Here is a 50,908-nt window from a genome sequence, read left to right on the forward strand (position 1 = left end):
GTCGGGTACGCGCGCGCCACCATCCGTGAGATCGCCCGGGCTGCGAACATCACCAGCGCCAGCCTCTACAACTACTTTCCGAACAAGGCGGAGCTGATCAACGCCGCGATAGCGGCGCGCACGGACGTCGCGTTGCCGCGGCTGCGAGCCGCCGCCGCGGGTTCCGGCGGCGTGGTCGAGCGCATCGCGGCGGTGCTGGACGAGGCGAGCCGGCTGATGCGCGAGCATCCGCATCTGGCCGCATTCGATCGCGCGGTCCGCGCGGAAAGCGACGAGCACCCGGGCCGCGGCCGACCGGAGTACCCCGGGCTGAAAGCGTTGCGCGACACCGTCGCCGAGATCATCGGGGACGCCCGGGCCCGAGGCGCGCTGCCCGCCGACACGGAGGTGCGGGCCGCGGTCGACGCCATCTACGCGCTGACTCGCGGGCTGACGGAGCGGGCGGCCAGTCTGGGCCCGGAGGCTTACGCGGCCACGCTCGCCTCCGCCAAGGACTTGGTCAGGGGGACGCTTTTCGTGCGCGCGGCCGGTGTACGGCGATGAGCCTGCTCACCGCCCTGCGGTTGAACATGACCAACATCGCCGATCCCACGGCGCGCCAGGCCGGCCGTTACCAGGCGGCGCTGGACATGGCCGAGTTCGCCGATCAACGTGGACTCACCGCCATCAGCGCGGAAGAACATCACCTGGCCGCCACGAGTTGGCTACCGTCACCGCTGATTTTGGCGGCCGCCATCGCCGGACGGACTCGCACCGTGCGCATCAGCATCAACGCGCTGATCGTCCCGCTCTATGAACCGATCCGGTTGGCCGAGGACATCGCCGTGCTGGACAACATCAGCCAGGGCCGGTTCAGTTTCGTGGCCGGCATGGGTTACCGGCCCGAGGAATATCGCGCCGCCGGCAAGGAGTGGGCGCGACGGGCGGAGTTGATGGACCGCTGCTTGACGGTTTTGCTCAAGGCGTGGAGCGATGAGCCTTTCCATCACGACGGGCTGCTGGTCCACGTCACACCGAAGCCGCACACCCGTCCCCATCCGGTGTTCTTCGTCGGCGGCATGAGTGCCGCGGCGGCTCGGCGCGCGGCGCGCTTCGGACTTCCCTTCTCGCCGCCGATGGCCATGCCCGAAGTGGAAGCGGTCTATGAGCGGGAGCTGCGCGACCGCGGCAGGACGGGTTTCGTCTATCACCCCGAGAGCGGCAGCAGGGTGACGCTGTTGCACGCGGACCCCGACGAAGCCTGGTCTTGTTACGGCGCTTTCATCATGAACGAGGCCGCCGAGTACAGCGGCTGGAAGCGCCCGGGGGTTCCGCGGCCCAACGAAGCCGGCGCCACCTCGATCGAGGACCTGCGCCGGCTCAACCATGTCGAGATCCTCACCCCCGCCCAGCTGGTCGATCAGATCCGCGCCGGGAGAAGAGAGGTCGTGATGAACCCCCTCATGGGTGGCCTACCGATCGACGCGGGATGGGCAAGCCTGCACTTGCTGACGGATGACGTTCTGCCCCACGTCTGACGCCCACCGCCGCAAGCGAATCGCCCAAGGTCCACAGCGCGACCCCGATCAGCACCAAGTCCTTGAGCAGGAATTGACCGGGCTTCGCCGAGAGCACGGGAAGGCCCGCGGAATGGGTGGCGACCACCCCGGGCGTGGTGAACAAGAAACTCAGCGTCCCCAAGAACAGCACCACCGCCAGCGCGCTGCCGGCCGCCGACGCGCGTGGCCATACCGGCCGCAACGCAATGAGCAGCGCCGCACCGATTTCCATCGTGCCCAGCCCTCGCGCGACCGTGGTTGCGCTGAACACGTCGTACATCCAGCTCATCAGCGGGCTGTGTTCGATGAGCACGCGAGCTTCCATTTTCACGTACTTCCCGAAGCCGATCCATGCCAACACGACGACCAGGCCGTAGCGGCTGATGAGCTGCCCGCACCGGGTCAGCCGTTGCGCCAACGGTTTTGAACTTGGCTGGCTTTCGGTCACGTACTGAGCACGAACTCGCGCATCCCCGGGTTCACTTGAGGCAGTTCAGGGCCTCGACGATGTCGGCGACCTCGGTGCGGGTGGTGTAATCGGGATGGACGTCGATCCACCGGATCGTCCCGGCACGGTCGACGATCGTCACGGTCGGCATCGGCAACCCGTAGGTCCCGTCGGCATTGGCTTCCCGGAGCTCGAGGCCCAGGCGGCGCTGCGCGGCCTGGGAGTCTTCCGACGGCGCGGTGAGTACGCCCAGCCCCGCCGCTACCTGATTGCCCGGGTCGGACAACACGGTGAAGCTCAACGCGTTCATCTGCTGCGACGACAACGAGCCGTCGGGCCTTTGCGGGCTGATGGCCACCAGCGCGACATCACGCTGCGCCAGCAGCGGCACCAGGTGCTCCTGGTAGGCGCGCAGGGTCAGGTTGCAGTAGGGGCACCATGCGCCGCGGTAGAGCACGACCACCGCACCGCGTCCACCGATGCTCTCGGCCAGGGTGGTGGGTTCGCCGCGCACGTCGAGGAGTTGCCCGTCAGGCATAGGGGTGCCGGTCGCGGCGACGCCGGACGGCACGCCACCGTCCCGCAGCCGCGCCTGCTCGGCACCGAAGGTGTCAGCGACGTCCTGGGGCAGCTGGCCTGCCATCTCCTGCTGGAATCGCGCGACCCGCTCGGCGATGGTCGAGTGATTGGTGTCGGCGGTACTGGTCATGAGGTCCTCACCCTTCGCATGCATGCCGGCCTGGCGCACAACGACTTCCGGCATCGATTCGTAGACGTTTGCGGTCAGCATGCGGAACGCAAAATGGAGTGTCAACTCCAAAACGAGTAGAGTGCGGTGGTCGCTCCGCGGAAAGGGGACTCCATGGCGCCGGTCCCGTACGAGAAATTGACCACGAAGGGCCGCGCGACCCGCGCGCGGATCGTGGCCGCCGCTTCGGAGTTGATGCTGCGGCGCGGCGTCGCGCGCACGACCATCGAAGACATCCAGGAAGCCGCGTCCATCAGCACCTCGCAGATGTACCACTACTTCGCCGACAAGAGCGACCTCGTCGCCGCCGTCATCGACTTTCAGACCGACCGCGTCCTCGGCGTGCAGCACCTCGGCCTCGACCGCATTCACAGCATCGAGGACCTGCGCCGCTGGCGCGACATCATGGTGAACCTGGTGCAGAGCCTGGGTTGCGCCGGCGGCTGCCCCATCGGCTCGATGGCCAACGAGCTGTCCGAAGCGGATCCGGTCGCACGCGCCCAGCTCGCCCGGTCATTCGCCCAGTGGGAGAACATGATTCACGACGGCCTGGTCGCAATCTCCGCACGCGGCGAGCTGGCCGAAGGAACGGACATCGAGCGCGTCGCATTGGCCATGCTCGCCGGCATTCAGGGTGGGTTGCTGCTCAGCCAGGTGCGTCGCGACACCGCGCCGCTGGAAGCTGCGGTGGACACGATGATCGAACACCTGAGGCGCCTCGGCATGCGCTGAGGTCTCGCGCCCTTATCCGTCGTAACGATCCCGCAACCGGGCCAGCGTCGCCTCGATACCCGCGGCGTTCGCCTTCTTCGCGCCGATCAGGGTGTAGTAGTTCAGCGCGTTCTTGATCGCACCGGCGTCGCGATAGTCGAACGTCTCGGTGACCCGTGTCCGGCTCGGTGACAGCGACTCGAACTCCCACCGCCAGCGGTGGCCCAACGGGTGACGCCATTCGACCAATTCGTCCGGGTTCAGGGCGGTCACCGTGCTGGTGATGCGGTACGGCAGGCCGTACATCCTCATTTTGGTCGAAAACCTCGACCCGACAGCCAGTTTCGCGGGCGCCTTGATGTTGTCACGCACCGTCCCCGAACCGTCGAGTTCGCTGTGCCGCCGGGGATCGACTGCCATCGCGTACAGCTCGGCGGCCGGTGCGGCCACCTCGACCGACCGGCTCACCTGCCGCGGTCCCGCGTCGACAACGGTGACGTCCACGATGCTTCCCTCCGGTGAGCTGGTAAAGCGAACTCGACGCTACGCTTCGCCGGGGTCATCAGAAAGGACGTCGACAACCGATGAGCCAGTCTTTGCCGGGAAAGGTAGCGCTGATCACCGGCGCCGCGCGGGGGCAGGGCCGGGCGCATGCCGTACGCCTGGCCGCCGAGGGCGCCGACATCATCGCGGTCGACATCGCCGGGCCGTTGCCGCCGAGCGTCCCCTACGATTCGCCCACCCCCGACGATCTGGCCGAGACGGCGCGGCAGGTCAGCGCCGAGGGCAAACGGGTCATCACCGCGCCCGTCGACATCCGCGATCTGGACGCCCTCAAAGGCGCCGTCGATCGGGCGGTCGGCGAACTGGGCCGCCTCGACATCATCGTGGCCAACGCCGGAATCTGCAGCCCCGCGCCCTGGGACCAGATCACAGCAGAGGCGTTTCGCGACACCATCGATACCAATGTGACCGGCACCTGGAATACGGTGATGGCCGGCGCCCCCCACATCATCGACGGCGGTCGCGGAGGATCGATCATCCTGATCGGGTCGGCGGCCGGCATCAACATGCAGTCGTTCATGATCCACTACACGGCCAGCAAGCATGCCGTCGTCGGGATGGCGCGCGCATTCGCCGCCGAGCTGGGCCGGCACAACATTCGGGTCAACAGCCTCAACCCCGGCGCGGTCGCGACGCCGATGGGTACCGGTCGCATGCGCGAGGCGCTGCAGGCGGCCGCCGACACCTACCCGCATCTGCGCGGCCTGCACAAGCCGCTGCTTCCCGAGGGAATCGCGCAGCCCGAGGACATCGCCGACGCCGTCGCCTGGCTGGCCTCCGACCAGTCCCGGTTGGTCACGGCCACCCAGCTGTCCGTCGACATCGGCGTTGGCTACGTCTGATCCCGGCCCGGACCCATCCCGGCCGCGCCTTCGACACCGTCGACCAGGCACAATGGTGGAGTCCTCGTCGCCTCGGCCGGGTCCGGGTCTTTCCTGACGCCCCTTTGCCCCGGCGGCCCCGCGGGGGAATACCGCGGGGAGATGCGCGCGTTGCGGCGAGGCATACCCCGCCCGGGTACGAGGAAGGAAGACCATGGTCACGAGCGAATACCGCGTGGACGGGATGAGCTGCGCCCACTGCGAGGCGGCGGTCAAGGGCGAGGTCGGTCGCCTCCCGGGCGTGGAGCGCGTGGACGTCAGCGCCGACACCGGCAGGCTGGTGATCACGAGTTCTGTTCCCATCGACGCGGCGGCGGTCCTCGGCGCGGTCGACGAGGCGGGCTACGAGGCCGTCTTGGTGGCATGAGCGCGACGCCGGTGACCCATATCGAGCTGGAGATCGCGGGAATGACGTGCGCGTCGTGCGCCGCCCGGATCGAGAAGAAGCTGAACAGGCTCGACGGTGTCGCCGCGACCGTCAACTACGCCACGGAAAAGGCCGCGCTCACCGTCCCGTCGGGGTATGACCCGCAGCTGTTGATCACCGCCGTCGAACAAGCCGGATACACCGCCGCGCTGCCCCAGCGGCGGGAGGAACCCGTTCCCGGCAAGTCCAGAGACCCCGAGCTCGGCTCGCTTCGGGTCCGCCTGATCACCGTGAGCGTGCTCGCCGGCCCGGTAATCGCCATGGCGATGATCCCCGGCCTGCAATTCCGCTACTGGCAGTGGGCGTCGCTGGTCCTGGCCGCACCGGTCGTCGTGTGGGGCGGTCGTCCCTTCCACGCCGCCGCCTGGGCCAACCTCCGGCACGGCGCCGCCACCATGGACACCCTCGTCTCGATCGGGACGTTGTCGGCGTTCCTGTGGTCGCTGTATGCGCTGTTCCTGGGCACGGCGGGAGCGCCCGGCATGCGCGACGGCTTCGAGCTCACCGCCCGGGCCGCCGGCGGAGCGGGCAACATCTACCTGGAAGTCGCCGCGGGAGTGACGCTGTTCGTCCTGGCCGGGCGGTACTTCGAACAGCGCTCCAGGCGGACGGCGGGCGCCGCGCTGCGCGCCCTGCTCGAGCTGGGCGCCAAGGACGTGGCGGTGCTGCGCGACGGCGCCGAGATCCGCATCCCCGTGGACCACCTGGCGGTCGGGGACGAGTTCGTGGTGCGGCCCGGAGAGAAGGTCGCCACCGACGGGATCGTGATCTCGGGTTCCTCGGCGGTGGACGCCTCGATGCTCACCGGCGAATCCGTCCCCGTCGAGGTCGGCGAGGGCGACGCCGTCACGGGCGCCACCGTCAACGCCGGCGGCCGCCTCGTCGTGCGGGCCACCCGGGTCGGCGACGACACCCAGCTCGCCCACATGGCCAAGCTGGTCGAGGAGGCCCAGTCGGGTAAGGCCGAGGTGCAACGGCTCGCCGACCGCATCTCCGGCGTGTTCGTCCCCGTGGTCATCGGCATCGCCCTGGTGACCCTCGCCGCCTGGCTCGCGCTGGGCTCCCCACCCGCCGCGGCCCTGACCGCGGCCGTCGCGGTGCTCATCATTGCCTGCCCCTGCGCGCTGGGCCTGGCCACGCCGACCGCCCTGCTCGTCGGTACGGGCCGCGCGGCTCAGCTCGGCCTGCTGATCAAAGGGCCCGAGGTGCTGGAGTCCACCCGCCTGGTCGACACCATCGTGCTCGACAAGACCGGCACCGTCACCACCGGCAAGATGACGCTGGTCGACGTGATCAGCGGGCCGGGAACCGACCGCCAGACGGTCCTTCGTTACGCCGGGGCTCTCGAGGACGCCTCCGAACACCCCATCGCGCAGGCCATCGCCAGGGCGGCCAAGGCCGAGCTGCGCGCCCTGCCCGCACCCGAAAGCTTCGCCAGCCTGGAGGGCAGCGGCGTGCGGGGCGTCGTCGACGGCCACAGCGTCGTGGTCGGCCGCGCCGGCCTGCTGACCGAGCGGGGTGAGCCCCTGGACGCCGCGTTGTCGGCGGGCAAGGCGCGGGCCGAGGCAGAGGGCAAGACCGCGGTCGCCGTCGGCTGGGACGGCCGCGCCCGCGGTGTCCTGGTCGTCGCGGACACGGTCAAACCCACCAGCGCCGAAGCGGTCCGGCAGTTCAAGCGGCTTGGCCTCACCCCGATCCTGCTGACCGGTGACAACGGGACCGTCGCCGACCACATCGCCGGCCAGGTCGGTATCGGAGAGGTCATTTCCGACACGATGCCCGCCGACAAGGTCGCCGCCGTCAAGCGGCTGCAGTCCGAAGGCAAGGTCGTGGCCATGGTCGGCGACGGCGTCAACGATGCCGCGGCGCTGGCGGCCGCCGACCTCGGAGTGGCCATGGGCACCGGCACCGACGTCGCGATCCAGGCCGCCGACCTCACCGTGGCGCGCGGCGACCTGCGCGCCGCCGTGGACGCCATCCGGTTGTCGCGGCGGACGCTGACCACCATCAAGGCCAACCTGTTCTGGGCATTCGGCTACAACATCGCCGCCATCCCGCTCGCCGCGCTCGGCCTGCTGAATCCGATGCTGGCGGGCGCGGCGATGGCGTTTTCCAGCTTTTTCGTCGTCGCCAACAGCCTGCGGCTGCGCTCGTTCACCAGCGTGGCGAACGCGTAGAACGCCGCGCCCACACGCCGCGACGGCGGCCGGGCGGGTGGGGCTGGTGTGGGATAGTTGTCTTCGACCCACCGCGTTCGAAATGACCACGGGTCCGCCCCCGCGCAGCGATCGACTCAGCAAAGGCAACGACCGTTGGACCAATTCTTCGGACGACTGTCCTTGCTGCATGGCTGGTTCCCGCCGGCCGTGCAGGCACTGACGTTGCTGGTGCTGATCATCGCGATCCAGTGGCGTGCGCGACCCTGGCTCAAGCGGGTGCTGCCCGTGGCCCTGATCGCGGCCGTCGCGGTGACCGCGCTCGCGTATTGGTACATCACGTCGATCGGCGTGGCCGGCGACCCGGCGCCGACGGCGCTGTGGGTCTGGATCGCGCTGACCGGCCTGGCCGCCGCGGTGGTGCTGGTGGGCTGGCCGGGGGCACGCTGGTGGCGCCGTGCGCTGGCGGCGCTGTCCATACCCCTGTGCGTGCTGTGTGCCGGGCTGGCCCTGAACGGGTGGGTGGGCTACTTCCCCACCGCGTTGGCCGCGTGGAATCAGCTGACCTCGGGACCGTTGCCCAACGAGGTCGACCGGCTGCGGGTCACCGAGATGCAGGTCGCCGGCACCAGGCCCAGCAAGGGCGTGGTGGTGCCGGTGAACATCGACGACAACGCCTCGCACTTCCCCCACCGCCGGGAACTGGTCTATCTGCCCCCCGCGTGGTTCAACAGCAATCCGCCGCCTCGGCTGCCGGCGGTCATGATGATCAGCTCCGCCTTCAACACCCCGGGCGACTGGCTGGGCCCCGGCGGGGCCTTCACCGCGATCGACAACTTCGCCGCCGCCCACCACGGATTCTCCCCGGTCCTGGTGTTCGTCGATCCCACCGGTTCGTTCGACAACGACACCGAGTGCGTCAACGGCAGCCGGGGCAACGCCGCCGACCACCTGACCAAGGACATCGTGCCGTTCGTCGTGTCGAACTTCGGCGTCAGCGCCGACCGCGCCAACTGGGGCGTCGCGGGATGGTCGATGGGCGGCACCTGCGCGGTTGACCTTGCCGTCATGCATCCGGAGCTGTTCAGCGCGTTCGTCGACATCGCCGGTGACCGCAGCCCCAATGTCGGCCCGAGGGACCAGACGATCGCCAAGTTGTTCGGCGGCGACCACACCGCCTGGGCCGCGTTCGACCCGCTTACCGTGATCGCGCGGCATGGTCGCTACACCGGACTGTCGGGCTGGTTCGACGTCCCGGGGTCGTCGGAGCCGCGCGACGTGGCCGAGGAAGCCAACAGCACCGCGGGAGCTCCCGCCACCGACCCGGCTGCCAACCCGGAAGGGCAGGACGCCGCCGCCAACGCGCTGTGCGCCGCCGCCAGCGCCAACGGCATCACCTGCGCGGTGGTCAGTCAGCCGGGCAAGCACGACTGGCCGTTCGCCGCGCAGGCGTTCACCGCGGCGCTGCCCTGGCTGGCATCGACGCTGGGCACACCCGACGCCGAACCGGTGCCGCTGCCCCCTTACCACGGCGAATCACGCTAGTTAACAAAATTCACAGCTGACCCACCCGTAACGCCTCCGACATATTCGCCCTGCTAGTGGTACGGTTCGCTGCTGATGGTTGCGATGTTCCGCATGACGGGCGACCCCTACGCGGGTCCGCTCGGTGTCCACCGCGCCGCGATCCACGTCGAGCCCGCCCCGCCCCGCGCCCCGAGATGAACCGCCGTCAGTTCCTGGGTTCGCTCGCCGCGTCGGTTGTCGCCGGCGTGGGCGCCGCCCGGCTGGTGGTCGACCCACAGCCCCGGACGTTCGCCCAAGTGCCGCCGGATTCCGTCGCGGTGTCCGGCCCCGCCGCCCCGACGGCCCTGTTGCCGCCCCCACCGCCCGACGCCCGCATCCCGCTGCCCGGCGGCGGCGCATTGATGAAGATCCCCGGCGAGGGCGATCTGCTGGCACTGACGGTCGACGACGGCGTCAACAGCGAGGTGGTGCGCGCGTACACGCAGTTCGCCAAGGACACCGGTGTGCGGTTGACGTACTTCGTCAACGGCACCTACGACTCCTGGACCGAGAACAAGGAGATGCTTCGTCCCCTCGTCGACAGCGGGCAGATCCAGCTCGGCAACCACACCTGGTCTCACCCCGACCTGACGACGCTCCCCAAAGACCAGATCGCCCAACAGCTCTCCCGTAACGACGAATTCCTCAAGAAGACCTACGGGATCGGCGCGAAGCCGTACTGGCGCCCGCCGTACGCGAAGCGCAACGCCGCCGTCGACGCCGTCGCGGCCGACCTCGGGTACACGGTGCCGACGTTATGGTCGGGATCGCTGTCGGATTCGACGTTGATCACCGAGGACTACATCGTGCAGATGGCCGACCAGTACTTCACCCCCCAGGCCATCGTCATCGGGCACCTCAACCACCTGCCCGTCACGCACGTCTATCCCCAACTCGTCGACTTCATCCGCGAGCGCAACCTGCGCACCGTCACGCTCAACGACGTGTTCTTGAAGACGCCGTAAGGTCGGGGGATACCGGCGAGGCGCTCATCAAGCGTGGCATGAAGGTGCCCCCCGATCGCGCTCTTGCGCGCAGATCGGCGACCGATCGCCACGAGCTGAGAAAAGCCGCGGCGGCTCTGCACCTGGCCGAGGTTTGGGAGGGCGCGTGGATGCGCCCCGATAACCTTGATCCACAACGGTTTCCGATATTCACGGCCGTCAGGTACCGGCAGTGCACGCGCTTTCACGGCCCCGCCACGGGCATCATGACCGACAGGGTGCGATGGCTGTTTTCCCTCGACGAGTGGGCCGACGAGCCAGGGCCTGTCGATCGCCGTGGTCCGCCACCTTCCCGGGTAACTCAGCTGCAAGCACCGAACAGCGTCTTACGTCGAGAATCGCTTGCCTCAGCGCACGTTGAAGCCCAAAGTGCGGTTCACTCGGCCCCTACGATGGTTCTTATGGTTAGTGCAGCCGACATGCCCAGCGACAGTGACCTTCCCGACGTCCCCAACGACAGCGACCTACCCGACGTCCCCAACGACAGCGACCTACCCGACGTCCCCAACGACAACGACCTACCCGACGTCCCCAACGACAACGACCTACCCGACGTCCCCAACGATGGGTGAGTCCCTCCCGTCGCTCCGCCGTCGTTAGCGGATCTCAACGGCGCTGTGCGGTATGGCGAAGCTTTGATGTCACCGACCCGCTCGACGGATGAGCCAAGGCCGCACCTGGATCCCGGGGGGATGACCGCGGAGGTGAAATCAATCAACTCCCCAACGGGCACAGTCAGTTCACAAACGTTGGCATCAATGCGGTACGTCGGCGCACCGCCACAGGCTCATCGCGGCAAGTTACTGATCCGCGAGCAAGCGCCTCAACGCCCAGCTGCGCACTGACGTGGGGTCAACGATTGAGATTGACGACGAATTCTTGCACTCTGTATGGATAGTCGCCCGGGCACCACTGACTCACCAAAATGAGCGCCTGGTCCAGGGTGGAGCCGGGAACGATGTAGCCGCCGTAGTTGTTCGGAACTGAGATCGGGTCCGCAACGACCGTCATGGGTGTGCGCCCCGCCAATACTTGCGTCACGTCGTCAGCCACCCGAACTTCGGTACACCCTGTCCTCGCGTTAAACCCGGACAGCACGAACTTTTCTTCGATGATGCGCAGGCTTAACTCGCCGAATATGTCGCCGCTCAGGGGTTCCGGGTCGACATCCCACTGCCATATGCCGTCTTTCTTACCCCAGGCCCACCACATGTTCCGGTCCTCGAAGTGCTCCGCATGGCAGTGGTAGAGGCGCACGGTGTGGTCACGCGCGAACCCGTCGGCGACGATGTACACCCAACCGTCGGGCGCTTGGCACCCGCTGATCTGGGTTTGATTGCCGCCCTCCCAGCCGGCATCCCTCAAGGACCCGGGAACAGTCGGCCAGTATCCCCTGTTTGGGTCGATTCGTACCAGACGCGAATCAATCGGAATGAGATCGTCCACTGTCCTCGTTATCAAGGCGTAGTCGATGCCGAACACCTGGACCGTACCGGCCGGCAGTTGACTGCCTCCTGGCGGCCAACCTTCGGCGTAGAGGCTGCACCAGCCAAAAGAATGGTCGAATTCGACTTTGCCCCCAAGTGTGCCCGGCTTGACATGCAGGCCCAGCGATGGGCTCCAATCTCCCTCCCTACAACGGTTTCCCGTGAACGTATCGCCCGCCAGAGCAACCTGGCCACCGGGTGATATCTCGCACAGGTCGGTGGCCCCCGCGCCGAGCCAGCCGGTAGGTCCGTCGGACCCGGCGACTATCCCCAGATTGATCTTGTCACCTCGTACCGGCTGTGGCAGCTCGGGCAACGCCCTCGCGGCGAGAGCCGCCCTGGCCTTGATAGGCGGTGCGAGGGGCGCCGTTGACCGCCGGGGTGTCAAGTTTGACTTCGGTACTGGTGGTGGGCGCTTGGCCGCGCGTTGCCCTGTCGCGCTCTTCGATCCGTTGCCGGTGTGACGCGCTGGTGGTGGGTGTTTGGCCGCAGCTCGCTCGGTGGTGCTCTTCGATCCGTCGCCGGTGTGTCGTGATGATGCGACCTTCTTGGCTGTCTTTTCCGCCATGATGGTCCCTCCCTAGATCTGTCACTCAAATGGCATGCGTCAATCGAAGAACCACAACTGCAGGAGGGCTAGAGCCTTATGTCACCGCTGCTCGGTGGAAGCCGCTTCGAAGGCACATCCGGCTACCCGTCGTCGAGAAGTGGGTAAATCTCCCGAATCTGCTGTGTGCCGCAAGCGGGTAAACCTACTCAAAACGTCCAGCTTTTGTCCGGGCCTACGACGAAGCCGTGCCGTTGCGCAGTCGTGTCGCCGTGGTTCTGCCGAAAGTCTCTGATCAGCATGCACGCGACGACAACGCCTTGCACACCGCAGGTGATCTGATCGCCGCCCATCAGATATCCCCCCGCACCCAAGATCACCTTCTCGCTCGATGCCAAGGGCTTCCCGTTCAGCTGGTCGGCGCCGGGCGAGGAGTTCTGGTCGAAGTACGCCTGATAGTCCCCCGCGTAGACGTGGTTTGCTGGGTGATCGAGGCCTGGCATCTCTCCAAAGCAGGCCGCTGCCGTACTTCCACGGTTGCTCCACATCGCGCACTGCAAGCCCATAGGGCTGGTAAACGTTGCAAGGGGATAGAGGCGCGACACATCGTGGTCCCGGGACACGTCAGTGAACCCATCCAAGTCGGGAAAGCCCGGCGGTGGCGGAGACACAGCCGCAGTCTGCAGGGACGTGGGAGCTCCGGGTTGGACCGACGTGGACGTACTACGTGCCGGCTCCGACGTCTTCGCCGGAGCCATTACAGGTGCTGAACTTCCAGCGGGCTTCACCACGAGACGCACGACGACCACGACGATGGTGGCCACGACTGCCGCGACAGCCAGGACGAGCATGACCCGCCGCCAGCTAACGGTATGTGCCCTCACGGCCCCTCCGAGACAAATGACCGATTGCAGAAGCCTACGTCAGGGCGAGCACCTGAACGGCGCCGGCGACTTCGGGCCTCGTCGAAATCGCTTCCGCTGGTCCGGGCCACCGCGGAATCGTCGCGCAGCAGGTGTCACGCGGTATGTCGAGCGATCCCGCTCTCCCCATCCAGAGCGTTGACGCAACTCCTCGGTGCTGCCGCTGCGCTTATCCTGCAAAGATGCGCGACTTCTTGTTGGCCGCCTTTCCCTCTAATTGCGGATGCTGATTGTATCCGTTTTCCGCGAGAAGATAATTGAGTCTCGTAACCAACTGTTGGAGAGTGATGTCGTAATCAGCCTCCCGAATAGTCTCCAGCGCGTAATAGGACATTGCACCGTGGTATGCCCCGTTGATCAGTGCATCATTCGAATATTCTTTGTCGGTGCAGCCGCTCAGCAAGACGTCCTTCATTGAAGATTCTGGGTACTTTGTCCGTGCCTTCGGCGTTGCCTTCCATGGGTTTTGCAAGACCGCCCTGCCCATCAGCGCCGGACTCAGAAACCTCACGCGGCGGTCATCGGGTGTGGTCAAACCGGGAATTATCTCGGACACCGCAGCGCGCGTGACCGTGCCGGAAAAGCAAGAATCCGAAATTACCGTCAGGCGCACGCCTTCCGCCAGCTTGCCAAACAGTTCGCGCAGCTCATCATCGACAATGAGATTGTCTGGGATGTCATACGGGCATAGAGCCTCGTCATATTTTTCCTCGTCACCGCTGGTGTCTGCGACATACGTCCCGTGTGACGCATTGGTGAATACCAACACGTCTCCCGGCTTTGCCTTCGTCACCATGGTTTCGAGGTGCGCCATGATATTGGCCTTGGTAGCGTCCGCGTCGAGCAGCAGCTTCACATCGTCTTGAGCGAAACCGTAATGCTCAACGAGCAAACCCGCCCAGCCTTTGGCATCGTTCACACATCCATTCAAATCACTACCTTCGTAGGGGTAATCGTTGATCCCTACGCAGAGAGCTTTCTTCACCATCCGGATCCTCTCCTCTCGATGCGTCAACCAGCCGTCATGGGTTTTCGATTGCTCTCCGATCACGGACCCCCTACTACGGCGAACACCGGCTGCCCGGAGTGCAATCTCGTCAGGCAGTCGATATCCTTTCGTGCCTTGTCGGAAGCCACCGGAGCAGCGCCGAACCGGTCTTTTGTTGCCCGAAATATGCGCAATGCCAGACATGTTCGTCCTTCGCAAACGACACTGTTCGTTCGCGAGGGATCGGGAAGCCGAGCGCGGTGCCCGCGTCATAGACCCCGCCGGCGGGTACAACGATGTCGTTTGGGGCTAAGCCGAACACGAGGTCGGCGATGCCGTCTGGCACACGCACGAGCTTGAGCAGGCCACCAACGGGCTCGAAGTCTGCATCGATGGCATAGCCGACGAAGGGGGGAAAAGGCTTTGCGCCGAGCGCGCTTAACCAACCACTCGCCGGGTCCATTGCGTGCAAACCGGGAAGAGACCCAATTCCGTTGCAACCGATAATTTTCACGATAGTAAGAACACCGTCCAAGATGTCGGCCACCACCGACAGCGGGCCGTCGGGCGCAAGGTTGAGCAAGGTCGAGAGCCTGTCGACGAACTGGCTGTGCCGTTCGACGTTGGCCAGCGCGGTACCCGCATTTGGCACCCCAACATGCACAATCTTGTTGACATGCAATGGGAATGAGCCGTCATTTCCTGCACAGGCGATTGTTCGGGCCACCAAGCCGCCACGGCTGTGCGCGATAATGTCGACATCGAAACGCATGCCGGGCGGAATCAGACCCGCCAACGCGTCCACGTTCGCCAGCGGGTCCACCGATAGGGTTGGGTGGTCGTAGGCGAAGAGCCGGCCGCCATAGCGGTAGTTGAGCTGACCCCAGACGCCGCTGTCCAAGGCACCGAAGCCGCCCTGGCTGGTGCTGCACGTGCCATGTATGAACAGCAGGGCGGGACCGCTCGCAAGCCGATCCCAGGACTGCGCCTCCACCGGGGTGACCGTCGCGCAATCATCGGGACCGCTGAACAACCGTAGAGCAGCTTTGCGATGCGATTCTTCCCAGCTCTTGGCGAGATGCTCGGCCAACGCCTGTGCCCCGGCCGCCATTAGCGGAAAAACCAGCACCGACAAAAGCTTCTTCCCAATCATGTACACCAGGCCACGCTGTTCACCGGTCGCTGCGGTCGGGCCCGTGGTGACGGTATCGGCCGGTACCTCGAACCGTACGGTTCCAGGCACCGCACTTGTCTGTGCGAAATGCCAAGTGATAATGCCTTGCTCGTCAGCGAGCATCGCCACTTGAGGCTGCTCGGGGCCGATGTCGGGCACTTCGATACTCAACAATGGCCGCTCGTCGGGCCCGCGGCGAACAGGCGTCGCGGGGCCTATCACGGGTTGTGCGTTGATCTCGAGTGAGTGCATCGTGGTGAACTGCTGCCGCTCGAGGGCAGAGCTCAGTGCAGCGGTGGCGCGTTCCTCACCGGCGCGGGTGCCCAGCAACCTCGGCTCCAGCAGTTCCACGGTGCCCACAAGCCCCGGAGCCTGGACAAAAATCCCCGGGCCTAGTGCGATGCGGTCGGTGCTGCCGTTGAGATCGCTCATCGGGTAGTCCGCTGCAACCGAAGACCCGGGTTGCCGTAGAACACGTAGGCAAGCGCGGTCGCCGACTGCGAGTCCGGGGTGAAGCGCCGACGGATCTCGCGCATCGCTTCACCCACCGTTTGGCCGTCGACAAACGTGCGGCGGTAGAAGTCCACTGCGATTTCGCGAGCCTCGACATCGTCGACTTTCCACAGCGGTGCGATGAAGCCGCGTGCCCCCTCAGCAAGGAAAGCGCCAACCAGTCCGCCCAGATCGGACATCGTTTCACCGCCGACGCCCGCCTCACACGCGTTGAGAAACACGAAAGGCTGTTCCTGCTCTACGAGACGGAATCCGCGGATCTCGAAGGGATTCAACCGGTTTCCATTCGCCAGGACCAAGCCGGTGAATTGCGGGTTGTTGACGTCGGTCTGGCCATGTCCGGCGAAATGGATCACCGTCGGATGAAACGGTGCATCGCCGCGCTGCAAAGCACACTGCATCAGGGCCGTAACGTCCGTGTCGGAGACCTCCAACCGCAGAGCGGCGTAGGCCGCGGCGATGTCGTCACCCTCTTTCACGGCCATGGGCAGCTGAGCGACCCCCGGAGTGCCGTGGTAGTTGCCCACGATGACGGCCATCTCATCGGCCTCGATGACCGGCGCGGGCGGGGACGCGGGCAGTGAACCGGTTGCCTGGTAACTGGTGGGCGGGGTCCATCGGCTCACCTCCCATAGCTGACCCAGGGTGGCGCCCTCACAGTCGGGCAGCAGGTTATCGGGTTCACGCAGGCGCCGCCGGTCGACCCACGCGAGCTCCCACGGGACCCAATGTTCGGTCGTCGTGAATTGCAGCCGGGGCGGTTCGTTAGCGGCGCGCGCACGCTTCCATACCTCTTCGAATATCGGCCAGAATTCAGGCGTGATCGCATCGGCGATTTGGTCCCCGGCGCCATGCATCGTGGCTTCCAGCGACGGCCCCGGGGGAGTGCTAGGCACCTGCCTCATCAGTTGCACCGCGAACGACTGCGCCGAGTCGTTTCCCAGGGTGGTGGTCACCGCGTCGGGGCGCCCAATATCGGCGTAGGGGCAGTGGAATAGCCATTTCAGTTCTGGGTGACCCTGATTGCTGAAGATGTCCACCGTGAGATGTGGACCTTGCTGACCCGGCGCAGAACTGACAACTCCGCTGCCGCCGATCAACGCCGGCGTATCGGTCTCTTCGACCAAACCGGGCATCACCCGCACCTGCGCCCAGGTTCGGCCCACAACGGCTCCTTCGAATTCGTAACTCACCTCGAGGAAGCGTGGCGCGGCTTCCTTTATCGGGTCGGCCTGCACTGTGAACGTGACGCGCCGACTCTTCAGATCTTCTCGGTCGACGACGAGGGTTTGCTGTATGCCATCGGGGAAAGTGAAGCCGAACCCGGTGACTTGGATGACGAATTCGGGTTGCGTACCGGCGAGGACGATGACCGGAGTCGGTGGACCGTACACCGCCATCGACGGGGACGGTTCCTCCGAGAATCCAACCTTGAGGGCGAACCTCTGTCCCCCGCCGACCTGGCCGGGCGCGGTGACGTCAGGGTAGGCGCGGAAGAGGCTGGGCACTGATGGCGACCCGGTGGCACCGTGTTCTGTCGGCTGCGCCGATGAATCAGACTCGATCCCAACGGAATCCAGTCCTCGTACTTTAATATGGCCACGGGTGATCAGGGGGCCCGGTTCTTTCGCCGGTTCAGGAGCAAATGCCGGACCCCCCGTAGGGATCCCGCCGCGAGTCACCGGCGGCGCGTAACCCGGAGGCGGCCGCTGCTCGTTGGCTGGAGGCCAAGCCGCAGCCACATCTTCCCACCCACCATCCGGAAGGTCCCCGTCAGCGTTACCGTCAACCATGATTCCGATGACCTGGCGGCCCTCCAGCGCCACGCTGCCCGGCGGCACTGCACGGCTCAACTGACCCGCCCGCGCCGGTTGGTAGCGGCGGCTCAAATCGATCGCCGTTGCCACATCGCCAGCCGCGGTGGCATGCGATAGACGCTCGCGTAAGTCCCCCGCGCTGAGCAAGTAGTAAAGGACGTCGCCGTCGTACTCTCGTACGAGGACCACGCTGGCATGAATAGCGGCGTGCTTAAGCTGCTGAAGGCCCTGGCGCACGGTACTCGACGCGCTTATGACGATCGCCGGCGCGCAGTGCATAGATCCCCCTGGTGGTTCTCCCTCGATGAATCTGCCCACTTGAAGAGGACCATTCGCCGGCTGGACTGTATAGAGACTATGGTCCCGACCTCTCCGGCCTTGTGGAAAACGTTGCCCGGATCGTATTCCCCCTTGATCTCGGTGAGCCAGCGCCGCGGGCCACGCGGCCGATCTCGGGTACCCGGTGCCGACGTTATGGTCGGGATCGCTGTCGGATTCGACGTTGATCACCGAGGACTACATCGTGCAGATGGCCGACCAGTACTTCACCCCGCAGGCCATCGTCATCGGGCACCTCAACCACCTGCCCGTCACGCACGTCTATCCCCAACTCGTCGACTTCATCCGCGAGCGCAACCTGCGCACCGTCACGCTCAACGACGTGTTCTTGAAGACGCCGTAGCACTTTCGCGTCGCGAAAACCGGAGAGCGACTATGGGACCCTGCATTCGGTTACCGCTTCCGGTGTGATCACCACGTACGCCGGACTGGACTGGGTGTAATACCGCATCCGCCGCGCCCACAGCCGGATATGACCCAACTCGTCCACCGCGAACCGCGGTTGCAAGTAATAGCGCCAGGCGATTCGGGCAAGCACCGCCGGCGGCGGCACGCCCCGCACGGCCCTGGCCCGTCCCCGCACCAGCAGCCGCGCGGCGCTTGACCCGCCCTCGCCGCCCAGCAGCGCGGCGACCTGCGGGCACGCTTGCACATTGCGCACCGTCCAGGACGACGCAGAGGTGGTGGCATACCAGCGGCCACCGTGCGCGACGAACCACAACGGAACCGCGAATGGTGTGCCCTTGGGCGAGCGGGTGGCCAGCAGCATGACCCACGAATTGTGCACGGCCGCCTTAACATTCGGAGACCGGACGGGGCGAACAGCGTCGCGCCCGTCGGCCACCGGAGCGGATGCCCGCGCGGGAGCCGGCGGTGTCGGCGGGGTCGGCACCTCACGAAGCGAGCCGTAGTCCCAGGCCACGACCCGCGTGGGCACGATCCGATAGGTGCGATCTCCGATGGCCTCGGCCGTCCCCCGGACGGCCAACGAACGCAGCCGGAACCACTGTGGCCCGTCGTCGGCGACCACGACGACATTGCGATCGGCAAGCTCCGGGCCGCCGTCCGGGATTCGGACGATGCGCGGCGACAACGCGGGATCGGCAGGCTCGTCCAGCCTGACGGTGGCCGGCAGTACGACGATCTCGTCGTCCACGGTGGCGGCCAACGCCGCCCGCGGCGGACACAGCGCCAGATCCGCCACCGCGCTCGCATCGACGTCTCGAGTGATCACGAAGTGCCCTCCCGACAACAGCGCCTCAGACGCACAGTATGCGCGCCACCGGGCAGCACGACGCTGACGCGGGCGTGGCCGTCGATAGTCAGAACTGACTATCGACCCGTCCCGATCGCCGCGGCTACCTTGAGACCATGGCGCAGTGGGTGCCGCCCCCGCTCCCGGCCGAATTGATCGCTCGTCGCCGGGGTCCGCTCGTGGGTCGCGACGCGGAATTGGCGGTGTTCGAACAGGCCTGGGAGCGGGTCGAGCGGGGCAATCGCCAGGCGATCTTCGTCGGGGGCGAGCCCGGGGCCGGTAAGACGCGCCTGGCCGCGGAGGTGGCCGCAACGCTGCACGACCACGGCGTCGCGGTGCTGGTGGGTAGTTCGACGGCCGACGAGGATCTGCCCTACGCGCCGTTCGCCGAAGCGCTCGACCGGCTGCTGATCGCCGGTCCACCGGGTTCGATGGCGGAACCGTTGAGCGGCGCGGGGCCGCAGCTGCGGCGGCTGTCGTCGCACGTGGTTCGGCATTTGCCCGCCGCAGGCCCGACCCCCGACGCCGGTTCGCAGCGGCACGCCCTCTTCGACGCGATGACCGGCTTCCTGCGGCGGCTGGCAGTCGATCGACCGATCGCGTTGATCCTCGACGACCTGCACTGGGCGCAGCTTCCCACGCTCGCGCTGCTCGAGCACGTGCTGGTCGGGTGCGCCGATGTGCGCGCGCTGGTGGTGGTCACGTTCCGCACGACCGAGCCCGACCGGTCCGCCGATCTGGCCACCCGGCTGGCCGAACTGCACCGGTTCGACGGGGTGCGGCGGCTGGACCTTCCGGGCCTGGACACGGAGGCGATCGCCGAGTTCGTGGCGCGCACACAGCAACTCGCCCCCGCGTCGGCGCGTACGGCCGCCGCCTTGCTGCGCGAGAGGACCGGCGGCAATCCGTTCTTCCTGACCGAACTCGTCAACGAGCTCGAAATCCGCGGCGGCCTCGCCACGTTGGGTACGCAGCACACCGTCCCCGCGTCGATCGGCGACGCCATCGCCCGCCGCCTTGCCGGACTGGGCACCGGCGCGCGTGCGGTCATCGAGCAGGCGGCCGTGCTGGGCCAGACGTTCGACCTGCCCGCGTTGATCTCGACGTGCGGGACGGAGCCCGGCGGAACGCTGGCGGCTGTCGATTCGGCCGAGGCCGTGGGGTTGGTGCGCGCTGTGCACGACTCCGACGGTGAATTCGCCTTCGTGCACGCGCTGACCCGGGAAGCGGTGCTCGGCGGGATGGCCGCGTCGCGGCTGCGGGTCATGCACGCGCGCGCCGCGGAGGCCCTCGAGGGCCGCGGCGACCCGGCGCTCGTTCCACGCCTGGCCAACCACTACCTGCGGGCCCATGTGCTGGGCTACCACGAGCAGGCATTGCGGTACGCGCGTCAGGCGGCCCGCATGGCCGAGCAGAGCCTGGCCTATGAGGACGCGGCGAAGTGGTTCGAGCGCGCGGCGTCGCTGCCGGAGCTCAACCTGGCCGAGCGGGCCAGGCTGCAGCTCGACGCGGCCGCCAACCACGTGCGCGGCGGCTCGTTCGCGCGCGCACGGTCCATCTACGAGCGCATCGGCGCCACCGACGACCCGCTCATGCGCCTGGAGGCGGCCGTCGGCTACGAGGAGGCCAATTGGCGCCCAGGCCAATCGAATTCGAAGGCCGCCGACTTGTTGGCCTCGGCTCTGGAGTCGTGCGGACTACGCGCGGAGGACCCCCGCTACGTACAGGCGCTCGGCAGCTTCGGTCGGGCGTTGGCCTTCGCCGGCGAGGCGCCGCGAGCCCGGGAGGTCGGCGCCGACGCCATCGAGCGCGCGCGGGCCGGCGGCGACGCGGCGGTACTGCTCCATACGCTCAAAACCAGCCTGTGGCAAGGCCTCACCCCGGAGATGAGCGAGATCCAGGCCGAGCGCGCGGCCGAGGTATCCCGCATGGCGCTATCGCGCCGCGACTACGAGTCGTTGGGCGCGGCGTCGCATTTCCACGCCCAGGTCAGCTACCTGGCCGGCCGGCCCGACGGCCTCGCCGCCGCGACTGCGGACATGCGGCGAGCGGCACAAAGCTGCGGTCAACCCGCCTTCGGCTTCGTCGGCGCGTGTATCGAGCAGGCGCTGGCCTACCTGCGCGGCGACTTCCCCGGCGCCGAACGATGGGCCGACATCGCTTTGCGCACAGGCGATTTGTTCGGTGCCGACGACACCGAGGGCTCCAACGGGGTCCAGATGTTCATGATCCGCCGCGAGACCGGCGATTTGAAGAGGTTCGGCGGGTTCATCGACGGCAGCGAGACATTCGCCGGGCGCTGGGTGCCCGGGCTGCTCGCCCTGTACACCGAGCTACAGTGCGAGCGCGGCATGACCCGCGCGCTCAACCAACTGCTCAACCGCAACCTGGGCGAGCGCCTCGAGGATGCGCAGTGGCCGATGGAACTCGCGTTCATGGTCGAGGCGGCGCTGCGGCTTTGCCACCTCGACGCGGTCCGCGAGCTGCGCCCATTCGTCGGGCGTTACGCCGGAAAGAACTTGGTGGCCGGGCAGTTCGTCGCGCTGTTCGGCAGCGCGGACCGGTACCTGGCCCGCATGGCGGCGCTCTGCGGGGATTACGCGGCGGCCGACCGCCACTTCGCCGCGGCGATCGAAATGGACCGGCGAATGGGCTCGGTGGTCCACATCAGCGAGACGCTGGCGCGGCACGCGCTGTACGCCGCGTCATGCGGACACGCCGACGATGCCCGGCGCCTGGCCGGGGAGGCGCGCGCCATCGCCGGCGCGATCGGCCAGACCCGGGTCGTCGACCTGGCGGATTCGGTGCTCGCCGCGCCTCCCGTGGGGCCCGACGGTCTGACGGAACGGGAGGTCGAAGTGCTGCGGCTGCTCGCTGAGGGGTTGAGCAACCGCGCGATCGGCGAGCGCCTTTTCATCAGCGCCAACACCGCGGCCAACCATGTGCGCAACATCCTGATCAAGACGGGGGCGGCTAACCGCACACAAGCGGCGATGTACGCGGCCGATCACGAACTCCTGGGGTAGCGCCGCCTCAGATGTCGGACAGGGCCCCGTCCGGCATCAGGCGGTCCTTCACTTCGACGACGGCGTCGGCGGGCAGGCCCGCGCGGGCGGCCGCGGACCTGATGGCCTCCGGCGACGGCGCCTCGTAAAGGCAGTACGTCTTCCGCTTGTCCGCCGACAGGAACGAATACATCCAGCGGACGCCCTCCAAGTCGTTGATCCGGTTGATACCGTCGGCAACCTCGAGGCTCGGTTCCAAATCCTCGGCAAAGTTGCGCTCGACCATGAAGATGGGCACGGCGGACTCCTGTCACTGTCTTGGGTCAGCCTAAGCCGCCGACGACGGTGAAGGCACGGGAATTCTCGACGGGCGTCACTCCCCCGCCGTCTCGGCCTGACCGGCGAGCAACGTCTGCAACGTCTCGCGCAATTCGGCCAGTCGCCGTCGTCCCAGAATCCGCTCCCATCGGCTCTCCAAATCAATCGCGCTGGAACGCATTACACGCAGCGCATGCCGACCGCGCGGCGTGAGCTCGATGATCCGGCTTCGCGCGTCCTGGGGATTGGGCTCCCGGGTGACGTAGCCATGTCGCTCCAGGCCGGTGATCGCCTGGGCCACCGCCTGCCGGCTCACCTGCAGCCGGTCGGCCAGATCCGATGCGTGCAGGCCGCCGGCGGCCAGCGGCACGAGGGCGACGGCTTGCGCCGGACGGATCCCGTCGAGCCCTGCTTCGGCAAACGCCGCGCGCAGGCGCGGCGCACCGGACGCGGCCACCAGGTTCACCAGCGCCGGCACGGTGGGCTGCCAGCCGGCATCCAGAGCGCGTCGCATGGGAAGGAGTCTGCCACCCCGCCCGGGATTGACAAGTAACTTGTCAAATTCGTAGGCGGCTGCCACGATGGCGGTCATGCGATCGCGTTCCGCCCGGGCCATCGGCTTCTTCCTCGTCGCCGTCCTGGCCGCCGCGCTCGGCGGATGCCTGGCCGGTGGCGGGCATGCGCTGGGAACCCCGGGTGCGCAATCGATTCCGGTCGGGCAGTCCACCCGGAGCATCGAGGCGGGCGGCGTCAGCCGGACCGTCCACCTGTACCGGCCCCAGGGTCTGACCGATGCCGCGCCGCTGGTGGTGATGCTGCACGGCGGCTTCGGCACCGGTGAGCAGGCCGAGCGGGCCTACCGCTGGGACGCCGAGGCGGATTCCGGGCATTTCCTGGTGGCCTACCCCGACGGGCTGAGCCGCGCCTGGAACGCCGGGACCTGCTGCGGTGAACCGCAGCGCGTCGGCACGGACGACGTCGGCTTCATCGCAACCATGGTCGGTGCCATCGAACAACAGCTGCCCATCGATCGGGCGCGGGTCTACGTCACCGGCATGTCGAACGGGGCCATGATGGCGCTACGCCTCGGCTGCCAGTCCGACCTGTTCGCCGCGATCGCCCCGGTGGCGGGCACGCTGCTGACCGACTGTTCCCGGGCGCGGCCCGCGTCGGTGCTACAGATCCACGGCACGGCCGACGACAGGGTGCCCTACGACGGCGGACCGGGGAAGGCGTTCTCGCTCAACGGGACTGCTCGTGTCGACGGACCTTCGGCGCAGTCCGTCAACGCCACCTGGCGCGCCATCGACGGGTGCGGGCCGCCGAGTTCGAGCGCCGCCGGCGACGTGACGACACAGACCGCGGGATGCGCGGACGGGCGAACCGTCGAGTTGATCTCGGTGGCCGGGGCGGGCCATCAATGGCCGGGCGGTGAGCCCAGCCCCCTTGCCGAGCGAGTCGCGGGCATCCCCGCGCCGTCGACGGCCCTGGACGCCACCGACACCATCTGGCGCTTCTTCGCCGCGAATCATCGTTAGGGCGCCCCGATTCTCTAAAATTTTAGAGAACACCCTTCCGCCGGCGGCCCGCGATTGTTACCGTTCCGTAATGCGCCGGGTTGGGGGAGCTTTCGCCGTCCTACTGGTCATCGCCTCGGCGCTGACCGGCCTGCCGAATGCGGGCAGCGCCCGCGCCGACGGCGGGGACGAACCGCAGTACGCGGAGTTCTACACGCCGCCCGACCCCTTGCCGCCCGGCCAGCCGGGCGACCTGATCCGCACCGAGCCGTCACGACTGGTGCTGGAGCCGTCGGGCCAGCTGGGCGCCATCATGGCCACCGGCACACGAATCATGTACCGCAGCACCGATACCCGGGGCAACCCGATCGCGGTCACCGGCACCTACTTCGAGCCCTACAACGACTGGCCCGGCCGTGGACCGCGCCCCTTGATCAGTTACGCGCCGGGCACCCAGGGCCAGGGCAATCAATGCGCCCCGTCGCGAATGTTCAACCAGGGCATCCACTATTCGGGCGGCTGGGACATCATGTTCAACTACGAGGAACTGTTCGTCGCGACGATGGTCGCCCGTGGTTTCGCCATCGTGATGACCGACTACGAAGGCCTCGGTACCACGTCCATGCATACCTACGTGGGCCGCGTGGCCGAGGGACAGGCCGTGCTCGATGCCGCCCGGGCCGCCATGAAGCTGCCCGGAACATCGCTGGATCCCCATGGACCGGTGGCTTTTTGGGGCTACTCGCAGGGCGGCGGCGCGACGGCGTCGGCGGCCGAGCTGGCGTCGGCCTATGCCCCCGATCTTCATATCGTGGGTACCTACGCCGGGGCACCGCCGGCCAACCTCAAAGAGCTCCTGCCGTATGCGGACGGCAGTGCCCTGGTCGGCGTCGTCGGGTACGCGCTCAACAGCGTCATGGCCGCCTATCCGGAGTTCGCCGACGTCATCCGCTCCAAGATGACCCCCCGCGGGCTGGCGATGCTCGAATCGGTCTCGCGCCAATGCGTCGGTCAAACCCTGCTGGACTTCATGTTTCGCCATATCCAGCCTTACTTCACCGAAGACATCAATCAACTGGTCAACGAGGAGCCGTTCAACACCATGTTCGAAGACCAGCGGATCGGGCGCTTCAAGCCCAACGCCCCGGTACTGATCAACAGCAACCGCTACGACCCGCTGGTGCCCTGGACGGCCGCCAACCAACTCGGGCGCGACTGGTGCGCCCAGGGCGCCGACGTGGAATTCCGCACCAACGAGGAGCCGCCGTTCCTCAACAAGCTCGTGATCAACCACGCCCTGCCGATGCTCGTCGACGGCGAACCAGCCATGCAGTGGATCGCCGCCCGCTTCAATGGAGAACCGACCGCGCCCAACTGCGGTCAGTTTTAGACTGGGCCCATCGCAGCACGCAGAAAGCACAACGCGCCCGAGCGGCGCCGCCAGCTCGCCGACGCCGCTGTCGAGCTGTTGGGCACCAACGGAGTTCACGGCGTCAGCCACCCGAAGGTCGACGAGCGCGCCGGCGTGCCCGCCGGCACCGCATCGTTCTACTACCGGACCCGCAAGGCGCTGCTGCACGCGGCCGCCGCACGGGTGGCCGAACTCGACGTGGCCGACTTCTCCCGGATGGCCGAGCTCGCCGGTGATCCGCCAACACAGTTCACCGGCACCGCGGGACTGGCCCGCATCGTCATGTACGTCAACAGCGAGCCGTGGCTGACCCGCGCCAAGGCGCGCTACGAGCTCGCATTGCTCGCCGGCCGGGACCCCGAACTGGCCGCCACCCTGGACGAGTCCGCGCAACGGCTCTACAGCCTGGCCCGCGACGTCGTCGCGCAATGGCATCCAGACGGCAGCGCGCCCGAGCCGGCGCTGGTCGAAGACCAGGCGCTCGCCACGCTGGCCTTCATCAACGGGATCATGCTGACGTTCGTCGCGGGGCAACCGGCCGTCGATGACGCCGATCACCTCGAGCGGCTGATCCGAGGCGTCATCGCGGGCGTCGCCGCGGTGCGGGGCGACTAACGATCCTCAGGGCGCTTCCCGTCAATCCGGTGGCGTGAGCTGACGTTCAAGCGCCCCCGTGATGTCGGTGGTGGTCACGACCAGGGCGGTCATGAAGTCGACGAGCCGCGGTCGGCTGACGTCGATCCGGTGCCGGTACCACTGGGTGGTCAGCTCGAGAAGACCGCCGACCACGGTCAAGGCAGTCAGGTTGACGTTCTCGTCGCTACCGGCGGCATCCCCGAGCAATGTGCGCATCTGGCCCACCATGACCTGGGTGAGGACGTCGATCACCTCGTCTCGACGGCCGGCGAGCGCTTCGGCCGTTTGCAGCTCGATCAAAAGCCTTGGGCGGCGCGGATCCTCGTCGATGAAGGCGAACGCGAATTCGATCACCGCCCGAGCTCGAGGTGTGATCTCGTGAGGTGACGCCGCGACCGTTGCCATGATGCCCGTCAGCGCGCGACTGAATTGGTCCTCGAATGTCGCGATCAGCAATTCGTGGCAGTCGCGAAAGCTTTCGTAGAAGTAGCGGTCGTTCAGTCGTGCCCGGGCGCTGACCGCCCGTACGCGCAGGTTGCCCACCCCATGCTCGGCGATGGTGTCGAATGCTGCCTCGATGAGTTGCCTCCGGCGCTGCTCGCGGCGCTGGTCAGCGGTCAGGCCGCGGTGCACTGCCATTCAGCTTCAACTCCTCCACATGTGCGCCGGGGTTGCGCGCGCGGGCTGTTTGGTGAAGTATCTCACCAAAGCTGTTTGGTGAACTACTTCACCAAACAATCCTAGGGGGAGCGGTGCGGCGGGGGATCACTTTTGCGATCGGCGTGAGCTGCTACCGGCGCGGCGGGGTCGCCGGCCCGTGCCCGGAGCTGGCGTTCGGCGGGGGGCCGCGGTGACGACCTCCGTCGACGCGCCCCGACGGGCGTCGCACCGCGCCGGCCCGCCGCTTGCGCGGACCGGTGAATACAGCGCGCGGCTGGCCGCGTTGGGTGAATTCACCATCGGGCGCAAGGCTTTCGTGATCGTGGCCTGGGTTGGCGTCGCCGTGATTCTTGCCGTCGCCTTCCCGCAGCTCGAGAGCGTCGTGCGTCGGCAATCGGTCCAGCTCTTGCCCGGCGACGTGGCGTCCTTTCAAGCGCTCGACCGCATGGCGGCGGCGTTCGATGAGCGGGGCGCGAAGACCTCGATCGTCGTCGCGATGGAAGATCCCGCGGGGCTGACGCCACCGGCGCGCCACCGCTACGACGCGCTCGTGGCCGCGTTCCGCGCCGACAAAGCGCACGTGCTGCTGGTGCAGGATCTCCTCGCCGACCCGGGTACGAGGGCACACGCGGTGAGCAAGGACGGCAAGGCGTGGTTCCTACCCGTTGGAATCGCCGGCACACTCGGCGACCCGAGGTCCGCCGAATCGGTTGACGCCGTGCGTGCCCACGTGTCGTCCGCGTTCGCCGGATCCTCGACCCTCGCCCGCGTCACCGGTCCGGCGGCGACGTTCCGTGATCAGATCGGCTCCGGCGAGCACGAATTGCTCATCATCTCGGTTGCGACCGCCGCCCTCATCGCACTCATCCTGTTGCTCGTCTATCGGTCGGTGGCCACCGCCCTGTTGCCCTTGCTGGTGATCGGTGCCAGCGTGGCCGTCGGGCGCGGCGTGCTGGCGGCGCTCGGTGAATTCGGTGTCCCCGTCTCGCAATTCACCATCGCGTTCATGACCGCGGTTCTCCTGGGTGCCGGCACCGACTACAGCGTGTTCCTGATCAGCCGCTATCACGAGCAACGCCGACACGGCGATAACCCAGAAGACGCCATCATCCACGCCTGCGGCAGCATCGGCCGGGTCATCCTGGCTTCGGCGGCGACCGTGGCTCTGGCGTTGGCGTCCATGGTGTTCGCCCACCTGAGCGTCTTCCAGGGGGTCGGGCCCGCCTGCGCCGTCGCCGTGCTGATCGGATTCCTGGCCACCGTCACGCTGCTTCCCCCCTTGTTGGCACTCGCCGCCAGACGCGGCATCGCCGAGCCGCGCGCCGACCTGTCCCGCCGGTACTGGAACCGGATCGCCGTCTCGGTCGTGCGACGGCCCGTGCCGCTGCTGGCAGTAAGCCTGGTGGGATTGCTTGCCCTCGGACTCGTCGCGGTCACCATGACGATCAGCTACGACGACCGTAAAGGGCAACCCGCCGGTACCGCCAGCAATGAGGGTTACGCGCTGCTGGATCGGCACTTTCCCAAAGACACCGTCATCAACGAGTTCCTGCTCGTGCAATCGGGCACCGACATGCGCACCGCAAGAAGCCTCGCCGATCTCGACGCGATGGCCTCGCGAGTCGCCCAGCTCCCCGGGGTCACCCGGGTCGCCGGTGTCACCCGCCCGACCGGGATCCGGCTCGATCAGGCGCAATTGTCTTGGCAGAACGGGCAAATCGGCGACAAGATGGCCGGCGCAGTCGCCGACGGACAAGCGCACCGCGACGACTTGGCCAAGCTCACCAACGGAGCCGACCTGCTCGCCGCCGGCCTGGGCCGACTCGACACCACCATGCGTCGTGCGTTTACGCCGCTGACCGATCTCTTGAGCCAAAACGGAGGGCAACACCTACAGGGCGACCTCCCCCTGCTGCAACAGCTCAACGCCACCGCACCCGCCGTGGATCAGGCGGCACACACCGGCGCGGGACTACGCCCGCTCGCCCAACAAGCCGCCACCGCCATCGCGGCGATCGGACCCCTTGTCGACAACCTCAACACCTCGCCCTGGTGTGCCGCCACGCCGCAATGCGCGCAACTGCGCGACGAAACTCAGGTGCTCGTCACGCTGCGCAACGGTGGATTCTTCGACCAAGTCGCCGACCTCAGCGACCGATTCAGCCAAAACACCACCCTCGCCGGCACGCTCAGCGGGATCCAGAACGCCGCCACCACCATGCAGCAGGCGCTCGGCGCGAACGGCGAACCCGCGGATCCCCTCGGCGGTATCCACCGCCTGCAAGACGGCATCGCCCGGCTCGCGTCGGGCGCGCAGGCACTGGCCACCGGGGTACACACCCTTGCCGACAGCAACATTCGGCTGCTCGGCGGCATGAGCCAGATCGCCGCACAGCTGCAGAACTCCGCGCGTGCGACTTCGGGATCAGACTCCGCCTCCGGTTTCTTCCTACCCCAGGCCGCGTTCGGGGATCACCAATTCAGCGATATGGCACGGTATTTCATCTCTGCCGATGGACACACCGCCCGCTTCGCCATCACATCGTCATACGATCCGTACTCGGCTGACGCGATGGCCCTGAACCGCAGGATCGTCGACACGGCCAACGCCGCCCGGCCTAACACCTCGCTGGACAACACCGCGGTGTCCATGGCCGGCTTTACCGCGGTCAACTCCGACCTGCAGCACCTGCTGTCCGCGGACTTCACCCGCCTGGCCACCACCACCCTGCTGATCGTCGGCGTCGTCTTGATCCTGCTCCTGCGCGCGGTGGTCGCCCCCGTCTACCTCCTGGGCACCGTGGTGTTGAACTATTTCGCCGCACTGGGCCTGGGAGTGCTGGTATTCCAATACGGATTCGGCCACCCCATCGCGTGGCCCGTCCCGCTTCTGGCGTTCATCCTGCTGATAGCCGTCGGCGCGGACTACAACATGCTGGTGATCTCCCGCTTGCGTGAAGAGTCCGCTCGCAACGCGAGGGTCGGGGTGCTGCGCACGGTCGCCAGCACCGGATCCGTGATCACCTCGGCGGGCCTGATCTTCGCCGCCAGCATGTTCGGGCTGATGATCGGGTCGCTCGACATGATGGTCCAGGCCGGGTTCATCATCGGTTGTGGGCTCCTGCTGGACACCTTCGTGGTACGAACCCTCACCGTCCCCGCTATCGCCACGCTCCTGCGGGAACGGAGCTGGTGGCCTCATCGAGCACGCTCCGGATCATCCCTTCAGCATCCCGTCGATCAGCCGGTGTAGCACCTGGCGGGTCTCCCGGCGCATGCGCTTCGGATCATCGGCGGTGGCGATCAGCATGGCCGCCTCGTCGAGCGCACCGATCAACACGTGCGCCAGCGGCCGCACCGGCTGCTTGGGCAACTGGCCGGCCCGGATGGCCTCCGTGATCAACTGTTCGGTCATGCCCAGGCTGTAGCGCTGGGCGACATCCCGAAAGCCGGCCCAGCCCAGCACACTCGGGGCGTCCAGCAACATCAGCTGGCGCACCTCGGGATCGCCGGACACCTCCAGCCACGCGTCGACTGCGGCACGGATCGCGTCCGCCGGTGTGCTCGCTCCCGACTCGGCTACCAGGGTGCCCATCCGGGCCATGACGTCCTGCTCCACGGCTTCGACGACTTCCCGGAAAAGCGCTGCCTTGTCCGCGAATTGGTGGTACATCGCCCCGCGCGTCACCCCCGCGGTGGTCGCGATCTCCGGCGTCCCCACCTCCGCATAGCCCCGCAGCCCCCAGAGCTTGCGGGCAGCGGCGATCAGCGCAACGCGCGTCGCCGCGGAACGCTCTTCCTGAGTCCGTCTCTTGCTTTCCATACAACCTGTTGGTAACTTACGAACAGACAGCCTGTTTGTAAATGTATCTCGAATTAGGAGCCCTCTATGTCGACGATCGACATTAGCGCCGGAACCATCCATTACGAAGCAACCGGACCCGAAAGCGGCAGGCCGGTGGTCTTCGTGCACGGGTACATGATGGGCGGCCAGCTGTGGCGCCAGGTCAGCGAACGCCTCGCCGACCTCGGGCTGCGGTGCATCGCCCCGACGTGGCCGTTGGGCGCCCATCCGGAACCGTTGCGTCCCGGCGCCGATCGGACCATCACCCGCGTCGCGGGCATGGTCGCCGAGGTACTGGCCGCCCTCGACCTCGAAGACGTGGTGCTCGTCGGCAACGACACCGGCGGGGTCGTCACCCAACTGGTCGCCGTCCACCACCCCGAGCGGCTCGGCGCGCTGGTGCTCACGAGTTGCGATGCGTTCGAACACTTTCCACCGCCGATCCTCAAGCCGGTGATCCTGGCGGCGAAGTCGAAGGCGACCTTCCGGGGCGTGGCCCAGGCCATGCGGTTGCCGGCCGCGCGCAGGCGCGCGTTCGACGGGCTGGCCCACCGCAACATCGACGACCTGACCGAGGCCTGGGTGCGCCCGGGCCTATCCGACGCCCGCATCGCCGAAGACCTGCGCCAGTTCACGTTGTCCATGCGCACCGAGGTGACGACGGGGGTGGCGGCCCGGCTGCACGAGTTCGACAAGCCCACCCTGATCGCGTGGTCGGCCGACGACGTGTTCTTCGAGCAGGAGGATGGCGTCCGGCTGGCCGCCACCATCCCCCACGCCCGCCTGGAGGTCATCGAGGGGGCCAGGACTTTCTCGATGATCGACCAGCCGGACCGACTGGCCGGCCTGTTGTCGACGATCGCGGTGCGCACGTGACGTCTTTCGCCTCGCGACCGTAACGCCACGGCGAAAAATCGAGCAGGATTTCGCCGTGGCGTTACGCTCGCGGACATGGAAGACGTGCTGCAAGGCCGGCGGATCCTGGTGACCGGCGGCGCGACCGGAATCGGCGCGGCCGCCGTGGGCGCCCTCACCGAGGCGGGGGCCGAGGTCGCCGCCACCTATCACCGGACCCCGCCGCCGGACGGCCTCACGGCCAGCTGGCTGCAGTGCGACGTGCGAGACGCCGACGCCGTCTCGGCGATGGTGCGACAGGCCGCCGAACGCCTGGGCGGGCTCGACGTGCTGGTCAACGCCGCGGGACTCTGGCAGGCCGGGATCCCCGGCTACATCGGCGTCGACGAGATCTCGTTCCTGTTGGACACCAACGTCAAGGCGACCATCCTGACCAACCAGGCCGCCTACGCCGTGATGAAGGAGCAAAACCCCAAGGGCGGCAGGATCATCAACTTCGGCTCCTCGGAAGCCGTTATGGGCAGCCCGATCTCGGCCGTCTACGCCGCGACCAAGGGGGCGGTGCAGGCGTGGACGCGGTCGGCCGCCAAGGCTTGGGCGGGAGACAAGATCACCGTCAACGCTCTGGCGCCGGCGGTGCAGACGGCCGGCGCCGACCGGCTCCGCGAGTTCCTCGGCCCCGACGCGAGCGCGTTGATCGACCAGCAGATGCAGATGATGATCCCGTTGGGCGGGGCACTGGGCGACCCCAGGCGCGACCTCGGCCCGATGCTGGTCTTTCTCGCCGGTCCGGGTTCCGGGTTCATCACCGGGCAGCTGCTGGCCGTCGATGGCGGCCTGATGATGGTGGGCGGATAGCCGGACGGCCCGCGGTCAGTGTTACCACGGCACCAGCGGAATCAGCGTTGCTCGGTGTCTTTCGGCGCGGCCGGCCGGCCACCGTGACGCCACCGGTGGGAGAGATCGCGCGATCGTGGTTGTGAGGCTTGGCGATGAAGCTCTCGCGCTCGGTTCCTGAGCAGAATCAGCGAGCGGTGCAACTCAAACAGCATGAGCCTATGTTCGCCGTTCGATGCGGACTGAGCCGCTATACACGCAGTGTTCGATAGGGAACCCTGGGAGAATCTGGCGTGAAGAGTTCCACAACGCGAGGTGGTGGGCGGCCCGTCGATCCGGACTGCGGACGGCGGCGCGGCCCCCGCTACGATAAGACGGACCGTCTCGTCTCGCAGTGGGCCCGGGCATAGTGAAGGTGATTTCAGACCGATGACCGACGACACCATTCAAGCGCTGCTGCGCCAGCGCTTGTCCGACCCGGGCGTCGCGGTCAAACATCGCGCCCTGCAGTGGAGTTGGAGTCAGTACCTGGCCGGATCGGCGCAGCGGGCCGCGGCCCTGATCTCGGCCGCCGATCCGGACCGGCCGATGCACGTGGGCGTCCTGCTGGGAAACAACCCCGAGATGCTGGCCCAGATGGCGGCCGCCGGCCTGGGCGGGTACGTCCTGTGCGGCCTGAACAACACACGGCGCGGCGAGGCGCTCGCGGCCGACGTCCGGCGCGCACATTGCCAGTTCCTGGTCACCGACGCCGAACACCGCCCGCTGCTGGACGGCCTGGACCTGGACGGCACCCAGATCCTCGACACCTCGAGCCCGCAGTGGGTCGAGTTCGTCGAGGGCGCGGGTGAACTCGTCCCGCACCGGCAGGTGACCGCGGCGGACCCGTTCATGATGATCTTCACGTCGGGAACCAGCGGGAACCCCAAGGCGGTGCAGGTGTCGCACCTGATGGCGACCTTCGCCGGCATCAACCTGGTTCAGCGCTTCGAGCTGTCCGAGCGGGACACCTGTTACGTGTCGATGCCGCTGTTCCACTCCAACGCGGTCGTCGCCGGCTGGGCCCCCGCGGTGGTCTCCGGCGCCGCGATCGTGCCAGCCAAGTTCTCGGCGAGCAGCTTCCTCGACGATGTCCGCCATTACGGTGCGACGTACATGAACTACGTGGGCAAGCCGCTGGCCTACATCCTGGCCACGCCCGAGCGCGACGACGACGCCGACAACCCACTGCGGGTGGCGTTCGGCAACGAGGCCAACGACAAGGACATCGAGGAGTTCGCGCGCCGCTTCGATGTGCAGGTCGAGGACGGCTTCGGCTCGACGGAGAACGCGGTGATCGTGATCCGGGAACCCGGTACGCCGAAGGGGTCGATCGGCAAAGGGGTCGACGGGGTGGCGATCTACAACAGCGAGACCGTGACCGAGTGCGCGGTCGCGCGCTTCGACGCCGACGGCGCCCTGGTCAATGCCGACGAAGCGGTCGGTGAGTTGGTCAACACGGCCGGCTCGGGTTTCTTCACCGGGTACTACAACGACCCGGAGGCCAACGCCGAGCGGATGCGGCACGGCATGTACTGGTCAGGCGACCTGGCCTACCGCGACCCCGACGGGTGGATATACCTGGCGGGCCGCACCGCCGACTGGATGCGGGTCGACGGGGAGAATCTCGCCGCCGCGCCGATCGAACGGATCCTGTTGCGGCACAGCGCGATCAACCGCGTAGCGGTGTATGCCGTCCCGGACGGGCGCGTCGGTGACCAGGTGATGGCGGCGATCGTGCTCAACGAGGGGCGCACCCTGGACCCCGACGCGTTCGAGGCATTCCTCGACGCGCAGCCCGACCTGTCCCCGAAGGCGCGCCCGCGCTACCTCCGCATCGCCACCGACCTGCCCAGCACCGCCACGCACAAGGTGCTCAAGCGCCAGCTGATCGCCGAAGGGACGGACGTCGGCGATGGGGAGGTGCTGTGGGAGCGCGAGCCGCGCGGGACCGCCTACGCGGTCGCGACGCCTAGACCGGGCTCGGAGGCACCCGGCGGCGGATCTGGCCCTTCGGCCGTCGCACCCGCTTGATCGGGTCGCGCGTTGTGCCGCGGGCGATCTCGTCGCGCAACTGCGCGATGTTGGACAGCTCCGCGTACAGCCCGCGGATCGCGTAATTCAGGACGGCGAACGAGAAGCGCTGGTCCGGGTCGGCGCTGATGCCGAGTTCATGCGACCGCTGCCGCGACCACAACGCCTCGTCCAGCCGCGCCCGGGTCGCCTCGAGATGGCGGTCCAACGTGTCGACGATGAGTTCTGGGTCCCCGCCCCGGGCGAGCCAGGTTCTCAGGATCACGGGGTGCTTGATGACGACCTGGTCGTCACCCGGGAAGTGCTGCACCCACCGCCGCAGTGCGTCGAGCCCGGCATCGGTGGTCTCGTAGAGCGTGATCGACCGCTTGCCCGATTTGGCGCCGATCTCGCCGACCATGCCGCGCGCCAGCAGCCGGTTGAGTTCGCGCCGCACGTGACTGACGGACGGTGACCAATAGAAATGGCCGACGGACAGCTCGGCGCGCAGCTTGATCTCGCCCGCGGTGAGCTGCTCGTCGTTGGCGGCGAGCACGCCCAGCACCAGGTAGGCCGTTACCGGCAGGCCGTTGGTGGTGCGCCGGGGGCTCACGGCTGCTCGTCCTGCCCGGTGAAGTAGGGCAGAGTGACGTCGGATCCGACGGCATGAAACGACACCCGTACTCGCATGCCTATCCGCAACTCCCCCGGCGCGACACCGATGACGTTGGTCAGCATCTGATAGCCCTCGTCCAGCGTGACGATGGCGGGCGCGTAGGGAGGCTCGAATTCCGCAGTCACCGGCCGGTGAACCACCGTCCAGCTGTAGATCTCGCCCAGCCCGGCGCTGAGCTCCCAACGCACCTGCGCCGAAAGGCATTCGCGGCAGTGCTCGGTCGGCGGGAAGTTCGCCAGGCCGCAGGCCGCGCAGCGTTGATAGCGCAATTCGCCGGACCGGCAGCCCTCCCAGAAGGGAACGCTGAGCTGGCTACTCGCGTGGGGCACGGGGCCGGTTTGTGGGCGCAAAGCATCGGAAGTCACAGCGGTTCGTCCCCCAGAATCAGCAGGGTGGTGAACAAGGCGCCCGCTCCCCCGTTGCTGCACAACGCGATGTGCGCGTCGGGAACCTGGAGATCGCCCGCCTGTCCGCGCAGCTGCTGGACGGCCCGGACGGCCCGCTGCATCATCTGCGGATTGGAGCCCGCGTGGCTGAACGACATGGTTCCTCCGTCGGTGGTGATGGGGTGGCTCCCGTCGATGCCGATGTGGCCGTCGGCGACGAACGGACCGCCCTCGCCCTCGCCGCAGAACCCGAACGCCTCGAGCTGGCGGATGATCTCGAAGGAGAACGGGTCGTAGAGCTCCAGCACGTCGACGTCGTCGGGCCGCAGCCCGGCGTGGCCGAACGCCCGCTCGGCGGCGCGCCTGCCGACCACGCCGTTCACGTGTCCGTCGCGCCGCCCGGCGAGGTCCCACGCCGGCGGGTGCTGGTAGGACGGGCCGTGGAAGTCGGCGCCGCTGCCCAGTACATAGACGGGTTGGCTTGCGCCATCAGTCTTTTCGACGTCAGCCACGACCAGGGCGCACCCACCTTCGGAAGTGGTGGCGCAGTCCAGGAGGTGGAAGGGGTCCGCAATGGGCCGGGATGCGGTGATGTCGTCCGGCGTAAAGGGTCCGCGTTGGTAGTAGACGGCTTCGGGGTTGCGCGATCCGTTGTTGCGGATGGTGGCGGCGACGATCGAAAGTTGTTCGCGCGTGGTGCCGTAGGTGTGCATGTGGCGGCGTGCGATGAGCGCGAACTCGGCGGTGGTGAACATGCCCCAGGGCGCGACGAATTCGTTTTCCGGCCGGGTCCACGGCGCCGTCGCCTGGTGGTCACGGTATTCGCCCGCCTGGGCTGCGACGAGCACCACCACGTCGGCCATGCCGTGTTCGATCGCGGTGACCGCCTCGGTGATCATGCCGACACCGAAGGCGAGGCCCTGCCACGCCGGGCCGAGGCGCAGGTCGTAGATGAGGGCGGTGGACAGTGGGCCCGCGCTGATCCCGTCGACGTCGTCGAGGCCCAGCCCGGCGTCGTCGAGCGCGCCGCGGATGGCGCTCAGGGCCAGGGTCCGTGAGGTCTCGCCGTCCAGGCGCCGGCCCTGCCGAGTGTTGTGCACGCCGACGATCGCCGCGGTCCGCTTCGTTGCTCCCACTCGATGTTCCTTTGCGTCGCTCTAGTTTTCGTCCGCCACGACGCCCAGGTAGGTGCCGACGACGTCGCACTGTCGCCCGTCGCGGGTGATCGTCCCGATCGTCGTGGCGCGGGCGCCGGTGGGCGGGCCGCCGGTGCCCCTGTCCACGATGTCGATCCGTACGTCGACGGGCCGCGCGGTCTGGGGGTCGGTGATTTCGACGACCATCGCGACCGCATGCTCGCGCTCGTCCCACTCGACACTGGTGATGCGGTGCCGTGCGGTCAACTCGATCACCACGGAGTCCTGGCGGACCAAAAAGCGCACCGGGGCACACAATTCGCCGGCGCGCGGTGGCACGCACAGGGAGACCGCCATGTCACAGGCCCGCCGGCCGGGTGCTGATGGTTCCGGACTCCCGCAGCGCGACAAGATCGTGCTGGCTGCGTCCCAGCACGCCCGTCAGGACCTCCTCGGTGTGCTGGCCGTACAGCGGCGGTATCCGGCGGATCCACCGCCGCGGCCTGCCCAGGAAGGCGAACGGCATTCCGGTGCACAGGAAGGAACCGGCGACCGGATGGTCGACGGTTTCCCAGAAGCCCCGCGCGTGCAGGTGCGGGTCGCTCAGCAGTGCCGGCGCCGGCGTGACCGGCGCCGCGGCCGCCCCCGCGGCACGCAGCGCTTCGACCGCGTCGCCCACCGACTGCCCTGCGGTCCAGGCGGAGATCAGCTTGTCGACTTCGTCCGGCCGGTCCTGCCAGTCGGCGGGCCGCAGGTCCGGTTGACCCAGCAGCCGCGCCAAAGCCGTGCGCGCGGCGTCGTTCGTCGCGGCCAGCGCGACCCAGTCGTCGTCACCCCGGCAGCGGTAGACCCCTTGGGGGCGGGCATCCGGACCGCGATTCCCGTTGCGTCGCATGTGGATCCCGAAGCGCGAACACTCCAGCACCATCTCGGCGGCCACGTTCAACGCCGCCTCCACCATGGTGGACTCGACGTGCATCCCGTTCCCGTCGCGGTCGCGGATCACCAGTGCGGCCACCGCGGCGAAGGCCGCGTGCAGGCCCGCGATCGGATCGCACACGCCGCGGGGGATCACCGGGGGGCCGTCGGCGTGCCCGGTCATCCACGCCATGCCGGTCGCCTGCTCCATCGTCTGGGCGAAGCCCACGCGGTCACGCCAGGGGCCGTCGAGGCCGAAGGCGGGCATCCGCACCATGATGGCGCGGGGGTTGGCCGCGCGCACGGCATCCCAGCCCAGGCCGAAGTTCGTCATCACCCGTGGCGAGAAGTTCTCGATCACCAGATCGCTTGCCGCGACGAGCTCCAGCGCGATGGCCCGTCCCGCCTCGGTACTGAGTTCGACGCTGACGCCGCGCTTGTTGTTGTTGCTGCACAGAAAGACCGGGCCCCACTCCCACCACTGGTCCCAGCTGGGTGGACGGCCGGCGGAGAACCGCATGCCGTCGGGCCGCCGGACGCCCTCGACTTTGATCACGTCGGCGCCCAGCGTGCCCAGCAGTTGGGTGGCGACCGGTCCCGCCCAGAAGGCGGTGAAGTCGGTTATCCGCGTGTCCGCCAGCGGCAGCGTGTCGGCCCCGCGGCGTGGGATCTCCCGTGGTGGCCAGTCGACGCGGCCATTGTCGGCGCCCAGCCGCGGCGCGGGTCCCGGCGGACTGGTCGCCATCGCGTCGCTGCGATATGGCACCCTCGGCTGCGACCCGCCGGCCGCGGATTCGACGAACACCCCGCGTTCCACGAAATGATCGATGTGCGGCAGCATTTCGGGTGTCCCGATCGGTGCCACCGGGATTCGGAAGGCGACCGCGAGGTCGACGATCTCCTGGGTGGTGCGCGACTGGGTCCACTGTGTGACCATGCCGAGGAATTCGTCGCGGCGGGCGACGCGGCCGTCGAAGGAGGCCAGCTCGGCGTCGTCGAGGAGATCGGGGCGGTCGATGAGTACCAGGAAGTCCTGGAACTGCTGCGCGGTGATGGTGCAGAAGCCGACCATGCCGTCGGCCGTGGGGACGATCGAGGGCAGTTCCAGGCTGCGGCGGCCCAACAGGGAGTCCGCGCCCAAAACGCTGGCCGACATCGCGGACAGGCCGCCCATCGCGATCACCATGGCCTCGTACGTCGAGACGTCGATGACCTCGCCCCGGCCGCCGCGGGCGGCGTGCCGGGCGGTCGCCGCGGCGACCGCGGCCGCGAAGGTGCCCGCCAACCACTCGCCGAGCTGACCGCCCGCCTGCACCGGTTCGTCCTCGGGCCAGCCCCGGCCGGCGGTCGATCCGCACAACGCCTGCAGGATGAACTCGTTGGCGATCACCCGATCATCGACGTAGGGTCCCGTCGTGCCGAACGGTGTCACGGCGACCACCACGGCCGAAGCGGCGGTGTGGGCGGTGATGCGGTTCAGCGTCCAACCGTCGGTCAAGTCGGTGAGCACGATGTCGGCACCGGCAAGCAGCGCCGTGATCTCCGCCCCGCCGTTGTCGAGCACCGATCTCTTGCCGGCGGCCAGGTAGGCGAACAAGGCCCCGGGCGGCCCGCCGGCCGATCGCCGACGGATCGAATCTCCTTGGGGCGATTCGATCTTCACGACGTCGGCGCCCGCGTCGGCGAACATCTTGCCGCAGTACGACACCGCGATCCCATTGGACAGCTCCAGCACACGCCAGTCGGCGAACGGCGCTCGTGCTGCCACGTTCAGTTGCCCAGGGTGGTGGCGCGCCCCGAGATACCGGCGGCTTCGGCCGTCACCTGCGACTGCAGGGCGAATTGCGTCATCCGCGTCCACGCGTCCCGGTCACGCTGGCTCGCCCGGCGACCGACATGCGTCACCACGTCGACGTCGGCGGCCTGCGCGCGCAGGTAGCCGGCGCGGGCGTGTTCCTTGGGGATGTGCCGGAACGGGTCGAACGAGTATGCGGCCATGGCGTTTTGGTGAGTGATCTTGTCGATCACGGAGTCGTCGAGATGCCCCATCGTCTCCATCACGTCCTCGGGCGCGAACGGCCAGTTGCTATCCGAGTGGGGAAAGTCGGACTCCCAGCACAGCATGTCATCGTTGAACCAGTCCATGTTGCGCACGCCGACCTTGTCGCTGATGAAGCACGTGTAGAAGTGCCGCTTGAACACGTCGGCGGGCCCGCTGTAACCGGGCGGGAACTTGGCCTGCGTCCACCCCGAATGGCGGTTGTAGACGTGTTCGGCGCGCCACAGGAAATACGGTATCCAGCCGACGTCGCCCTCGGTGAGCGAGAACTTCAGCTGGGGAAAGTCCGCCCAGAACTCGGCCCAGATCAGCTCGGTGAAGGTGAACATGCTCATCATCGACGACGCCGTCATCTGCACGCTGGGCGGGGCGTCCGTCGATACCTGCGGGCTGCGTGACGCGGACCCGACGTGCGTGCACAGCACCGTGTTGTTCTCGCAGACCGCCTCGAACAGCGGGTACCAGTACTTGGTGTGAATGCTGGGCATTTGCAACGCCTCTGGATTCTCCGAGAACGTCACAGCATGGCAGCCCTTGTCGGCGAGCCGCTTGACTTCCTTGGCCGCCTCGGCCACATCGAACAGCGGCAGGATGCCGCAGGGGATGAATCGGCCCGGGTAGGCCGCGCACCACTCGTCGATGTGCCAGTCGTTGTAGGCCTTGATCATCACCAGGTTTACCGCACGATCGGGGCCCTGGTTGAGGACCTGGCCGGAGAAGCCGGTGAAGTTGGGAAAGTTCAGGCCGGCCAGCTGGCCGCCGGCGTTCATGTCGCGAACCCGTTCGTCGACGTTGAAGCAACCGGGGCGCATCTCGTCGTAGCGGGAAGCGTCGATGTTGTACATCTCGCGGGGCTTGCCCGCCACGGCGTTCAATCCCATGTTCCGGCCGCGGACCTCGCCGTAGTACCACTGCTGGACACCGTCGGGTTCGGTGACCACCCGGGGCGCGCGGGCTTTGTACTTCGCGGGGACGTGGGCGTCGAACATGTCGGCGGGCTCGGCGATGTGGTCGTCCACGCTGATCAGGATCAGGTCGTCCTTGTTCATGCCGCGCTCCTCGGGGATCTGCGACTAGTAGATAATGGCGCCGATCACAGTGTCAACCGTCAGCTCGGCATCCGCATCGCCGTGTTCGATTGCCACGCAACGCTCACAGCGCGCCTAGCCGGCCCCGTACTGCCGCCACCAGCTGCGGACTAATAGTCGCTGCCGCGAGATCAGTCAGCCGGCTCGTACCGCAACATCGTCACGTCGTGCTCCGGGTAGTCGAAGAACACCGGCTTCACTCGCATCCCCACCCTCAGGTCGGCGGGATCGACGTTGACCATCTCGGTGGAAAACCTTGGCCCCTCGTCCCATTCGACGATGGCCAGCAGCTGCGGGACGGCGTCGGCGAAGTGCGGGCTGACCGGGCGGCGCGCCACGGTGTAGGAATACAGCGTCCCCATGCCGGAGATCTCTCGCCATTCCAGATCGTCGGCGAGCGTGCGCGGTGCGCGCACCCTCGGGTAGAACACGTAGCTTCCCAGCGAGGGCGAATACTGGATGACGATGCGATGCTGCGCCAGCGCGTCCCAAAACGGCGCGCTGGTCGGGGTTTTCAAGGGCATCGGGCGCTCGAAGGTGGCCATGTCGGGATCAATCCCCCTCGAGTATCAGCGTGGTTTGCTCGGACAGGATCCCGCCGTTGCCGGACACGAAGGCGCGGTGACAGTCGGCGACCTGTGCCGCGCCCGCGCGGCCCATGATCTGCCGTGTGGCGTCGCAGACATGGTGCATGCCGCCGGCGAGCCCGGCCTGACCGAAGCCGAGTTGCCCGCCCGCCGTGTTGAGCGGGAAGTCGCCGCGGAAGGTCAGGTCATGGTTGGCGACGAATTCCATGCCCTTGCCCTTCTCGCAGAAGCCCGCGTCCTCCAGCGACAGCAGCACGGTGATGGTGTAGCAGTCGTAGATCGAGACCATGTCCATCTGCTCGCGGCTCAGGTCGGTCATGGCGAACGCGGTGTCAGCCGCCTCGGCGATCGGGGTGTGCAGCAGGTCCTTGGCGTAGGTCGGGGTCTTGAACGGCACGTGCTCGCCGAATCCCTTGATCCAAACCGGCCGATGGCGCGCGCGTTTGGCAAGATCTGCGTTGGCGACGACCACCGCGGCTCCCCCGACGCAGGGCATGACGATCTCCAGCATGTGCAGCGGGTCGGCGATCACGGGGCTGGCCAGGACGTCGTCGACCGTCAGCGGCTTGTCCTTCCAGATCGCGCCCTCGGTGTTGTTGGCGTTGACCCGTTGGTCGACGACGATCTTGGCCATCGCCCGCTCGTCATAGCCGTAGACTGCCGCGTAGCGCTGGGCCACCTGCCCGTAGGGCCCGTTCTGCCCGAGATTGCCGTAGGGGATCTCGAATTCGGCTTGGGGAGAGCCGTATTGGTTGCTCGACGATCCGAAGAACATCGCGTCCACCAACGGCCTGGGCTTCTTCTTGGAACTCGGCGTGATGTATCGGGCCGGCAAGGCGCACAGCACCGCGTCACAGATGCCCAGTTCGATCGCCGCGGCGGCCCGCCAGACCATGGCCGCCGCGCTGGCACCGCCCAGGTCGACGTGCTCGGCGAATCGCGCGCCGACGCCCAGATATTCGGCGATGGTGGACGGCACGAAGATCTCCGACTCGGCCAGATGTGACGCCACGATTCCGTTGACGACGTCACCGGGCAATCCGGCGTCTTCGAGGGCGGCGGCGGACAGTTCCGCCCATTGCTCGATCGCGAACGGCGCGAGCGAGGCCTTGTTGAGCCGCTCGGGCGGTAGCTCGACGTAGCCGACGATCGCGGCCTCTCCGCGTAATCCCATGGGCGGTCCTACTTTCGGGGCAGTCCGAGGATCATCTGCGCGATGATGTTCAACTGAATCTCGCGGGTTCCGCCGCCGATCAGCTCGGCGGGCAGGTGCAGGTAGCGCTCCACGATGTCGGGGTCGGAGTCGGCGGCCATCGCCGCCCGACCGGTCAAGCGCAGCGTGGCCTCGAAGGTCTTGCGCAACAGCACGTTCATCGCCACCTTGGCGATGCTGGAGGCCGGGCCCGACGCCTGGCCGTCGAGCAACCGGATGGTCTCCCGAACGCCCAGCGCCTTGATGGCGTGCGTGTATGCGTCGAGCTCGCCGAGCGCGCGCAGCGCGTCGTCGCGGTCCGGTCCCGGTTCGGCCGCGAGCCGCCGCAGCGCTCCCGCTCGGTCGAACTTGACGTATCCGCTGATGGCGGAGCGCTCTTCGGCCATGGTGGCGATCGCGAGGTTCCATCCGTCGGTGGGGGCGCCCAGCAACATCTCGTCGGGGACGAAGACGTCGTTGAGGAACACCTCGTTGAAGTGCGCCTGCCCGGTGGCCGTCTTGATCGGCTGGATTTCGATGCCGGGCGACCGCATATCGAGGATGAAGTAACCGATGCCGCGGTGCTTGCTGGCTTCGGGGTCAGTGCGCGCCAGCAGGGCGCCAAGGTCGGCATACTGCGCCAACGACGTCCAGATCTTGTGGCCGTTGATCCGCCAACCGCCGTCGACCTTGGTCGCCCGGGTGGCCAGCGACGCAAGGTCGGAGCCGGCGCCCGGCTCACTGAACAGCTGGCACCAATGAATCTCGCCGCGTTGGGTCGGCGGAATCAGCTTCTCTTGCAGGTCTTTTGGTGCGGCAGTCAGCACCGAGGGCAGGATCCACTCGGCGATGTTCAGGGACGGGCGGACCAGCCCCGGTCGCTTGGCGAACTCTTCGTCGATGATGAGCTGTTTGAGGGGACCCGCATCGACGCCCCACGGCGCCGGCCAGTGCGGCGCCATCAGGCCGGCATCGGCGATCAATGTGCGCTGGGGCCCGGAGGCCTGGTCCGGGTAGTCGCCGTGCGGTGCCGGTGTGTCGTTGCGCAACTGCATTGCCGCATCCAGCGTCTCGGCGACCCAGGACCGGAACTCTGATTCAGCGTCGCCGAGATTCACCGACATGTCGCGCGTCTGGGCGCACGTGAGCTGGCCCAGTTGCCGCGCCCAGCGATTCGCCGGACCTATCGATCCCGCCAGGCTGATCGCCCGCCGCCAGTACAGGTGCACGTCGTGTTCCCAGGTGAAACCGATGGCGCCGAGCATCGTCAGCGCGTCGAGCACCAGATCCGGGATCGGTGAGACCGCGACGGTTGCGGCACCGCCGGACGCCATTCTGTGCTGGTCGAGCGATTCATCGATGGCACGCACCGCGTCCCATGCCGCCGCGGTGGCCAACTCGCTGCTGACCAAAAGCATCGCCGCACTGTGCTGCAGCGCCTGGAAGGTTCCGATCACCTTGCCGAACTGCTCGCGGACGCGCAGGTGTGAGGTGACCGCCTCGACGCACCACTGCGCGATGCCGGCCATCACGCTCGCCACCAGGCTCACGGTGACACACCGCGCGCGGTCGGGGTCGATGCCGCTGAGAACCTCCGACTCGGCCGCGCGATAGTCGTCGAGTCGTAAGATGCCTGCGTCGGCGACCAGGTCGGTGCCGCTGACGGGCTCCGCTGTCGCCGTGGGGTTTTCGGTGTCGACGATCACCCAGACCACGCCGTCGCCGTCCGCGCGCGCGCCGACGAGAACCGTTCGCGCCGCGCAGACGCCGGCGGTGACCTCCGACGCGCCGGTGACCAGCCAGCCCGCGCCGTCGGGACGTGCGCTGAAGTCGCCGTCGTCGGGAAGCACGACCGCCGCGGTGACACCCGCGGCCAGGTCGCGCACCAGGGTTGCGGCGGCCGTCGTCGGGTCGGCCAGCAGCGCGACGGCTCCGGCGGTGACCGTGGGCAGCAGCGGGCCGGGCAACAGCGCCTTGCCCGCCGCCTCCAGAACGCACGCGGCGTCCATCAGCCGGCCCCCTTGCCCGCCCAGGCTTTCGGGCAGGTGCACCGCGTGAAAGCCGCTGCCGACCAGGGCGTCCCACCACGCGGGCCGACGACCCGCGGCGAGGTCGGCGAACGCCTCGCGGGTTTCGGCGATGGGCGCGTGCCGACCGGCGAACCGGCCGACGGCATCGCTGAGCTCCTGCTGCTCCGGGCTCAGTCCGAGGGTCACGATGACGGCCGCGAGGTGACTACGGTTGGCCGCACAGCTGCTACCCTTCCGACTTACAAGACGGACCGTCTCGTCTTGTGGCAGACTACCGGGGGCAGTCGAGCTATGTAAAGCGGGCCACCGCGGCAGTGAGGATCACCATATGGCAAGCGATCTCACCCGGGTGACCGCGCCGCGACGGCGCAGCGAGAAGTCGCGGACCGCGATCGTCACCGCCACACGAGAACTACTTCTCGAGCGCGGCTTCGACGGTCTGACCATCGAGGCGGTCGCCGCGCGGGCCGGGGTGGGCAAGCAGACCATCTATCGGTGGTGGCCCAGTCGCCCGGCCCTGGTCGCCGACGTCATGCTCGAGGACGCCGACCAGCTCCTCGCATCGGTCAATCACACCGAAGATCTTGCGGCCGACCTCGTGGGGTGGGTGCGCAAGCTCGCCACGACCCTGACGACGGCCCGCGGCTCGGCCATGCTGCGGATCTTGACCGCCGCGGGAATGGAACACGAGGACACCGCGGTCAAACTGCGCGCCGGATTCAGTGCGCCTCTGCACGAGAGCGTCCGGGCACGGATCCTTGCCGACGGCATCGACGAGAGCACCGCCGAGTCGGCCGCGGATGCGATCGTCGGTGGCGTCGTCTATCCGATCCTGTCTGACCCACAACGGTATTCACGACGCCGAGCCGAGCTCACGACCCGAATCATCGTCGATGCCCTGACCCGCCGAGGCGGACCAGGACCGTAGCGGACGCAACAACGCGTTCTTCTTGTAGTAGTGATCGGCCATTCGCCGCATGATGTTGTCGAGCACGGTGACCGCTTCGTCGAGGAAGGGGCCTTTGTTCAGCATCACGCATTCGGCACGTTCGCTCATGGCCGCATCACTGATCTCGGCACGTGACGGCAGGCCGGTCTTGGCGAGTTGCTCGAGGACCTGCGTCGCCCAGATCACCGGCAGGTGCGCGGCCTCGCACAGCCACAGGATCTCCTCCTGCAACTCGGCCAGCCGCTCATAGCCGCACTCGACCGCCAGGTCGCCGCGCGCGATCATCACCCCGACGTGCGGCCGGCGCATGGCGGTGAGCAGAAGCTGCGGCAGGTGTTCGAAGGCGCGCCGGGTCTCGATCTTGAGCACGATGCCCAGCCCGGCGCCGCCGAGCCGGTCGAGCTCATCGAGCAACCGCTCGACGTCTGCCGGGGTGCGAACGAACGACATGTCCACCAGATCCGCCAGTTCGACCACGGCGGCGAGATCAGCGACATCGCGGTCGGTGAGCGCCGAGATCGGCAAGTCGGTGTCGGGCATGTTGATGCCCTTGCCCGCCTTCAGCCGAGCCTCCCCCTGCTCCGGCCGGTCGACGCGCACGGTGAGGACGTCGCGGCCGACGGATATCACCCGGCCGCCGATCTTGCCGTCATCGAAGTGGACCGCGTCGCCCGGCCGGGCATGGTCGAAGGCCTCGGGCAGCGTACAACCGATGCGCGGCACGGTTCGACCGCTGTCGACGGGCGCGGGTGAGCAGTCACGGGTCAGTTGCAGCAGGCTTCCCGCGCGCACCAATAGGCTCTGCTCCTTCTCCGGGAGCGGACCCACTCGGGCCGATCCTGTGGGCGACTCGCCGCCGCCCGCTGCGTGCAGCACGGTCCCGGTGACCAGGTACGTCGTCTGCCGCGCGGTGACCACGAAGCCACCGGGGGCGGCGTCCTGGAGAACGATTTGCCGCTTGGCGCCGCGCGCATCCCGTAGCACCAGCACATCCCCCGCCGCGCGGTCGGCCAGCCAGTGAGCCGGCACCGTGAACACCGCCATGTCCGGCTGCGGCGGGCTCGACGGTTCCCCGCCCGACGTCATCCACGCGCGTGCCGGTGTGACGACGTGCCCGAGCTGGTCGCGTTGCGGACGCAGCCGCACCACGCGGGGGCCCGGCTCGAGCGGACCGGTCCGCAGCTTGGGGCCCGCCAGATCCATTGCGACCAAGCATGGTGCGCCGGCGTCCGCGGCCGCCTCGCGGACGTGGCGCACCATGGCCCGCCAGGCGTGGATGTCGTCGTGGGCGCAGTTGATCCGCGCGATGTTCATGCCCCGCCGCACCAGTTCGCGAACCAGGGCCGGGTCGGTCGCGGCCTGGGACGGCAGCGTGACCATGATGCGCGTCATCCGATGCGGGGGACGGGGTCCCAGCAGCTCCACCGTGTGCTGGCGCAAGATCTTCGGTCCCTGCTCGATCGGCACCGCCGACGGGGGCGGCGGCTGCCAATTCCCGTCCGTCATGGCGGCGACGGCCGCGCGGACCGCGACGAGCGTCGCGTGCACGTGCGCTTCGCTGCGACCCAATGACGAGAGGCCGAACTCCGCGAGCCCCGCCTGCAGGTCGCGTAGATCGAATTGGCGAATCGCCCAGTAGTGCAATAGGTTTCGCGCACTCGCCTGGTGCTCCGGCGCGATCGCCGGCAGCCACTGCGCCCAGGAGGTTTCCGCGTTGCGCAGGCTGGTCAGCAGGCCGTCGATCTGGTCGAGCAAGCCGGCCAGCCGCCGCTTGACGTCACGCTGACCTGACAAGACGACTCCCAGTTTCGGTGGCTCGCGGCCACACAGTGTTAACGTCCGCGTAACGCTCAACTCGCGAATCCCCAAGGTGCACAGCCAAATTACCGGCCGCCCGGGTGGCACAACAGGGGCATTGGTCCTTCAAATCGGCAGCGGCCGCCTCGAGACCGCAGGGCTCGAGAGACGGGCTACCCGACCGAGATCGCCGCCAGGCCCCGCCCCACGCGCTCGGGAAGGGATCCCCCGTGGCTCAGCCAGTCGTCCAGGGCGATCCGGACGGTCGCCATCGCCAGCGCACCGATCAGGCGGGGCCTGGGGTCCTGCGGGGCCAACCGCCGCAGCCGCGGCGCCACGAGGTCGGCGATCGCTCGCTCATAGCGCACATAGATGTGCAGCGTCCATGCGTCCAGCGTCTCCGACGACCTTGTGAGCATGGCCAATTCGCGGATCTGGTCCTCGATGTCGGCGGATCCTTCGGCGAGCTCGGCGAAGGCGCCGATGACCGCATCGGTGGCGCTCAGGCGCTCCGGCTGGTCCGCAAGGGCGGTGGTGATCCGGTTGAGCCAATGGGCGGTCATGCCCTCGGCGACGGCGTCTTCCTTGGAGTTGAAGTACCGGAAGAAGGTCGCCCGCCCGATGTCGGCTTCGTCGGCGATGCGCTCCACCGTCGTCGCGGCCAGTCCGCGGTCGGCGACCAGCTGAGCCGCGGCGGCGGCGATGCGCTGACGCATCGCCGTTCGCTTCCGTTCGGCCAACGACGTCGTGGCAGCCACTCCCCCACCTTTTCCCGCGAATCGAAGCCTAAATCGTAAGACATAGTCTTAGCATGAGACGATGTCTCAAGACGCCGATTCGCCGGATCCGCCCGCCCCCCAGGCGCGTGCCGCCTGGCAGTTCTTTCAGCAGATGGTGGCGGACGTCACGAACGTCGTGACCGAGGACGCCGAGTCCGAGCGGGAGTTGCTCGAAGGGCTGCGGCTGATCGCCCGCATCTCGTCCCTGTGCGCGCAGATGGCGGTCGAGGCGGACGCCGAGCGACCCTCGTTCTTCGATATGTGCGCGGAGAACCGGATGGTCGGCGGCCCCAATCCCGACGGGAACTACTACCTGGCCATGATTCGCGGGGACCGGAGCTACCGGATCACCGGTTCCCGGGGCACCAGCGCCTACCTCGGGTTGCAGATCCTGGCCGGCACCGGTCTGACACCGCGCCGCATGGCGGGCTACGTCAGCGACCGCGATTTGGCGCTGCGCTCGGGCGAATTCACGCTGGTGCTCTCCGCGGATGAGCCCGCCGAGCCGGCCGGCGCGCAGTGGGTGAAGATTCCCGACGACGCCTCGTCGGTGGTGGTTCGCGAATACATCGGTGATCGCGGCCGCGAAGAGCTCGCCACGCTGCGGATCGACGCGTTGGCCCCCGCCCCGCTGACGCCGCTGACCGACCCCGAACTCGCCGATCAGTTCACCGCCATGGCGTGGTCCCTGATGAAACTCGCGACGCTGCACCGCACCATCAAGCCCGAACTGCTCGGCATGCCCAACACGTTGCTGACCGCCCAGGCCGCCGACCTGGGCGCCGCGGACACCACCCCCGACAACCTGTACATGATCGGGACGTACCGGCTGGACCCCGGCGAGGTCCTGCTGCTCGACATCGTTCCCCCCGACACCCGGTTCTGGAACGTCACGCTGGAAAGCATCTGGCACGAATGCCTGGAGCCGCGCGCTCGGCACAGCTCGGTGACGAATCGCGGCGTGGCACCCGACGCCGACGGCCGGATGCGGATCGCGGTCTCCGCCAAGGACTTCGGCGTTGGCCACTGGCTCGACACCGGTGGCCGGCATCGCGGATTCGTCGTCCTGCGCTGGCTGGACAATCCGGCACCTCCCGAGGTGACGGTGTCGGTGCACCGCTGTGAGGAGAGGGTATGACGCTGCACGACCGATTCGCCCCCGAACGGCTCATCTCCGCGGCCTGCGAGGAGGCCGGGAGCGACGACTTCGGCGCCGAGGGCTGGCGGCCCGGGTTGCACCGCCTCACCGACGGGCTGATCAACGACGCGCGGCTGTCGGACATCGGCGTGGAGATCGCCCACCTTGACATCATGCGGGCGCTGAAGAATCGCCTGGGTGTGATCGCCTGGCGCAAGCAGCATCCCGAGATCGCCGCCAAACCGATCGCGGCGCCGATATTCATCGTCGGCCAGCCCCGCACCGGGACCACCATCCTCTACGACCTGCTCGCCCAGGATCCCGGGTTGCGGGCCCCGCTGACGTGGGAGGTCGACGAGCCCTGCCCGGTTCCGCAGCCCGAGACCTACCACGACGATCCGCGCATCGCGCAGACGCAGGCCAGCATCGACATGTCCGAGCAGATCATGCCGGGGTTTCTGACGTTTCATCCGATGGGCGCCCTCGTCGGGCAGGAGTGCGTGCGCATCACCGCCGGCGACTTCGTCAGCATGATCTTCTCGGTCCAATACCGGCTGCCCGGTTACTACCGCTGGCTGCTTTATGAGGCCGACCATGCCGGCGCCTACCACTACCACCGAATCTTCTTGCAGCACTTGCAGTCCGGTGTGCCCGGTCAGTGGTTGCTGAAGTCTCCGGCGCACCTGTGGCAGCTCGACACGCTGCTGGCCGAATATCCCGACGCGCTGATCGTGCAGACCCACCGTGACCCGCTCAACGTCATCTCCTCGATAGCCGCCCTGACCCACCACCTGCGCCGGATGTGCAGCGACGAGTCCAGCGTCGCCGAGTGCGCGGCCCAGTCCTACGAGGAGATCGTGGTCGGCCTGGAACGCGAGATGGCTCTGCGCGACAGCGGGGCGGTGCCGGCGGACCGCGTGATCGACGTGCAATACAGCGACTTCGTCAACGACCCGTGGACCACGATCAAGGACGTCTACCAGCGACTCGATCGTGAACTGCGACCCGAGGCCGAGCGGAGGATGCGCGAGTTCCTGGTGACCCACCCCGGCGACGGCGGTCGCGGCCGGTACACCTGGTCGGACACCGGCCTGCGGGAAGGCGAGGTGCGCGAGCGGGTGCGCGCCTACCAGGAGCGCTACGCGGTGCCGACCGAGACGCTGCGGTGACGGGGCCGGCGGGCCGAACATCGCATGTCCGGTCTCACGGCGCGAGCCTGACGAAGCCGGGTTGCTTCGGTGGCGGCGGTGGCGCCGGGGGCGCCGGGGACGGCCGCACCGGACCGCCACCGCCCATGCCGCCACCCGTCCCGCCGGTTGCGCCGCCACTTCCGCCGGCCGCTCCCGGCTGTGGACCAACCAGGACGAAATTTTCAAGGCGCTTCTCAACCAAGAAGACATCCCCGCCATCGAGGGCGTCCCAAGCCTGATCGACACCGCCCACAAGATCTGTCTTGTGCTCGATCGCGGCATTCCGGTGAACACCGTCGTGAGCGCAATGTTGAAAAATGCGTACGCCAAGGATCCGGCCGAGCGCCTCTACCCCCCGGCGCGCCTCGAATCCACCATGACCCGATTCATCACCGCGTCAGTGGAGGCCTACTGCCCGCACGATCAAAGCAAGATCGCTCCCATCCTGATAAATCCCGCGCCGGCATCGAATGGGCCGACGCACCCCGCGGCGTACCTGCACGGCGCGGCAAGCGACCCGGGTCAGCAGTTCACCGGCACCGGAGCCGGGGACTTGCCCACCACGGCGCTCGCCTCGGCAATCACGGCGCTTCCCTCCGGAGACATGGTCCCGCCCAGCCCACCGGAGATTCCGCCGCCGCCACCACCACCGGCGCACCTTCAGACTCCGCCGAGCCCGATCGCTGCGCCGATATTCATCGTCGGCCAGCCCCGCACCGGGACCACCATCCTCTACGACCTGCTCGCCCAGGATCCGGGGGG

45 protein-coding genes and 1 pseudogene are annotated in these 50,908 nt (G+C 67.7%); 22 read left to right on the forward strand and 24 right to left on the reverse strand.

Going from position 1 to position 50,908, the window contains the following annotated elements:
* Both A5692_RS10960 and A5692_RS10965 read left to right on the forward strand, forming a co-directional pair.
* Positions 1–543 (forward strand): TetR/AcrR family transcriptional regulator (locus tag A5692_RS10960; RefSeq protein WP_197514422.1); only part of this gene is annotated, 543 nt, incomplete at its 5' end.
* Entirely contained in the window at positions 540–1,517 is a 978-nt protein-coding gene (locus tag A5692_RS10965; protein ID WP_068055675.1) for an LLM class flavin-dependent oxidoreductase, read from the forward strand. The genes A5692_RS10960 and A5692_RS10965, both read left to right, overlap by 4 nt.
* On the opposite strand, the gene A5692_RS28195 is transcribed toward A5692_RS10965, so the two are convergent.
* Together A5692_RS28195 and A5692_RS10975 are read right to left on the reverse strand one after the other, a co-directional pair.
* On the reverse strand, positions 1,441–1,986 hold the full coding sequence (locus tag A5692_RS28195) for a DUF417 family protein (protein ID WP_082962577.1): 546 nt from the start codon (positions 1,984–1,986) through the stop codon (positions 1,441–1,443). The two genes, A5692_RS10965 and A5692_RS28195, sit on opposite strands and share 77 nt — an antisense overlap.
* 31 nt (positions 1,987–2,017) lie before the next feature.
* On the reverse strand, positions 2,018–2,806 hold the full coding sequence (locus A5692_RS10975) for a peroxiredoxin-like family protein (RefSeq protein WP_231984289.1): 789 nt from the start codon (positions 2,804–2,806) through the stop codon (positions 2,018–2,020).
* A 42-nt stretch (positions 2,807–2,848) separates the two neighbouring features.
* Between A5692_RS10975 and A5692_RS10980 the strand changes: the two genes are divergently transcribed.
* Positions 2,849–3,466, forward strand: coding sequence for a TetR/AcrR family transcriptional regulator (locus tag A5692_RS10980; protein ID WP_068055678.1), 618 nt, complete (start codon positions 2,849–2,851; stop codon positions 3,464–3,466).
* Positions 3,467–3,478: 12 nt separating this feature from the next.
* Here A5692_RS10980 and A5692_RS10985 read toward each other — a convergent pair whose 3' ends face one another.
* Positions 3,479–3,949: an SRPBCC family protein gene (locus A5692_RS10985; protein WP_068055680.1), complete on the reverse strand. Its 471-nt coding sequence runs from the start codon at positions 3,947–3,949 to the stop codon at positions 3,479–3,481.
* Between the two features lie 80 nt (positions 3,950–4,029).
* On the opposite strand from A5692_RS10985, the gene A5692_RS10990 reads away from it, so the two are divergent.
* From A5692_RS10990 to A5692_RS29020, 6 genes are all read left to right on the forward strand, one after another.
* Positions 4,030–4,851 (forward strand): mycofactocin-coupled SDR family oxidoreductase, encoded by an 822-nt coding sequence (locus A5692_RS10990; RefSeq protein WP_068055683.1) that lies wholly within the window; start codon positions 4,030–4,032, stop codon positions 4,849–4,851.
* Between the two features lie 193 nt (positions 4,852–5,044).
* Positions 5,045–5,257 carry a heavy-metal-associated domain-containing protein gene (locus A5692_RS10995; RefSeq protein WP_068055687.1) on the forward strand — a complete coding sequence of 71 codons (213 nt, stop codon included), beginning with the start codon at positions 5,045–5,047 and terminating at the stop codon, positions 5,255–5,257.
* Positions 5,254–7,494: a cation-translocating P-type ATPase gene (locus A5692_RS11000; RefSeq protein WP_068055690.1), complete on the forward strand. Its 2,241-nt coding sequence runs from the start codon at positions 5,254–5,256 to the stop codon at positions 7,492–7,494. The genes A5692_RS10995 and A5692_RS11000 overlap by 4 nt, the downstream gene beginning before the upstream one ends.
* Before the next feature lie 135 nt (positions 7,495–7,629).
* Positions 7,630–9,018 (forward strand): alpha/beta hydrolase-fold protein, encoded by a 1,389-nt coding sequence (locus tag A5692_RS11005; RefSeq protein WP_068055693.1) that lies wholly within the window; start codon positions 7,630–7,632, stop codon positions 9,016–9,018.
* Between the two features lie 176 nt (positions 9,019–9,194).
* The gene (locus tag A5692_RS11010; protein WP_068055696.1) at positions 9,195–10,004 is read left to right on the forward strand and encodes a polysaccharide deacetylase family protein; all 810 of its coding nucleotides are present in this window, start codon (positions 9,195–9,197) and stop codon (positions 10,002–10,004) included.
* Positions 10,005–10,444: 440 nt separating this feature from the next.
* Positions 10,445–10,615, forward strand: a complete 171-nt coding sequence (locus A5692_RS29020) for a hypothetical protein (RefSeq protein ID WP_156766024.1) — start codon at positions 10,445–10,447, stop codon at positions 10,613–10,615.
* Positions 10,616–10,895: 280 nt separating this feature from the next.
* Here A5692_RS29020 and A5692_RS11015 read toward each other — a convergent pair whose 3' ends face one another.
* The 5 genes from A5692_RS11015 to A5692_RS11035 all read right to left on the reverse strand — a co-directional run bounded on the left by A5692_RS11015 (position 10,896) and on the right by A5692_RS11035 (position 17,771).
* Complete coding sequence (locus A5692_RS11015; RefSeq protein WP_231984290.1) at positions 10,896–11,846, reverse strand: DUF4185 domain-containing protein; 951 nt, start codon at positions 11,844–11,846, stop codon at positions 10,896–10,898.
* 440 nt (positions 11,847–12,286) lie between these two features.
* A complete protein-coding gene (locus tag A5692_RS11020; protein ID WP_068055699.1) occupies positions 12,287–12,580 on the reverse strand; it encodes a hypothetical protein in 294 nt (97 codons plus the stop codon).
* Positions 12,581–13,169: 589 nt separating this feature from the next.
* Positions 13,170–14,051, reverse strand: coding sequence for a caspase family protein (locus tag A5692_RS11025; RefSeq protein WP_197514423.1), 882 nt, complete (start codon positions 14,049–14,051; stop codon positions 13,170–13,172).
* A gap of 46 nt (positions 14,052–14,097) precedes the next feature.
* Positions 14,098–15,594 (reverse strand): hypothetical protein, encoded by a 1,497-nt coding sequence (locus A5692_RS29435; RefSeq protein WP_068055702.1) that lies wholly within the window; start codon positions 15,592–15,594, stop codon positions 14,098–14,100.
* A complete protein-coding gene (locus A5692_RS11035; protein WP_082962582.1) occupies positions 15,591–17,771 on the reverse strand; it encodes a CHAT domain-containing protein in 2,181 nt (726 codons plus the stop codon). Before A5692_RS11035 ends, A5692_RS29435 begins: the two co-directional genes overlap by 4 nt.
* A gap of 163 nt (positions 17,772–17,934) precedes the next feature.
* Here A5692_RS11035 and A5692_RS11040 point away from each other — a divergent pair.
* Positions 17,935–18,174, forward strand: a pseudogene (locus A5692_RS11040) (polysaccharide deacetylase family protein); the annotation flags it as partial.
* A 30-nt stretch (positions 18,175–18,204) separates the two neighbouring features.
* Here A5692_RS11040 and A5692_RS28200 read toward each other — a convergent pair.
* Positions 18,205–19,065: a pyridoxamine 5'-phosphate oxidase family protein gene (locus A5692_RS28200; RefSeq protein WP_082962584.1), complete on the reverse strand. Its 861-nt coding sequence runs from the start codon at positions 19,063–19,065 to the stop codon at positions 18,205–18,207.
* A 137-nt stretch (positions 19,066–19,202) separates the two neighbouring features.
* On the opposite strand from A5692_RS28200, the gene A5692_RS30240 reads away from it, so the two are divergent.
* On the forward strand, positions 19,203–22,112 hold the full coding sequence (locus tag A5692_RS30240) for an AAA family ATPase (RefSeq protein ID WP_068055707.1): 2,910 nt from the start codon (positions 19,203–19,205) through the stop codon (positions 22,110–22,112).
* Between the two features lie 7 nt (positions 22,113–22,119).
* On the opposite strand, the gene A5692_RS11055 is transcribed toward A5692_RS30240, so the two are convergent.
* On the reverse strand, positions 22,120–22,389 hold the full coding sequence (locus A5692_RS11055) for a DUF4242 domain-containing protein (protein ID WP_068055712.1): 270 nt from the start codon (positions 22,387–22,389) through the stop codon (positions 22,120–22,122).
* A gap of 75 nt (positions 22,390–22,464) precedes the next feature.
* Positions 22,465–22,923: a MarR family winged helix-turn-helix transcriptional regulator gene (locus A5692_RS11060; protein ID WP_068055794.1), complete on the reverse strand. Its 459-nt coding sequence runs from the start codon at positions 22,921–22,923 to the stop codon at positions 22,465–22,467.
* Positions 22,924–22,999: 76 nt separating this feature from the next.
* Between A5692_RS11060 and A5692_RS11065 the strand changes: the two genes are divergently transcribed.
* The 3 genes from A5692_RS11065 to A5692_RS11075 all read left to right on the forward strand — a co-directional run bounded on the left by A5692_RS11065 (position 23,000) and on the right by A5692_RS11075 (position 25,952).
* Complete coding sequence (locus A5692_RS11065) at positions 23,000–23,947, forward strand: PHB depolymerase family esterase (protein WP_068055790.1); 948 nt, start codon at positions 23,000–23,002, stop codon at positions 23,945–23,947.
* 70 nt (positions 23,948–24,017) lie between these two features.
* The gene (locus A5692_RS11070; protein WP_197514424.1) at positions 24,018–25,316 is read left to right on the forward strand and encodes a lipase family protein; all 1,299 of its coding nucleotides are present in this window, start codon (positions 24,018–24,020) and stop codon (positions 25,314–25,316) included.
* A gap of 9 nt (positions 25,317–25,325) precedes the next feature.
* A complete protein-coding gene (locus tag A5692_RS11075) occupies positions 25,326–25,952 on the forward strand; it encodes a TetR/AcrR family transcriptional regulator (RefSeq protein ID WP_255397026.1) in 627 nt (208 codons plus the stop codon).
* 21 nt (positions 25,953–25,973) lie between these two features.
* Here the strand turns inward: A5692_RS11075 and A5692_RS11080 are convergent, their stop codons facing one another.
* Positions 25,974–26,612, reverse strand: a complete 639-nt coding sequence (locus A5692_RS11080) for a TetR/AcrR family transcriptional regulator (protein ID WP_068055717.1) — start codon at positions 26,610–26,612, stop codon at positions 25,974–25,976.
* Positions 26,613–26,823: 211 nt separating this feature from the next.
* On the opposite strand from A5692_RS11080, the gene A5692_RS11085 reads away from it, so the two are divergent.
* The gene (locus A5692_RS11085) at positions 26,824–29,886 is read left to right on the forward strand and encodes an RND family transporter (RefSeq protein WP_082962586.1); all 3,063 of its coding nucleotides are present in this window, start codon (positions 26,824–26,826) and stop codon (positions 29,884–29,886) included.
* On the opposite strand, the gene A5692_RS11090 is transcribed toward A5692_RS11085, so the two are convergent.
* Entirely contained in the window at positions 29,851–30,456 is a 606-nt protein-coding gene (locus tag A5692_RS11090; RefSeq protein ID WP_068055720.1) for a TetR/AcrR family transcriptional regulator, read from the reverse strand. The genes A5692_RS11085 and A5692_RS11090 overlap by 36 nt on opposite strands.
* Positions 30,457–30,522: 66 nt before the next feature.
* On the opposite strand from A5692_RS11090, the gene A5692_RS11095 reads away from it, so the two are divergent.
* The 3 genes from A5692_RS11095 to fadD1 all read left to right on the forward strand — a co-directional run bounded on the left by A5692_RS11095 (position 30,523) and on the right by fadD1 (position 34,242).
* On the forward strand, positions 30,523–31,353 hold the full coding sequence (locus A5692_RS11095; RefSeq protein ID WP_068055723.1) for an alpha/beta fold hydrolase: 831 nt from the start codon (positions 30,523–30,525) through the stop codon (positions 31,351–31,353).
* A 75-nt stretch (positions 31,354–31,428) separates the two neighbouring features.
* Positions 31,429–32,190 (forward strand): SDR family NAD(P)-dependent oxidoreductase, encoded by a 762-nt coding sequence (locus A5692_RS11100; protein WP_068055726.1) that lies wholly within the window; start codon positions 31,429–31,431, stop codon positions 32,188–32,190.
* Between the two features lie 408 nt (positions 32,191–32,598).
* Positions 32,599–34,242: a fatty-acid--CoA ligase FadD1 gene (gene fadD1 / locus A5692_RS11105; RefSeq protein WP_068055729.1), complete on the forward strand. Its 1,644-nt coding sequence runs from the start codon at positions 32,599–32,601 to the stop codon at positions 34,240–34,242.
* On the opposite strand, the gene A5692_RS11110 is transcribed toward fadD1, so the two are convergent.
* The 9 genes from A5692_RS11110 to A5692_RS11150 form a co-directional block, all read right to left on the reverse strand.
* Positions 34,181–34,834 carry a MarR family transcriptional regulator gene (locus A5692_RS11110; RefSeq protein ID WP_068055732.1) on the reverse strand — a complete coding sequence of 218 codons (654 nt, stop codon included), beginning with the start codon at positions 34,832–34,834 and terminating at the stop codon, positions 34,181–34,183. The two genes, fadD1 and A5692_RS11110, sit on opposite strands and share 62 nt — an antisense overlap.
* Complete coding sequence (locus tag A5692_RS11115) at positions 34,831–35,262, reverse strand: Zn-ribbon domain-containing OB-fold protein (protein ID WP_068055735.1); 432 nt, start codon at positions 35,260–35,262, stop codon at positions 34,831–34,833. The genes A5692_RS11110 and A5692_RS11115 overlap by 4 nt, the downstream gene beginning before the upstream one ends.
* The gene (locus A5692_RS11120; protein WP_068055738.1) at positions 35,259–36,419 is read right to left on the reverse strand and encodes a thiolase family protein; all 1,161 of its coding nucleotides are present in this window, start codon (positions 36,417–36,419) and stop codon (positions 35,259–35,261) included. Before A5692_RS11120 ends, A5692_RS11115 begins: the two co-directional genes overlap by 4 nt.
* A gap of 21 nt (positions 36,420–36,440) precedes the next feature.
* Positions 36,441–36,776, reverse strand: coding sequence for a hypothetical protein (locus tag A5692_RS11125; RefSeq protein WP_068055741.1), 336 nt, complete (start codon positions 36,774–36,776; stop codon positions 36,441–36,443).
* Between the two features lies 1 nt (position 36,777).
* Positions 36,778–39,105, reverse strand: coding sequence for a CoA transferase (locus tag A5692_RS11130; RefSeq protein ID WP_068055744.1), 2,328 nt, complete (start codon positions 39,103–39,105; stop codon positions 36,778–36,780).
* Between the two features lie 2 nt (positions 39,106–39,107).
* Complete coding sequence (locus tag A5692_RS11135; protein ID WP_068055747.1) at positions 39,108–40,445, reverse strand: amidohydrolase family protein; 1,338 nt, start codon at positions 40,443–40,445, stop codon at positions 39,108–39,110.
* A 170-nt stretch (positions 40,446–40,615) separates the two neighbouring features.
* Complete coding sequence (locus tag A5692_RS11140) at positions 40,616–41,029, reverse strand: Zn-ribbon domain-containing OB-fold protein (protein ID WP_068055750.1); 414 nt, start codon at positions 41,027–41,029, stop codon at positions 40,616–40,618.
* Between the two features lie 7 nt (positions 41,030–41,036).
* Positions 41,037–42,245, reverse strand: a complete 1,209-nt coding sequence (locus A5692_RS11145) for a thiolase family protein (protein ID WP_068055753.1) — start codon at positions 42,243–42,245, stop codon at positions 41,037–41,039.
* 8 nt (positions 42,246–42,253) lie between these two features.
* Positions 42,254–44,479, reverse strand: coding sequence for an acyl-CoA dehydrogenase (locus tag A5692_RS11150; RefSeq protein WP_068055756.1), 2,226 nt, complete (start codon positions 44,477–44,479; stop codon positions 42,254–42,256).
* A 142-nt stretch (positions 44,480–44,621) separates the two neighbouring features.
* On the opposite strand from A5692_RS11150, the gene A5692_RS11155 reads away from it, so the two are divergent.
* Positions 44,622–45,221, forward strand: coding sequence for a TetR/AcrR family transcriptional regulator (locus A5692_RS11155; RefSeq protein ID WP_068055759.1), 600 nt, complete (start codon positions 44,622–44,624; stop codon positions 45,219–45,221).
* Here A5692_RS11155 and A5692_RS11160 read toward each other — a convergent pair.
* Together A5692_RS11160 and A5692_RS11165 are read right to left on the reverse strand one after the other, a co-directional pair.
* Positions 45,147–47,036: a pyruvate kinase gene (locus tag A5692_RS11160; RefSeq protein ID WP_068055763.1), complete on the reverse strand. Its 1,890-nt coding sequence runs from the start codon at positions 47,034–47,036 to the stop codon at positions 45,147–45,149. The two genes, A5692_RS11155 and A5692_RS11160, sit on opposite strands and share 75 nt — an antisense overlap.
* Positions 47,037–47,212: 176 nt before the next feature.
* Positions 47,213–47,755 (reverse strand): TetR family transcriptional regulator, encoded by a 543-nt coding sequence (locus A5692_RS11165; protein WP_068055804.1) that lies wholly within the window; start codon positions 47,753–47,755, stop codon positions 47,213–47,215.
* A 103-nt stretch (positions 47,756–47,858) separates the two neighbouring features.
* Here A5692_RS11165 and A5692_RS11170 point away from each other — a divergent pair, with 103 nt between their 5' ends.
* From A5692_RS11170 to A5692_RS11180, 3 genes are all read left to right on the forward strand, one after another.
* Positions 47,859–48,956: a DUF1214 domain-containing protein gene (locus A5692_RS11170; RefSeq protein ID WP_068055766.1), complete on the forward strand. Its 1,098-nt coding sequence runs from the start codon at positions 47,859–47,861 to the stop codon at positions 48,954–48,956.
* Complete coding sequence (locus A5692_RS11175) at positions 48,953–50,125, forward strand: sulfotransferase (RefSeq protein WP_068055769.1); 1,173 nt, start codon at positions 48,953–48,955, stop codon at positions 50,123–50,125. Before A5692_RS11170 ends, A5692_RS11175 begins: the two co-directional genes overlap by 4 nt.
* Before the next feature lie 61 nt (positions 50,126–50,186).
* Positions 50,187–50,908 (forward strand): DUF732 domain-containing protein (locus tag A5692_RS11180; protein ID WP_068055772.1); only part of this gene is annotated, 722 nt, incomplete at its 3' end.

This window comes from Mycobacterium sp. E342 (assembly GCF_001667665.1).
In the GTDB taxonomy this organism is placed as follows: Bacteria; Actinomycetota; Actinomycetes; order Mycobacteriales; family Mycobacteriaceae; genus Mycobacterium.

Coding starts and splice junctions, on each gene's coding strand:
- A5692_RS11165 (WP_068055804.1), bottom strand. CDS start 47,755: ATGCGTCAGCGCATCGCCGCCGCCGCGGCTCAGCTGGTCGCCGACCGC.
- A5692_RS11100 (WP_068055726.1), top strand. CDS start 31,429: ATGGAAGACGTGCTGCAAGGCCGGCGGATCCTGGTGACCGGCGGCGCG.
- A5692_RS11070 (WP_197514424.1), top strand. CDS start 24,018: ATGCGCCGGGTTGGGGGAGCTTTCGCCGTCCTACTGGTCATCGCCTCG.
- A5692_RS29435 (WP_068055702.1), bottom strand. CDS start 15,594: ATGAGCGATCTCAACGGCAGCACCGACCGCATCGCACTAGGCCCGGGG.
- A5692_RS11170 (WP_068055766.1), top strand. CDS start 47,859: ATGTCTCAAGACGCCGATTCGCCGGATCCGCCCGCCCCCCAGGCGCGT.
- A5692_RS11095 (WP_068055723.1), top strand. CDS start 30,523: ATGTCGACGATCGACATTAGCGCCGGAACCATCCATTACGAAGCAACC.
- A5692_RS11035 (WP_082962582.1), bottom strand. CDS start 17,771: ATGCACTGCGCGCCGGCGATCGTCATAAGCGCGTCGAGTACCGTGCGC.
- A5692_RS11065 (WP_068055790.1), top strand. CDS start 23,000: ATGCGATCGCGTTCCGCCCGGGCCATCGGCTTCTTCCTCGTCGCCGTC.
- A5692_RS10995 (WP_068055687.1), top strand. CDS start 5,045: ATGGTCACGAGCGAATACCGCGTGGACGGGATGAGCTGCGCCCACTGC.
- A5692_RS11140 (WP_068055750.1), bottom strand. CDS start 41,029: ATGGCCACCTTCGAGCGCCCGATGCCCTTGAAAACCCCGACCAGCGCG.
- A5692_RS11020 (WP_068055699.1), bottom strand. CDS start 12,580: ATGCCAGGCCTCGATCACCCAGCAAACCACGTCTACGCGGGGGACTAT.
- A5692_RS11175 (WP_068055769.1), top strand. CDS start 48,953: ATGACGCTGCACGACCGATTCGCCCCCGAACGGCTCATCTCCGCGGCC.
- A5692_RS30240 (WP_068055707.1), top strand. CDS start 19,203: ATGGCGCAGTGGGTGCCGCCCCCGCTCCCGGCCGAATTGATCGCTCGT.
- A5692_RS11125 (WP_068055741.1), bottom strand. CDS start 36,776: ATGGCGGTCTCCCTGTGCGTGCCACCGCGCGCCGGCGAATTGTGTGCC.
- A5692_RS11145 (WP_068055753.1), bottom strand. CDS start 42,245: ATGGGATTACGCGGAGAGGCCGCGATCGTCGGCTACGTCGAGCTACCG.
- A5692_RS11010 (WP_068055696.1), top strand. CDS start 9,195: ATGAACCGCCGTCAGTTCCTGGGTTCGCTCGCCGCGTCGGTTGTCGCC.
- A5692_RS10990 (WP_068055683.1), top strand. CDS start 4,030: ATGAGCCAGTCTTTGCCGGGAAAGGTAGCGCTGATCACCGGCGCCGCG.
- A5692_RS11155 (WP_068055759.1), top strand. CDS start 44,622: ATGGCAAGCGATCTCACCCGGGTGACCGCGCCGCGACGGCGCAGCGAG.
- A5692_RS11135 (WP_068055747.1), bottom strand. CDS start 40,445: ATGAACAAGGACGACCTGATCCTGATCAGCGTGGACGACCACATCGCC.
- fadD1 (WP_068055729.1), top strand. CDS start 32,599: ATGACCGACGACACCATTCAAGCGCTGCTGCGCCAGCGCTTGTCCGAC.
- A5692_RS10965 (WP_068055675.1), top strand. CDS start 540: ATGAGCCTGCTCACCGCCCTGCGGTTGAACATGACCAACATCGCCGAT.
- A5692_RS29020 (WP_156766024.1), top strand. CDS start 10,445: ATGGTTAGTGCAGCCGACATGCCCAGCGACAGTGACCTTCCCGACGTC.
- A5692_RS11000 (WP_068055690.1), top strand. CDS start 5,254: ATGAGCGCGACGCCGGTGACCCATATCGAGCTGGAGATCGCGGGAATG.
- A5692_RS10980 (WP_068055678.1), top strand. CDS start 2,849: ATGGCGCCGGTCCCGTACGAGAAATTGACCACGAAGGGCCGCGCGACC.
- A5692_RS11090 (WP_068055720.1), bottom strand. CDS start 30,456: ATGGAAAGCAAGAGACGGACTCAGGAAGAGCGTTCCGCGGCGACGCGC.
- A5692_RS11060 (WP_068055794.1), bottom strand. CDS start 22,923: ATGCGACGCGCTCTGGATGCCGGCTGGCAGCCCACCGTGCCGGCGCTG.
- A5692_RS11080 (WP_068055717.1), bottom strand. CDS start 26,612: ATGGCAGTGCACCGCGGCCTGACCGCTGACCAGCGCCGCGAGCAGCGC.